Raw genomic sequence first — 56,669 nt, 5'->3', positions numbered from 1 at the left:
CTGGGGTGAGCTGGGCGTCGACATCGTCATCGAGTCGACCGGCATCTTCACCAAGAAGGCCGACGCCGCGAAGCACATCGCGGGTGGCGCCAAGAAGGTCCTCATCTCGGCTCCGGCCAAGGACGAGGACATCACCATCGTGATGGGCGTCAACCAGGACAAGTACGAAGCGGCCAACCACCACGTCATCTCAAACGCCTCCTGCACCACCAACTGTGTGGCGCCGATGGCCAAGGTTCTCGACGAGAACTTCGGCATCGTCAAGGGCCTGATGACGACGGTCCACGCGTACACGAACGACCAGCGGATCCTGGACTTCCCGCACTCGGACCTGCGTCGCGCCCGCGCCGCCGCCGAGAACATCATCCCCACCACGACCGGCGCCGCCAAGGCGACCGCTCTGGTCCTCCCGCAGCTCAAGGGCAAGCTCGACGGCATCGCGATGCGTGTCCCGGTCCCGACCGGTTCCGCCACCGACCTCGTCGTGACCCTGCAGCGCGAGGTCACCAAGGACGAGGTCAACGCCGCGTTCAAGAAGGCGTCCGACGACGGCGACCTCAAGGGTTTCCTGACGTACACCGAGGACCCGATCGTGTCCTCGGACATCGTCGGCGACCCGTCGTCCTGCACCTTCGACTCCTCCCTGACCATGGTCCAGGAGGGCAACACGGTGAAGATCCTCGGCTGGTACGACAACGAGTGGGGCTACTCCAACCGCCTCGTCGACCTGACCGTCTTCGTCGGCGAACAGCTCTGATCCTCGGATCGGCAGGCATCTCGATGTGAGCAAGGGGCTCGGACGGCGCAACGTGGCGGCGTCCGAGCCCCTTGCGTGCTCATGCGTCCTTCCAAGGAGTACCGGAACAGATGAAGACGATCGACGAACTTCTCGCCGAAGGGGTCGCGGGCAAGCGGGTATTCGTCCGCGCCGACCTCAACGTGCCGCTGGACGGCACCACGATCACCGACGACGGCCGGATCCGCGCCGTCCAGCCGACGATCGCCGAGCTCGCCGCAGCCGGTGCGCGGGTCGTCGTCGCCTCGCACCTCGGCCGCCCGAAGGGCGCCCCGGACCCGGCCTTCTCGCTGGCCCCCGCCGCCGCGCGCCTCGGTGAGCTGCTCGGTACGGAGGTCGCCTTCGCGACCGACACCGTCGGCGAGTCCGCCCGCGACACGGTCGCCGCCCTCGCCGACGGCCAGGTCGCCGTCATCGAGAACCTCCGCTTCAACGCCGGCGAGACCTCGAAGGACGACGCCGAGCGCGGCGCCTTCGCCGATCAGCTCGCCGAGCTCGCCGACGTGTACGTGGGCGACGGCTTCGGTGCCGTCCACCGCAAGCACGCCTCGGTCTTCGACCTTCCGGCCCGCCTGCCGCACGCGGCCGGCGGTCTGATCGCCACCGAGGTCGGCGTCCTCAAGAAGCTCACCGAGGACGTCACGCGCCCGTACGTCGTGGTCCTCGGCGGCTCCAAGGTCTCCGACAAGCTCGGCGTGATCGACCACCTGCTGGAGAAGGCCGACCGCATCCTCATCGGCGGCGGCATGGCCTACACCTTCCTCAAGGCCCAGGGCCACGAGGTCGGCGGCTCCCTCCTCCAGGAGGACCAGATCCCGGCGGTGCTCGGCTACCTGAAGCGCGCCGAGGAGAAGGGCGTGGAGTTCGTGCTCCCCGTCGACGTCGTCGTCTCGGACGGTTTCCCGGACCTGAAGGCCAAGACGCCGGGCAACCCCGGCACCGTCGCCGCCGACGCCATTCCGGCCGGCGTGATGGGCCTGGACAACGGCCCGGAGACCAACAAGCTCTACGCCTCGAAGCTCGCCGACGCGGCCACCGTCTTCTGGAACGGCCCCATGGGAGTCTTCGAGCACCCCGACTACGCCGAGGGCACCAAGGCGGTCGCCCAGGCCCTCGTCGACTCCCCGGCCTTCAGCGTCGTCGGCGGCGGGGACTCCGCAGCCGCCGTCCGCATCCTGGGCTTCGACGAGAACGCATTCGGCCATATCTCGACCGGTGGCGGCGCCAGCCTCGAATACCTCGAGGGCAAGACGCTTCCCGGCCTCGCCGCACTGGAGGACTGACCCTTGATGAGCACCCGTACCCCGCTGATGGCGGGCAACTGGAAGATGAACCTCAACCACCTCGAGGCCATCGCCCACACCCAGAAGCTCGCCTTCGCGCTGGCCGACAAGGACTACGACGCCGTAGAGGTCGCCGTCCTGCCGCCCTTCACCGACCTGCGCTCCGTGCAGACCCTGATCGACGGCGACAAGCTGAAGATCAAGTACGGCGCCCAGGACATCTCGGCGCACGACTCCGGCGCGTACACCGGTGAGATCTCCGGCCCCATGCTCGCCAAGCTGAAGTGCACCTACGTGGCCGTCGGCCACAGTGAGCGCCGCCAGTACCACGGCGAGAACGACGAGATCTGCAACGCCAAGGTGAAGGCCGCGTACAAGCACGGCCTGACCCCGATCCTCTGCGTCGGCGAGGGCCTGGACATCCGCAAGGCCGGTGACCAGGTCTCCTACACGCTCGCGCAGCTCGACGGCGCCCTGAAGGACATCACGGCCGAGCAGGCCGAGTCCATCGTGATCGCGTACGAGCCGGTCTGGGCCATCGGGACCGGCGAGGTCGCCACCCCCGAGGACGCCCAGGAGGTCTGCGGCGCGATCCGCCGCCGGCTGGCCGAGCTGTACTCCCAGGAGCTGGCCGACGCCGTCCGCATCCAGTACGGCGGCTCGGTGAAGTCCGGCAACGTCGCGGCCATCATGGCGCAGCCCGATGTGGACGGTGCCCTGATCGGCGGTGCCGCGCTGGACCCCGACGAGTTCGTCAAGATCGTCCGCTTCCGCGACCAGTGAGTATGCGGTAGCGCGGATCCGTCGTACCCTAGCGGGGGCCGAAGGGGGTACCACCCCACGGCCCCCGCTGTTCGTACATGCAGTCCTCAGAGAATTCCGGAAAGTAGGGACCAGCCGTGATTTTGGCGTTCGAGATCGCCCTGATCGTCTTCAGCCTGCTGCTGATGCTGCTGGTGCTGATGCACAAGGGAAAGGGCGGCGGCCTCTCCGACATGTTCGGTGGCGGAATGCAGTCCTCCGTGGGCGGTTCCTCGGTCGCCGAGCGCAACCTCGACCGCATTACCGTCGTGGTCGGTCTGGTCTGGTTCGCGTGCATCGTCGTCCTCGGGCTGCTCATCAAGCTGGACAACTGACCCGTCGTCAGCGATTCCCGGTGAGGGTGTAACTCCTTCCACTGGACGCGCGTTGGGCCTTACGTAGACTGGGGCATCTTCGAGCACCATCACGCAGGGAGTTACGACCGTGGCAAGTGGCAACGCGATCCGGGGAAGCCGGGTCGGAGCGGGCCCGATGGGGGAGGCCGAGCGCGGCGAGTCCGCGCCGCGTCTTCGCATCTCCTTCTGGTGCTCGAACGGGCACGATACACAGCCCAGCTTCGCCCATGACGCGCAGGTTCCGGAGACCTGGGACTGTCCGCGCTGTGGTTTCCCGGCCGGACAGGACCGGGACAACCCGCCCGCCCCGCCCCGCACCGAGCCGTACAAGACGCACCTGGCGTACGTGCGCGAGCGGCGCAGCGACGCCGACGGCGAGGCGATCCTCGCGGAGGCACTCGCGAAGCTCCGCGGCGAGATCTGACGTCCTGCCCCTTTCCTGGATGCTGTTCACCGGCCGGTCACCCCTCGGGTGCCCGGCCGGAGTCCGTATGCCGCCCTCCCCGCCCGCCCTCGCCCGTCGCACCCTCCAGATCAATTAGGTTGGAGGGGCAGCGGGGCATGTTGCAGGTACGAGAAGAAGTGGGCGATTTCCCGGATGAACGCACAAAGCCGCACCAAGCTCAACCAGACGCCCGAGTGGACGGCTCTCGGCAAGCACCGTGAGGAGCTCGGCGCCACCCATCTGCGCGGGCTGTTCGCGGACGCGCCGGACCGCGGGACCGCGTACACCCTCCGGGTCGGCGACCTCCACATCGACTACTCCAAGAACCTGGTCACCGACGAGACGCTCCGTCTGCTGCGCGAGCTCGCCGCCGCCACGGACGTCGCCGGACTGCGGGACGCGATGTTCCGCGGCGACAAGATCAACACCACCGAGGACCGCGCCGTCCTGCACACCGCGCTCCGCGCCCCGCGCGACGCGGTGATCGAGGTCGACGGCGAGAACGTGGTGCCCGCCGTGCACGCCGTCCTGGACCGGATGGCCGCCTTCTCCGACCGGATCAGGGCCGGGGAGTGGACCGGTCACACCGGCCGGCCCATCAAGAACATCGTGAACATCGGCATCGGCGGCTCCGACCTCGGACCCGCCATGGCGTACGAGGTGCTGCGCTCCTTCACGGACCGCTCGCTCACCGTCCGCTTCGTCTCGAACGTCGACGGCGCGGACCTCCACGAGGCCGTCCAGGGACTGGACCCGGCCGAGACGCTGTTCATCGTCGCGTCCAAGACCTTCACCACGATCGAGACCATCACCAACGCCACCTCCGCCCGTGACTGGCTGCTCACCGAGCTGAAGGCCGGTCAGGAGGCCGTGGCCAAGCACTTCGTGGCACTGTCGACCAACGCGGAGAAGGTCACCGACTTCGGCATCGACACCGCCAACATGTTCGAGTTCTGGGACTGGGTCGGCGGCCGGTACTCCTTCGACTCGGCGATCGGCCTCTCGCTGATGATCGCCGTCGGCCCGGACCGCTTCCGCGAGATGCTCGACGGCTTCCACCTCGTCGACGAGCACTTCCGCACCGCTCCCGCGGAGGAGAACGCCCCGCTGCTGCTGGGCCTGCTGGGCGTCTGGTACGGCGCGTTCTTCGACGCCCAGTCCCACGCGGTGCTGCCCTACAGCCACTACCTGTCCAAGTTCACGGCGTACCTCCAGCAGCTGGACATGGAGTCCAACGGCAAGTCCGTGGACCGGGACGGCGATCCGGTCGAGTGGCAGACCGGCCCGGTCGTCTGGGGCACCCCCGGCACCAACGGGCAGCACGCCTACTACCAGCTCATCCACCAGGGCACCAAGGTCATCCCGGCGGACTTCATCGGCTTCGCCGCACCGGTCCACGACCTGCTGCCCGGGCTGATCGCCCAGCACGACCTGCTGATGGCCAACTTCTTCGCCCAGACCCAGGCCCTCGCCTTCGGCAAGACGCCCGACGAGGTCCGCGCGGAGGGCGTCGCCGAGGAGCTCGTGCCGCACAGGACGTTCCGCGGCAACCACCCGACGACCACGATCCTCGCCGACCGGCTCACCCCGTCGGTGCTCGGCCAGCTGATCGCGCTGTACGAGCACAAGGTCTTCGTCCAGGGTGCCGTCTGGAACATCGACTCCTTCGACCAGTGGGGCGTCGAGCTCGGCAAGGTCCTCGCCAGGGAGATCGAGCCGGTCCTGACCGAAGGCACCGGCGCCGAGCGGCTGGACAGCTCCACCGCCGCGCTCGTCGCGACCTACCGCACGCTGCGCGGGCGCTGAGCCGATGACGAGGGGGGAGGGGACGGTACGGCTGCGCCCGCCGCGCAACAGGCTGGATCCGCGGGCCGCCGGCTGGTGGCGGACCCAGTGGCTGCTGCTGACGGCGGCGCCGGTTGCCGTGCTGGGCCTGTCGGGGGCGTTCATCGCTCCCGCCCGGACCTGGCTGCTGGTGCCCGCCGCCGCCCTGGCGGCCGTGGGCCTGCTGTGCGCCGTCCTCCTCCCCCGCTGGTGGTTCCGCACCCACCGCTGGGAGGTCACCGACGAAGCGGTCTACGTACGGACCGGGTTCTTCCTCCAGGAGTGGCGGATCGCGCCGATGTCCCGGATCCAGACCGTGGACACCGTGCGCGGCCCGCTGGAGCAGCTCTTCGGGCTCGCCACGGTCACCGTCACCACCGCGTCCGCCAAGGGCGCCGTGCGGATCGAGGGGCTCGCGCACGAGATGGCGGCCGAACTGGTCGAACGGCTGACCAGGATCACCCAGGCCACCCCCGGGGACGCCACATGAGCACCGCGGCGGGCGAGGGCCCCGGCTGGCTGCGGATCCACCCGCGCACGGTCCTGGTCACCGCGCTCGTCACGGCGGGGGTCGCCGCGGGCGCCGCCGTACCGGTCGTGGTCGCGCTGTCCGGCCGCCTCGGCTACCCGCGAGCCATCGGCTGGGCGCTGGCCGGGGCCGTCCTCCTGATCGGCTGCGCCGCCGCCGGCGACCACGTGCGCTGGCGGCGCACCCGCTACCGCGTCGGCACCGAACGCGTCGACCTGCGCACCGGGCTCCTGCTGGTCAGACGGCGCTCACTGGCCCGCGAACGAATCCGCAGCGTCGACCTCACCGCACACCCGCTGCTGCGGATACTCGGACTGGTCACGGTCCGCATCGGCACCGGCGAGCACACCGGCGGCGAATCCACCCTGGAGCTCGACCCCGTCACCCGTGCCGAGGGGGAGCGGCTGCGCCGTGAACTCCTCGACCGGGTCACCGCCGAGACCCCCGGGGCCCACCGCGAGGGCGAGCTGGCCGTCCTCGACCTGCGCTGGATACGCTACGCGCCCGTCTCCTTCGTCGCGCCCATGCTCGGCGGCGCGGCAGCCGGCGGTGTCCTGCAGATCAGTGAATGGGTCGGCGCGCAGGGCGAGGTGATCGACTGGGTCGCCGACCGCTTCCGGGACACCCCGCCGCTCTGGACGGTCACGGCCCTCGTCGTCGTGGCCCTGGCCGCCGGGACCGTCGGGGCGCTCGGCCTCTGGGTGGAGATGTGGTGGAACTACCGCCTGGAGCGCGAACGGGGCGGCACCCTGCGCGTCCGGCGCGGACTGCTGACCTCCCGCTCCCTGTCCGTCGAGGAACGGCGGCTGCGCGGGGTGGACCTCGTGGAGCCCCTCGGGGTACGGCTGTTCGGCGCCGCCCGGGTGGACGCGATCACCACGGGCCTGGCCAAGGACGAACAGGCGCGGGGCGCCGACCACGACACGCTGCTCCCGGCCGTGCCCCGCCCGCTGGCCGACTCGATCGCCGCCGACGTGCTGCGCGAACCGGTCGCGCCCACCGACGCCCAGCTCACCGCGCACCCCCCGTCCGCCCGCGGCAGACGGCTGCGCCGCGCCCTGGCGGCGGTCCTGCTCCCCGTGCTGGTCCTGGCGCTCCTGGGCGCCCTGCTGACACCGGTGCTGGTGTGGATCGCGCTCGGCTGCGCCGTGGTGTTCCTGCCGCTCGCCGTGCTGCTGGCCCTCGACGCGTACCGGGCGCTGGGGCACACGGTCGCCGGCGACTACCTCGTCACCCGCTCCGGCAGCCTGCGGCGCTCCACGGCGGCTCTGCGGCGGACCGGGGTGATCGGCTGGACGGTGAGGCAGTCCCGCTTCCAGCGCCGGGCCGGGCTGCTGAGCGTCACGGCCACGACGGCCGCCGGAGGGGGCGCGTACACGGCGTACGACACCGACGCCTCCGAAGGCCTCACCTTCGCCGCGGAGGCCGTCCCCGGCCTGCTGGAGCCGTTCCTGGAGCGTGACTGACGCGACGGAGGGGTGCGCGGGCGCCCGTCGGCGTGACTGAGCCGACGGGCGTGGGCGCGGGCTGCCCGTCCGGGTCACGGGTCGAGCAGCGTGGTGGAGGCGAACGCGGGAAGGCCGGCCGGCGGGGGAGCGTCCCGTGGTGCCGGAGCGGGGTCGCCGGCGGCCAGGACGTACAGAGGGGTGTGGCCGGTGTTGTCCAGGCCGCAACGGCCGGTGATCGCGGAGTCCCTGAAGGCACCCGTCTGGGCAGGGCCGAGCCCGAGGGCCGTCGCGGTCAGGGCGAAGGTCTGGCCCAGGTGCCCCGCGTCCAGGAGACAGACGCGATAGGCGCGGGGCGTCGGGTACTTCACGCTCATCCGCTCCAGCCGCGCGGCGAGGACGACGAGGAACGCGGGCCGCGCGGCCCATGACTGGTCGGCGCAGAGATGGGCGGACTCCTCGGGCGTGAAGCCCTCGGAGAGCAGTTCGAGCGCGTGCTGCAAACCGTTGTAGTGGTACCAGCCGGGGGAAAGGCCGCCGACGTCCAGGACGCCGACATAGGCGTCGATCTCCTGCCGGGAGCCGCCCTGCGCACTGGTGCGCCGGTACAGCGCGCCCCGCCCGCAGTCGATGAAGTCGACGGGCCCGAAGACGACGGCCAGCAAGGCGGCCAGGGTTTCCGACGACACCGGCGCACCGGTGAAGTCCCGGTGGGTACGGCGGTCGTACAGCACCTCCCCGAACGGCGCAGAGAGCCCGGCGGGCCTGCGGGGCAACAGGATCCGGGGGGCCCGGGGATGCCCGGTGAACAGCGGCGGCGCCGGTTCCGGTACGGGCTCCGCGCCGCTCGGGTCCGCCTCGCCGCCCGGCCGGGGGTCGTACACGTCCTGGGTCGCGTAGTGGAAGAAGGACGCCTCGGGCATCCACGCGCCCCACTGCCCGGCGATCCGCTCGTCGCGCCGGGCGGCCGCACTGCCGTGGGCCAGCAGGGCTCCGCTCCGCACCAGCGCGTCGACGGCCTCCTCGACGGTGTCCGGGGTCAGGTGGCCGAGGCGTTCGGCCACCTCGCCGGGAGCGGTCCAGTCCTCGAAGGCCGCCAGGATCTCCGCGGCGGCGGGATGCAGCTCCGTGGGCGTCCCGTGCGGATGGGGGTGGACGACGAAGGCGCTGTCGTGCCAGTAGCAGGTCAGGCAACGGGAACGACGCAGACGCACGGTGACTCCTCGGCGTACGGAAGCGGGGGGGAAGGGGCGGGACGTACACGTGGGGCGGGACGTACACGTGGGGCCGGACCGGCAGCGGCCGGCCCCACGCGGGCGGTCAGGCCTGGCGGTAGGCCCACGTCCAGTTCCAGGTGGAACCCTCACCGGCCTTGGGGCGGTCGGCCCGGACTGCGGTCCGGTGCTTCATATCGATCCTGCGCATTGTTCGTCACCTCCTTTCGATTCACTCGCTCCGTATGCCGCCGTGGCGACATTCCAATGACGCGGCACGGAGCCGTCCCATTGCAAGAGGTAATTCCCCTCATCACCCTTTCGTGGCGGAATCCATGGCCATCGCTTTTTGTTCGAGTCGCATTCATGGGGAGGGTTGTCACGCATCGGCAGCTCGTTCCGTATGTGGAGGGGAGGGTCGAGCGCAGAGGATAGTTGCTGGTCAGAGCGTTATATGGCAACTGCTTACTCATTTCTTTCAGTCTTTTTTCGGCTACCTGTCGGCGGGGGCGAAGCTCCCGGAAAGGTGTCGTAGCGTGCGGACATCGACACCCGATGAGCAGACGAAGAATCCAGGCAATATGTCCATTCATTGTGGGATCGGGTGTCAGGTCGCCGAAATCGTGAAGGGGAAGCATGACCGTATTTTCGTCCAGCGAAATGGCCTCCGACGTGTTCGGCCGGCTGTTCGGTGTGCTGCTGGAGGATGAGCAGTTCGTGGAGAAGGCGCGCAGGGAAGCCCTGTCGGTGCAGCTGGTGCACAGCAGGCCCGACTGCCGGATCTTCGTCTCGTCCGAGGGCGTCGTCCTCGGGGACGAGGTGCCCTTCAAGGCCGCGATCACTCTGAAGATGTCCTGCGACACCGCGCACGCGCTGTGGTCGGGCCGGCTGCTGGTGCCCGCCGCCATCGCCACCGGAAAGGTCCGGATCCGCGGCCGCGTCGCCAAGGTGCTGGATCTCGTGCCGATGCTCCGGCCCGCCTTCGACAACTACCCGACGATCGCCGCGGAGTCGGGCATCGGTGCCTGACTCCCCGCGTACATCCCCGACGACACCTGTCCCAAGGAGCGACGACAGTCATGACCACTGACGTACCGGCAGAGCTCTTCCCCGAGCTCAACTTCGACGTGCTGCCCCCACAGGTGCAACAACTCAAGGACGACGCACGGCGGTTCGCGCAGGAGACCGTGAAGCCCCTGGTCCGGCAACTCGACCAGGCCCCGGCGGAGGAATTCGACTGGGACGTGGTGCGCCGCGGCCACGAGATCGGTCTGACCCGGGCCGCCGTCCCCACCGACTACGGCGGTCTCGGGCTCGGCATGCTGGGCGTCGCCACCGCCCTGGAGGAAGTGGCCTCGGTGTGCCCCGGCACCGCGCTGGTCTTCGGTGCCACCATGCTCGGCCAGGCTCCGCTGCTGCTCTCCGGCGACCCCCGTCTCCAGGCGCGCTACCTCCCGCTCTTCTCCGGTGACGAACCGGTGCTCGCGTGCAACGCGGTGACGGAGGAGGACGCCGGGTGCGATCTGATCATCCCGGCCAACGCGCGGCACGCACGCAACGTCATGACCGCACGAAGGGACGGCGACGAGTACGTCCTCACCGGCAGGAAGCGGTTCATCACCAACGCCCGTTTCGCCGCCTTCGCCTCCGTGTTCGCGAACATGGAGGGCAGCCCCGGAGCCACCGGACTCACCTCCTTCATCGTGCCCCTCGACCTCCCAGGCGTGGTGCGCGGCCCGGTGGCCGACAAGATGGGCTACCGGGCCTGCCTGGGAAGCGAGCTGGAGTTCCACGAGGTCCGGGTGCCCGCCGAGAACATGATCGGCGGCGAGGGCGAGGGCATGCCCATCAACATGGCCCAGAGCAACATGGCCCGCGCCGCGGTCGCCGGCATCTCCACCGGAGTGGCCCGCGGCGCCCTGGAGCAGGCCGTCACCTGGGCGGGTGAACGCGTCCAGGGCGGTGAGCTGCTGCACCGGCACCAGTTCACCGCCGCGAAGCTGGCCGGCATGAGCGCCCAGGTGGACGCGGCCCGCCTGCTGTACCTGCACGCGGCGAACACCGTGGACACCCAGCTGCCACCGCCCGCCTACGAACCGGCCGTCGCCAAACTCTTCGCCGACCGGGCCGCCATCGACGTGGCCGACGCGGCGCTCTCCCTCGTCGGCGCGCGGGGGTACCTGCGCTCGTACGGAGTGGAGAAGATGCTCCGCGACGCCTACGGGACCCGCGTCTACGAGGGCACCCCCGAGGTGCTGGCGCTCACCATCACCGAGAGCCTCTACGCCGAGGACGACGCCGAATGAACACCGCCTCCCCCTTCGCGGGCGGTGACGGGCCCGCCCGCACCACCATCCCGACCTCCGCGGACCCCGCGGGCTCCCGCGCCCTGCGCTACGTCGCCGACATCATCGAGCTGCACGAGCGGCTCAGCTACCGGCAACTCCCGGCGGAGATCGCCGGCACCCCGCTGTACCACGCGGAGGACGTGCACAGCGGGCTGATCACCCTCACCGCCCGGGACAGCCAGTTCCCCGCCCGGTACCTCAGAGGCATCCTCGGCTTCCGGCTGGCCCAGTACCTGCGGCTGAGCTGGATCTCGGCCGACCTCGTCTACCGGACGGCGGCGTACCACGAACCGCTGCCCCGCCCGGGCCGGATGGAGAGCATCCACACGGTGACCCTCTGCTCGCGCACCGGAAGGATCCGCGGCTACGTCGGGCTGAGCTGCTCGGAGGACCCCGCGAGCCTGCCCCTCGACTCCCCCCGCCGGACCCGGTTCCCCACCGAGGCCGCCCACGGCGTCGACCTGCTGGGACAGTACGCGCACCCGGGCCTGGGAACCCACCAGGTCTACGAGCTCAAACGCTTCCTGCGTGACCAGTCCATGCCGCTCGGCATCCAGCACGACCGCGTGCCGTGGCACCTCATGCTCGGCATCGGAGAGGCGATGATCCAGCTCGACGACGGGATCCGCCTCGTGCTCGGAGACGCCAAGGAACACGTCGCCCTGCGCCACCTGCGTCTGGCCGGCTTCGACCTCCGGATCGTCGAGGACACCTCCCCGAGCCTGCCCCCCTCCGACCCACTGGCGCCCATCTACCACCAGGACGTCATCGCCAAGCCCTTCGTCGCCCCGGTGCCCCAGGACCTGCCCTGGTACCGCGACGTCGTCCGCTCCTACATGGACGGCAGCAGCGACCTCACCTCGTACCACGAGATGGTCGCCCGGCTCGCCGGACGCAGACAGGCGGCGGACGGCTCCATGATTCCCCGTCAGCGCGGAGGTGCCGCATGACCCCGCAGAGCACGGACCCGCCGCGGACCGGCACTCCCGAGTCGGGGCCGCACAGCGCCTTCTACGAGGAGCTGGTCACCCGTAACGCGGGTGTCGTCTCGGCCGACGAGCAACTGGCGCTGCGCAACGCCACGATCCTGGTGGCGGGTTGCGGATCGATCGGCGGTGCGGCCGTGGAGCCGCTGACCCGGCTCGGCGCACAGCGATTCCTGGTGGCGGACCCCGGAACCTTCGAGCTGAACAACCTCAACCGGCAGAGCGCCGTCGCCGCCGACATCGAGCAGAACAAGGCCGCCGGCGCGGCGGAACGCATCATGTCGATCAACCCGCACGCCCGGGTGACGGTGTTCACCGAGGGGGTGACCGCGTCGACGGTGCACCGGCTCACCGCGCCCAGCCAGATCATCATCGACGGGGTGGACGTCACCACCGCCGACGGATGGCGCGCGAAACACCTGCTGCACCGCGTGGCGGTCCAGCGGAGACTCCCGCTGATCACCGGCTGGGACATGGCCGGAACCCAGTACGTGCGCTGCTACGACTACCGGCGAGTCCGGGAGCCCTTCGCCGGTGCCATCACCCTGGCCGACATCGAGCGCGTGGACACCTGGGAACTCCTGCGCCGCGCGGTCCCGCTGCGCCGGGTCCCGGCCGAGATGCTGGCGGAGATCCGGGCGAACCACCTGCGTACGGACTACAGCTTCCCCCAGGTCGCCTACACCGCGACGGCGTTCGGGGTGCTGAGCTCCCACATGGCCGTGCGCGTCCTCGCCGGGAAACGGGTGCGCCAGGAAATCGGCCTGGACGTGCACCAGCTGGCCCGGCCGCTCGGCGAGCGCTGGTTGACCCGGCTGCGGTGGCCGTTCGAACTGGCGGCCCTGGTACCGCCGCTGATCCGCCTCATGCGCCGGCCGGGCGCGCGCTGAACGCGACCGCGTACGCGTTGCCGGCGGTGGCCCCACGGGACCACCGCCGGTACCCGGCCCGCAGCCCACCCTCCAGAAAAAGGCAATCATGCATGTCTCCAAGCGGAACCTCCTGTGGACGTTCCTGTGCTGCGGCCTCGGCGTGGCCATGGTGTCCCTCGACAACCTGGTCGTCATCACCGCTCTGCCCTCGATCCGTGAGAGTCTCGGCGGCGACATCCAGCAACTCGAGTGGACCGTCAACGCCTACACCCTCACCTACGCCGTCCTGATGCTCCCCGGCGCAGCCCTGGGCGACCGGTTCGGGCGGCGTCGGATGTTCGTGGTGGGCCTGGGCATCTTCACCGCCGCGTCGGCGGCCGCGGCGCTCGCCCCCGACATCGGCGCGCTCATCGCGGCCCGTGCCGTGCAGGGGCTCGGCGCCGCGGCGCTGATGCCCCTCAACCTGACCCTGCTCACGGCGGTCGCACCGGCGGCCCGTCGCGGTGCCGTCCTCGGGGCGCTGAGCGCGGTCGAGGGCCTGGCCATCGCGATGGGGCCGCTCGTCGGCGGGGTGATGGTGGAGCACCTGACCTGGCAGTGGATCTTCTGGATCAATGTGCCGATCGGACTGCTCCTGCTGCCGCTCGGCCGGTGGAAGCTCGCCGAGAGCCGCGGCCCCAACTCCCGGATGGACCTGGTCGGGACCGTCCTGGCCGGCGTCGGCCTGTTCGGCATCGTGTTCGGCCTCATCCAGGGCCCCACGGACGGCTGGACCAGCCTCCCCGTCCTGACCGCGCTGGCCGGCGGTTCCCTGGTGGTGGCGGCGTTCGTCGCCTGGGAGCTGCGCACCGACATGCCCATGTTCCCGATGAGGCTGTTCCGCCACCGGACCTTCAGCGGGATGAACGCCGCGGGGCTGCTCATGTTCGCGGGCATGTTCGGCTCGGTCTTCCTCCTCACCCAGTTCTTCCAAGGCCCGCGCGGCTACTCCCCGATGGAGGCCGGTCTGCGCATCCTGCCCTGGACGGCGGTGCCGATCTTCGTCGCGCCGCTGGTCGGATTCCTCTCCGACCGGATCGGCAGCCGGTCCATCGTGGCCATCGGTCTCACCTTCCAGGCCTGCGGACTGGGCTGGATCGCCGCCCGCGTCTCACCTGACGTGGACTACGTGTCCCTCGTCCCGGCCCTGGTCCTGTGCGGGCTCGGCATGACCTTCTACTTCTCCCCGACCGCCAACCTGGTGATGAGCTCGGTCGACGCCAAGGACCGCGGGATGGCCTCGGGCGCGGTCAACTCGCTGCGGGAACTGGGCGGTGTCCTCGGAGTCGCCGTGCTGGCCTCCGTGTTCACCGCCCACGGCGACCTCGCCACACCGGACGGGTTCACCGACGGCATGATCCCCTCGCTGTGGACCGGTGCGTGTCTCATCGCCGTCGGCGCCCTCGCGGTCCTCATGACACCGAGGCGCCCGAAGGCGGGCCGGACCGCCGGAAAGGACGCGGGCCTGAGGATCTCCGGCGCCGGGAGCGCCCAGGCCTGACCCCCGGCCCGCATCCCCGCTGCCTGGCCCGGCTCGTCAACCGCGCCTGACCCGGGCCCGCACCCGGGCCGATATCTGCCCAAAACCATCACAGCGTGTTCCCACGCTCCGCGGGAAAGGAGAGACCGATCACCGCATCCGTCCGCGTCCTGCTCGTCGACGACCGCGCCATCACCCGGACCGGCATCCGGGCCATTCTCGATCAGGACCGGGCCATCGAGGTGGTCGGGGAGGCCGCCGACGCCGCGGACGCCGAGCGCGAGGTGCTCCGCCTCGGTCCCGGAGTGGTACTCGCCGACGCGCAGTCGCCCGGCCTCGACGTCGTACGCATGGTCGCCGCGCTGTCCGCACGGTGCGGGGACGCCATGCCGGCGGTCCTCCTGACCGCCCAGGCCACCGACGGCACCGCACGGGAAGCCCTCCGGGCCGGTGCCAAGGGGGTGGTCCTGAGCAGTGCCACCCCGGAACAGCTGGTGTCCGCCGTCCACATGGTCTCGGCCGGATACGCCGTCTACGCGGCAGCCGGCCTCCGGCACTGCGCGGGAGGAGGCGAGCCGTGGCCCGCGACAGCCCCCCGCCCGGGGGCGGACGCGCACCGCGAACGCGCCGGACCGCTGACGCGTCGGGAGCACGAGGTGCTGCGGCTCCTCGCCCGCGGGCTCAGCAACGCCGAGATGTCCGCCGAACTCGTGGTGAGCGAGAGCACCGTCAAGTCCCATGTGCAGAACCTGCTGGACAAGCTGAACCTGCGCAACCGGGTGCACGCGGTGATCTACGCACACCGGACGGGGCTGGTGCCCGCCCTCTGCGCCTGCCCGGGCCCGCCGCCATCCGGGACGGGCTGACACGGCCGTTCCCCTCACGACCACGGAGCCCCTGCCGGACCGACGTCCGGCAGGGGCTCCGTGGTCAGCCCAGCCCCTCCAGGAGATATCCGCGCCGACTGGCGGTGCGGACCCGCAGGCCCAGCGGCAGGACACGGCGCCGGATCCTCATCACGTGCAGATCGAGGGCGTTCCGGCTCGCCGTGCTGTTCCGTGTGCTCAGCAGGGTGAGCAGCTCTTCGCGGCCCACCAGGCTTCCGAAGCGCTGCACGAGGGGCCGCAACAGATACATCTCCGTCGGGGACACCGGCACGACCCGGCTGCCGTACCTGAGCAGTCCGTCGTGGTCCAGCGCCGGCACGTCGTGCGACGAGGTCCTGGCGCGCAGGGCCGAGACGCGTGCGGCGAAGTCCTCCCGGGTGATCGGCGACCGGACCCAGTCCTCCCGCACGTCCGTCGACACAGGCGGCGTCGCCCCGTTCTCGATCACGAGGAGACGGAGGACGCCCTTGTGCCGGAAGCGTTCCAGCTTCGACGCCTCGAGGGGCCAGCGGACTACGTGAACCTGTTCCTCGTCCTGGGCCGAGGAAGGATGAGGCCTTATGGTGTGCGGCACGAATCTCCCTTTCCGGATTTGCAGAGAACGGGAAAGTGCTCCGTGAGCCGACCTGACCCGTGCTGTGCACTGATTTGTTTTCGAAGTGCACCGGAGTCCGGGTTCGGCGCTGGAATCTGTTCTCTGCAGCCTCTTTCTTCACTATGCAGCATTCCTGAGTGTTATGGCAATAAGCAATAATCGAAGGCATTGTACGACAAATCAGAAAGAATTTGATCATGGTGCTGAGCTGGGCATATTTACGCGCAGAGGGAATGAAGCGCCACCTTCCGCCGCCATCTGCGCCCCCTTGCGCCCCCCTTTATGGGGGAGAGCCCGCTAAAAGGGGGAGTCGATAATTCGACAGAATAGCCGAGGCGGACGGGAGGTGGTGACGCATAGATTGAGTTGCGGTTGCGGCAAGAAGAATCCGCAGCCGGTTACTCGCCTGTGTCTCTGTGGCATTCCGTGCACCCATCCGGGGTCTACGGCATTTTCAAGCCACACCCGATGCAAAGGAATGGGGAGCTGGTATGTGTGTGACTGTGGAAACGAATGCATTTCACGGCGGGGAGGAGCCGGCGCCGGGTGGCGGCCCGGGCGTCCACGACAACCCCGCCCAGGTGGCGGGCACCCGGGACCTGATGCTCGCGGTGGCGAGACTCACCGTCGCGGGGCTGAGCGCGTGCGTGTGGTCGGCCGACGGCTCCGGCAAGGAGGTCGGTCGTGCGGCGTACGGTCGGTGAAACCGTGCCGTCCCCCGGCCGGCCGAGGGACGACGTACTGGTGACCGGCATGGGGGCCACCACTCCGCTCGGCGCCGACGTACCGGGCACCTGGGACGGGCTGCTGGCGGGCCGGTCCGGCGTCTCGCGGATCACCGCCCCCTGGGTCACGCGCCTGCCGGTCCACATCGCGGGCGCCATGCTCCAGGACCCTTACGCCGAGGTGGACCGGGTGCAGATGCGCCGGCTGGACCGGAGCCAGGCCGCCGCGATCGTCGCCGCCAGGGAGGCCTGGGCCGACGCCGGGCCGCCGGAGGTCGAACCCGAACGGCTGGCCGTCGTGGTGGGCACCGGGATCGGGGGCGCGCTGACCATACTGGACCAGCACGACCGCATGGGGGAGCGCGGGCAGCGCGCCGTGTCCCCCTACACGGTGCCGAGGCTGATGCCCAACGGCGCTTCGGCCGTGGTCAGCCTGCTGCTCGGAGCCCGCGCCGGCACCCATGCCCCGACCAGTGCCTGCGCCTCGGGTGCCGAGGCGATCGCGGTGGGCGCCCTGCTGATCCGGGCGGGCCGTGCCGACGTGGTGGTGGCCGGGGGCACGGACGCCTGCATCCATCCGCTCTCGCTCGGCGCGTTCGCGCAGATGCGTGCCCTGTCACTGCGCAACGACGCACCCGGCCTGGCGTCCCGGCCCTTCGACCGGCGGCGGGACGGCTTCGTGATGTCCGAGGGCGCGGGCATGGTCGTGCTGGAACGGGGCGATTTCGCCCGGGCACGCGGTGCGCGCGCGCACGCGGCGCTGGCCGGAGCGGGTGTCACGTCCGATGCCCACGACATCACGCTGCCCGACGCCGCGGGCCAGGCGCGAGCGATCAGGGAGGCGTTGCGCGACGCGGGGCTGACCGGCGAGGACATCGGCCACGTCAACGCGCACGCGACCGGCACGCCCCAGGGCGATGTCGCCGAGTCCAGGGCCGTGACGAGGGCGGTGGGTGACCATCCGGTGGTCACGGCCCCGAAGTCCGCCACGGGCCACCTGCTGGGCGCCTCGGGAGCCGTGGAGGCGATTCTCACCGTGCTCGCGCTCAAGGATTCGCTGGTCCCGCCGGTGCGCAACCTGGAGGAGGTCGGGGACGGCATCGAACTCGACCTGGTGACCGGCGTACCGCGCAAGATCGACACCACCGCGGCGCTCTCGACGTCCTTCGGCTTCGGCGGGCACAACGTGGTGCTGGCCTTCACCCGTGACTGAGCACCGGCGGAACACACCGGCCGCACGAGCCGGTCCGCCGAGGCGTCGGCCCCGGTGCGACGGCTCGGAGCAGCCGGCGGCTACCGGGCCGCTGTCCGCTCCCTCACCCGGACGAGGTGCCCGGCGACCTCATCGGGATGCGTGAGCTGCGGGTAGTGGCCGGCCGACGCGATCTCGGTGACCGGCAGGCCGCTCGGCTCCTCCAGCGGATCCCGCGCGCCGACGACGAGTTCCACCGGCACCGTGACACGGCGCAGGGCACTGCGGAGCGCACCCCGCTGCCCGTACGCCGAGCGCAGGGCGGCGACCACCCGGATCGCGGCCCCCGCTCGCCGCAGGTCCGCCACCGGGCCGTCGAGGTACCCGTCGTGCGGCAGCCCGAGCGATCCGGCCAGCCGTTCGGCGGACATCCGGCGCAGCACCGGTACGGCGAGAGGGGAGCGCGTCAGCCACGAGGACGCGGGCTGGAGGAAGGCCGGAGAGATGAGGACCAGTGCACCGACCCGCTCGGGATGCCGCAGCGCATGGCGCAGAGCCGGTCCGCAGGAGTAGGAATGCGCGACCAGGACCGGTCGGCCCCGGACCGGTGCGAGCAGGGCCGCCAGCCAGTCGTCGTGCGACTGCCGGGCGGGTGCGGACCGCCCGAAACCCGGCAGGTCGGCCGCGAGGGCGGAGGCGTCCACCCGGCCGGCCACGTGCGACCAGGAATCGGCGTCGACCGGAAGCCCGTGCAGGAACACGTAACCCGGCTCCTCCCGGTCGCCCGTCACCCAGGTCCTGTCCTCGCCCACCTGCTGGAAGCCGTACGGAGCGCGGGGTGCCGGGGCCCGGCCGAAGCGGGCGGCGACCAGGTCGTCGGTCCACCTGAGCAGGGCGTCGCGCACCGGCGGCATCTCCAGCCCACGGGACTCGGCGAACTTCCGGGCGGACGACGTGTCGTACCGGTCGGTGGAGAGGAAGGACAGGGATTCGGGGTTCGCCCTGGTGAGGGCGCGGGGCAACCGCTTCAGGAGGCCGACGGGAACGGAACGGCGCGGAGCCCGCACGCCCATGTGCCCGGCGAGCAGACCGACGAGCTGTGGCAGCTCGGGCGTGGCGTCGTCCAGCAGCCAGTAGGTGCTGTCCGCGCTCTCCTGATGCCCGGGAAGGGAGGCCAGGAACTGGACGAAGTAATCGATCGTGACGACCGGAAGGAAGATGTCCGGGCCGCCGGGCAGTGCGGCGAGGCGGCCCCGCCAGAGCTCACCGACCAGGTCGGCCAGGCCGACGTACTGTCCCGGGCCGATCACCGTGCTGGGATTGGCGACCGTCAGTGGCACGCCCAGATCGCGGGCCCGTGCGCGCGCGGCGGCGTCACCCTCACGCTTGGACGCCTCGTAGGCACCGTCCCGCCGGTAGTCGGGCGAGTCCGCACCGGCCGCGGCCATGCGGTAGCCGCTGATGTGCACCACCCGGCGCAGGTGCGGGCGGGCAGCGGCCCACTCGATCACATGAACGGCACCGTCCACGTTGACCGCCCTGGCTTCGGCCGGGCCCATGCCGAAGGCGAACCGCGCCGCCGTGTTGTACACGTCTCGCACCTCGTCCATGCCCCGCTCCGGCAGGCCGAGACCGGGCCGGGTGATGTCGGCGCGGACGACCGTCAGCCGGCTGGTGTCCACGCGCCGGTCCGCGAGCCACCCCGTCAGCCGGTCACCGCCGCCGTGCACGGCGGCGACGACCCCTTGGCCGCGGCGCAGGAGTTCCACCACCAGGGAGCGGCCGATGAAGCCACCGGCACCGAAGACAACAGAGTTCGCGGGCATGCCATCTCCTTGCGGCCGGGCACGAGGTGACGTGTTGCGTCGGAAGACGGAGCGGGCGCACCGGCCCGTACACGACGCTGCCACCGTACTGGAGACATCACTCTCCGTGAACGGTTCGCGGCGTGGTGTCACCCGAAAGCGCGGCGGTCCGTGCCGCGACGGTCACGCGCCAGGTCGGCGGTGACACCCATCAGTTCGCGTCCCTGACAACAACCCGTGAGAACCCACCCGGGAGGCATCTCCATGCAGGTCCCGTATCTCCGCACCACCGAGCCCGAAGACCCCACCGCCCGAAGGCACCGAAACCGCCGCGTGTTCCGCCGGCTGGTCGCACTGACGGCCCTCGGCCTCCTGTTCCTCCTCGTCGCCGAGTCCGCGCCGGACGGCCGCCTGCCGCTCACGGCCGGCTCCGGAGGCGATCCGGACGCCGGACACCCGCGTTGGAAGCGCGCGTTCCTCGCATCCGTCGACCATCCCGACGCCCCGCCCGAGGGTGCCAACGACTGGGACTGCGAACCGGCCGCCCGGCACCCCCGGCCGGTCGTCCTGGTGCACGGCACGTACGCGAACGCCTACAGCGGCTGGAGCGCCCTCTCGCCCCTGCTCAGGGCGGAGGGGTACTGCGTCTTCGCCGGCAACTTCGGTGCCCCGCGCGGCGACGTCGTCAAGGGCAGGGCCGCGATCCCCGAATCCGCCGAGGAGGTCGCCCGCTTCGTCGACCGGGTCCTCGACCGGACGGGAGCCCGCCAGGTCGACCTGGTGGGCCACTCCCAGGGGGGCGGAATCCTGCCGCGCTACTACCTGAAGTTCGAGGGTGGCACCGACCCGGGCGATCCGGGCCGCAACAAGGTGCACCACCTGATCGGCATCGCCCCGGCCAACCACGGCAGCACCGTGTCCGGACTGGCCACTCTCGCCCGGCACCTGGGCATCCTCGCCCCGGCCGCCGAATTCGGCGGGCAGGCGCTGGCCGACCAGACGATCGGCTCGCCCGTGAACCGCAGGCTCGACGCGGGCGGCGACACCATGCCGGGCGTGCGGTACACCACGCTGGTCACGCGGTGGGACAGGATCGTCACCCCGTACGGGCGCCAGTATCTCCACCCGGGCCCCGTCACCGGCCAGGTCACCAACATCACGGTCCAGGACGTGTGCCCGCAGGACCGGACGGGGCACATGGGCAGCCCCTACGACCCCGTCGTGCTGCGCCTGGTGAACAACGCCCTCGACCCCGCGACCGCGCGCCGGCCCGACTGCGGTACCGCGCCGGCAGCCGGCTCCGGCTGAGGCACCGCGGAGACGGGATCACACGGGACGGCCGCGATGAGTACACCCGCGCACCGGGATGAGTACCCCGCTCGGTTCCCCGGAGGGGCGCCCGGAGGGTTACATCCTCGTATGGCGACTCCAGAACCTCTCGGCCGACGGCCGGCACCCCACCGATCCACCGGGTCCGGCGGCTTCCCCCCACCGGACCCGGCGGCACACCCCGGCATCCTCCCGGACTCTCGTGACCGTGATCCACGCGGCTGGGTGGCACCGCTCGTCGCGACACTCACCCTGGTCCTCCTCGCCCCGGTCGCCTTCCTCCTCGGCTCGCTCGTCCACATCAACCGCGGCAGCTGTGGCACCCTCCCCTGTTCGGAGAAGCTGGAACGGAACCTGTCCGCGATCGACGCCCTGGCCGTGTACGGCACGGCCCTCACCGTCGTGGCCCTGACCACCGCGTGGGCGCTGCCCCGGGTGCGCCGCTGGACGACGCCGCGCCTCTGGTGCTCGATCGCCTCGGTGGTGCCGTCGATGGTGGTCCTGCTCCTGGTGTTCGAGACGCCGTCCCGCTGAACCCCCTCCGGCCCACGGCGAGCCGCCGCACGGTCTCGGCGGGCAGCGTGCGCCCGTACGCGAGAGGCCGGCCCCGCTCCTCCAGGGAACGGGGCCGGCCTCTCGTCGTCCGCCGCTACGCCGAGGCGGGCGGGTACAGCGCCCGCGGCAGCTTCGAGGCCGCCGCCGCGTCCAGCAGCCACAACGTGCGGCTGCGACCGTACGCGCCCGCGGCCGGGGCCTGGACCTCCCCGGCACCGGACAGCGCGATCTCCGCCGCCTCGGCCTTGTCCTCACCCGCGGCCAGCAGCCACACCTCGCGCGCCGCGCGGATGGCCGGCAGCGTGAGCGAGACCCGGGTGGGCGGCGGCTTGGGGGCCCCGTGCACACCGACCACGGTGCGCTCGGTCTCCCGTACCGCCGGCAGCTCCGGGAAGAGCGACGCCACATGCGTGTCCGGGCCCACGCCCAGCATCAGCACGTCGAACGTCGGTACGGACCCGTGGTCCTCCGGGCCCGCCGCGGCCGCCAGCTCGGCGGCGTACCCCGCGGCGGCGGCATCCACGTCACCGCCGGAGGGACCGTCCGAGGCGGGCATCGCGTGCACCCGGGACGGGTCCAGCGGCACCGCGTCCAGCAGGGCCTCTCGGGCCTGCGTGACGTTGCGCTCCGGATCGCCCTCGGGCAGGAACCGCTCGTCGCCCCACCACAGGTCGAGCCGCGACCAGTCGATCGCGTCCCGCGCGGGCGACCCGGCGAGCGCGGCCAGCAGGCCGTTGCCGTTGCGCCCGCCGGTGAGGACCACCGAGGCGGAACCGCGGGCGGCCTGGGCGTCCACGATCTTCGTGATCAGCCGGGCCGCCGCGGCCTGGGCCATCAGTTCCTTGTCGCGGTGCACGACGAGCTGCGGAGCACTCACTTCGAGGCCGCCTTCTTGGCGGCGGCCTTCTTCGCCGCCGGAGCGGCCGCACCGGCCGGGGGGGACGGCTTGTGCCCGGCACCCACCGACGACGCCTCGGCGGGGCCGCCGAGACGCTCGACCCCGAACTTCACCGTGGACTCGTAGATGTTGTCCGGATCCAGCCGCCGCAGCTCCTCCGCGAGGAGCTCGGCGGTCTCCCGCCGCTTCAGAGCCACCGCACGGTCCGGCTGGCCCACCATGGAGAGCGTGGCCAGCGAGCCGTCGGCCCGGTCCAGAACGATGACGCCGTTCTTCGTCTCCAGCCGCACGGCCGTCAGACCCGGACCGCCGGACAGGGTGCGCTCCACCGTGACGCCGAGCCGGTCCGCGAGCCACATGGCCAGCAGTTCGCAGCTCGGGTTGTCCGACTCGCCCTCGACCGTCGCCGAGATCACCTGCGCGGGCTGCTGGTCGAGCGCCGCCGCCAGCATCGAGCGCCACGGCGTGATGCGGGTCCAGGCCAGGTCGGTGTCACCCGGGTTGTACGTCGCCGCACGCACCGCGAGCTCGTCGAGCGGGTGCTCGGCCGAGTACGTGTCGGTGATGCGGCGCTGGGCCAGCGCGCCCAGCGGGTCCTTCGCCGGGTCCGCCGGGGCGTCCTCCGGCCACCACACCACGACCGGGGCGTCCGGCAGCAGCAGCGGCAGGACGACCGACTGGGCGTGGTTGGCCAGCTCACCGTGCAGACGCAGGACGACGGTCTCGCCGGAGCCCGAGTCGGAACCGACCCGGATCTCGGCGTCGAGCCGCGCGTCGCGCCGGCTGCGCGGCGAACGGCTGATCCTCTTGATCACCGCGATGATCCGCGAGGGGTGCTCGCGCGAGGAGTCCGCGGCCGCCCGGAGCGCGTCGTAGGCGTTCTCCTCGTCCGTGACGACGACGAGGGTGAGCACCATGCCGATGGCGGGGGTGCCGATGGAACGACGGGCCGACACCAGGGCCTGGTTGATCTTGCTGGACGTGGTTTCCGTGAGATCGATCTTCATGGCCGGCGCCAGCTCCGTCCGTCGCGTGCGAGCATCTCGTCGGCCTCGGCCGGACCCCAGGTGCCGGCCGCGTACTGGGCGGGCTTGCCGTGCTTGTCCCAGTAGGCCTCGATCGGGTCGAGGATGTTCCAGGAGAGCTCGACCTCCTGGTGGCGCGGGAAGAGGTTGGCGTCGCCGAGCAGCACATCCAGGATGAGCCGCTCGTACGCCTCCGGGCTGGACTCCGTGAAGGACTCGCCGTACGCGAAGTCCATCGTGACGTCCCGGACCTCCATGGAGGTACCGGGCACCTTGGAGCCGAACCGCACCGTGACACCCTCGTCCGGCTGCACCCGGATGACCAGGGCGTTGCTGCCCAGCTCCTCCGTCGCACCCGACTCGAAGGGCAGGTACGGGGCGCGCTTGAAGACGACCGCGATCTCCGTGACCCGGCGGCCGAGCCGCTTCCCGGTACGGAGGTAGAACGGCACGCCCGCCCAGCGGCGGTTGTTGATCGTCAGCTTGACCGCGGCGAAGGTGTCGGTCTTCGACTTGGGGTCGATGCCGTCCTCCTCCAGATAGCCGAGCGCTTCCTCGCCGCCCTGCCACGCGTGCGCGTACTGGCCTCGCACGGTGTGCTTACCCAGGTCCTCCGGCAGCTCCACCGCCGTGAGCACCTTGAGCTTCTCGGCGACCAGGGCCTTCGGGTGGAAGGAGCCGGGCTCCTCCATCGCGGTCAGCGCGAGCAGCTGCAGCAGGTGGTTCTGGATGACGTCACGGGCCGCGCCGATGCCGTCGTAGTAGCCGGCCCGGCCGCCGATGCCGATGTCCTCGGCCATCGTGATCTGGACGTGGTCGACGTACGACCTGTTCCAGATCGGCTCGAACATCGTGTTGGCGAAGCGCAGCGCCAGGATGTTCTGGACCGTCTCCTTGCCGAGGTAGTGGTCGATACGGAAGACCTCGTTCGGCGGGAACACGTCGTGCACGAGCTGGTTGAGCTCCTGCGCGCTCGTGAGGTCGTGGCCGAACGGCTTCTCGATGACGGCACGCCGCCAGGAGCCCTCCTTCTGGTCCGCCAGCCCGTGCTTCTTGAGCTGCTGGACGACCTTGGGGAAGAACTTGGGCGGCACGGACAGGTAGAAGGCGAAGTTGCCGCCCGTGCCCTGTGCCTTGTCGAGCTCCTCGATCGTGGACTTCAGCGTCTCGAAGGCCACGTCGTCGTCGAAGTTGCCCTGGACGAAACGCATGCCCTGGATGAGCTGCTGCCAGACCTCCTCACGGAACGGCGTCCGCGAGTGCTGCTTGACGGCGTCGTGGACGACCTGGGCGAAGTCCTCGTCCTCCCAGTCGCGGCGCGCGAAGCCGATGAGCGAGAAGCCCGGTGGCAGCAGGCCGCGATTGGCCAGGTCGTAGACGGCGGGCATCAGCTTTTTACGGGACAAATCGCCCGTGACGCCAAAGATGACCAGGCCCGACGGCCCCGCGATGCGCGGGAGCCGTCGGTCCTGGGCGTCACGGAGCGGGTTGGCTCCGGGAACACCGGACAAGGTGGTCAGCCCTCCGAAGGAGCGAGGCGCTTGAGCTCTGCCTCGGTGGAGTTGAGCAGGTCGATCCAGGCCGCCTCGAACTTCTCGACGCCCTCGTCCTCGAGGAGCTGGACGACGTCGTCGTAGGCGACCCCGAGCTCCTTGATGGCGTCGAGGTCGGCACGGGCCCGGTCGTAGGAACCGCCGACGGTGTTGCCGGTGATCTCACCATGGTCGGCCACGGCGTCCAGAGTCGCCTCCGGCATCGTGTTGACGGTGTTCGGCGCGACGAGCTCGTCGACGTACAGGGTGTCCTTGAGGGCCGGGTCCTTGACACCGGTCGAGGCCCACAGCGGACGCTGCTTGTTGGCCCGCACCTTGTCGAGGGCGGCCCAGCGGTCACCCGCGAAGACCTCCTCGTACGCCTCGTAGGCCAGGCGCGCGTTGGCGAGGGCGGACTTGCCCTTCGCGGCCTTCGCCGCGTCGCCGCCGATCGCGTCCAGGCGCTTGTCGATCTCGGTGTCCACGCGGGACACGAAGAAGGACGCCACGGAGTGGATCTTGGAGAGGTCCAGGCCGGCGGCCTTCGCCTTCTCCAGGCCCGCCAGGTAGGCGTCCATGACCTCGCGGTAGCGCTCCAGCGAGAAGATCAGCGTGACGTTGACGCTGATCCCCTTGCCGATGACCTCGGTGATCGCCGGCAGACCGGCCTTCGTCGCCGGGATCTTGATGAGCGTGTTCGGCCGGTCCACCAGCCACGCCAGCTGCTTGGCCTCGGCGACGGTGGGTGCCGTGTGGTGGGCCAGGCGCGGGTCGACCTCGATCGAGACCCGGCCGTCCTGGCCGCCGGTGGCGTCGAAGACCGGACGCAGGATGTCGGCGGCGTCACGGACGTCGGCCGTCGTGATCATGCGGATGGCCTCGTCGACCGTGACCTTGCGGGTGGCGAGGTCGGTGAGCTGCTGGTCGTAACCGTGGCCCTGCGAGATCGCCTTCTGGAAGATCGACGGGTTGGTCGTGACACCCACGACGTGGCTCTGGTCGATCAGCTCAGCGAGGTTGCCCGAGGTGATCCGGGTACGGGACAGGTCGTCGAGCCAGATCGCCACACCCTCGTCGGAGAGGCGCTTGAGTGCGTCTGTCATGAGAATTGCATCTCCTAGTAGTCGTATGTCCGCGTCAGCGCGCGGCGGCGGCGAGAGATTCCCGGGCGGCGGCGGCAACGCGCCCGGCCGTGAAGCCGAACTCACGGAAGAGGACCTTGGCGTCGGCCGAGGCACCGAAGTGCTCCAGCGAGACGATCCGGCCCGCGTCGCCCACGTACCGGTGCCAGGTCAGGCCGATGCCCGCCTCGACGGCGACCCGGGCCTTCACGGACGGCGGCAGCACGCTGTCCTTGTACGCCTGGTCCTGCTCCTCGAACCACTCGACACACGGCACCGACACCACACGGGTGGGCACACCGGCCGCCTGGAGCTCGTCGCGGGCCTCGACGGCCAGCTGGACCTCGGAGCCCGTACCGATCAGAACGACCTGGGGCTCACCGCCCTCGGCGTCGAGGAGCACGTAGCCGCCCTTGGCCGTGTCCTCGTTCGCCGGGTAGGTGGGCACACCCTGGCGGGTCAGCGCCAGACCGTGCGGGGCGCTCCTGCCGAAGTCCTTCCTGCCGCGCCTGAGGATCTCGCGCCAGGCGATGGTCGTCTCGTTGGCGTCGGCCGGACGGACGACGTTGAGGCCCGGGATGGCGCGCAGCGAGGCGATGTGCTCGACCGGCTGGTGGGTCGGACCGTCCTCGCCGAGGCCGATCGAGTCGTGCGTCCACACGTACGTCACCGGGAGGTGCATCAGCGCGGACAGGCGCACGGCGTTGCGCATGTAGTCGGAGAACACCAGGAAGGTGCCGCCGTAGACACGGGTGTTGCCGTGCAGCGCGATGCCGTTCATGGCCGCGGCCATGGAGTGCTCGCGGATGCCGAAGTGGATCGTCCGGCCGTACGGGTCGGCCTCGGGCAGCGGGTTGCCTGCCGGGAGGAACGACGACGTCTTGTCGATCGTGGTGTTGTTCGAGCCCGCGAGGTCGGCGGAGCCGCCCCACAGCTCGGGGATGACACCACCGAGCGCCTGGAGGACCTTGCCGGACGCCGCGCGCGTGGCCACGGAGTGACCCGCCTCGAAGACCGGCAGCTTGTCCTCCCAGCCCTCGGGCAGCTCGCCCGCGGAGATCCGGTCGAACTCGGCGGCGCGCTCCGGGTTGGCGGTGCGCCACGCGGCGAGGGACTTCTCCCACTCGGCCTTGGCCTCACGGCCGCGGTCCAGGGCCTCACGGGTGTGCGAGATGACCTCGTCGGAGACCTCGAAGGTCTTCTCGGGGTCGAAGCCGAGGACGCGCTTGGTGGCCGCGATCTCCTCGTCGCCGAGCGCCGAGCCGTGCGCGGCCTCGGTGTTCTGGGCGTTCGGGGCGGGCCAGGCGATGATCGAGCGGGCCGCGATGAACGACGGGCGCTCCGTCTCGGCCTTGGCGGCCTGCAGCGCCTTGTAGAGACCCTCGGGGTCCAGGTCGCCGGAGGGCGACTGCTCCACCCGCTGGACGTGCCAGCCGTAGGACTCGTAGCGCTTGAGGGTGTCCTCGGAGACCGCGGTCTCCGTGTCGCCCTCGATCGAGATGTGGTTGTCGTCCCACAGCAGGACGAGGTTGCCCAGCTTCTGGTGACCGGCCAGCGAGGAGGCCTCCGCGGAGATGCCCTCCTGGAGGCAGCCGTCACCGGCGACGACCCAGACGGTGTGGTCGAACGGAGAGGTGCCGGTGGCCGCCTCCGGGTCGAACAGGCCGCGCTCGTAGCGGGCGGCCATCGCCATGCCCACGGCGTTGGCGACACCCTGGCCCAGCGGGCCGGTCGTGGTCTCGACACCGGTGGTGTGGCCGTACTCCGGGTGACCAGGAGTCCTGGAGCCCCAGGTGCGGAACGCCTTGAGGTCGTCCAGCTCCAGGCCGTATCCGGCCAGGTAGAGCTGGATGTACAGCGTCAGGCTGGAGTGGCCGGCGGAGAGTACGAACCGGTCGCGGCCGGTCCAGTCCGCGTCCGCCGGGTCATGGCGCATCACCTTCTGGAAGAGGGTGTACGCGGCAGGAGCCAGGCTCATCGCCGTACCCGGGTGGCCGTTTCCGACCTTCTGTACGGCGTCCGCGGCGAGGACGCGGACGGTGTCCACGGCCCGCTGGTCCAATTCGGTCCACTGGAGGTCTGTGGTGGTCGGCTTGGTGCTCACCCTGAGTCAGGGCTCCTCTCCACTGTTGTAAACCGGTGACTGGTTACCGCACCGGACATTGCCGAGCCTACCCCCGGAACAAGGCGGTACTTCTGCCCATTCCACACTGCGGGCGACCTGCGGAGTTCGCCTCCCGTATGAGCGCCGCCGTTCACTTCTGCGCCACTCCAACACGACCCCACCCCCGCGAAGGGGGGCGTATGCCCAACGTCTACAGTGGTCTGGTTCGCGCAAGTCTTTACCGGGCCCTCATGCCTGGAGCTTGCTGGGATTTCTCTGTCAGGGGTGTGCGTGACGGCCGTCGAGTCCCGACCCGCAGGGGTCGCCTTGACTCCGAGCCCAGTGGGCCATCGCCCGTTCGGGGCCCGCATCAAGGCATTCGTGGCACTTACCAAGCCGCGCATCATCGAGTTGCTGCTGATCACCACCGTTCCGGTGATGTTCCTGGCCGCTCAGGGCGTGCCCGACCTGTGGCTCGTAGTCACTACCACCATCGGCGGTTATCTCTCCGCGGGCGGTGCCAATGCGCTCAACATGTATATCGACCGCGACATCGACGCGTTGATGGACCGCACGTCGCAGAGGCCGCTGGTCACCGGCATGGTGAGCCCGCGCGAGTGCCTGGCCTTCGGAATCGCCCTCGCGGTGATTTCCACGGTCTGGTTCGGACTGCTGGTCAACTGGCTCTCCGCCGCCCTCTCACTCGGCGCACTTCTGTTCTATGTCGTCGTCTACACGATGCTGCTGAAGCGCCGGACCTCGCAGAACATCGTCTGGGGCGGAATCGCCGGCTGCATGCCCGTACTCATCGGCTGGTCCGCCGTGACCAATTCGATGTCCTGGGCCGCGGTCATTCTTTTCGCCGTCATCTTCTTCTGGACACCGCCGCACTACTGGCCGCTGTCGATGAAGGTGAAGGAGGACTACGCCCGGGTCGGTGTCCCGATGCTGCCGGTCGTCGCCTCCAACCAGGTGGTGGCCCGCCAGATCGTTCTCTACAGCTGGGTCATGGTCGCCGTCTCGCTGCTCCTCACCCCGCTGGGCTACACCGGCTGGTTCTACACGTCGGTCGCGCTGGTGACCGGTGGTTTCTGGCTCTGGGAGGCGCACGGCCTGCAGAACCGGGCGAAGGCGGGCGTGACCGGCGGCAAGCTCAAGGAGATGCGGCTGTTCCACTGGTCCATCACCTATGTCTCGCTCCTCTTCGTCGCCGTCGCGGTGGACCCCTTCCTCAGGTAGTCCCGCACGCACCGGAGCTCCGCCGACGGGCGGGGGACGTGGCCCAGGCCACGCCCCCCGCCCGTCGCCAGTTGTTCTACCCGTCGGTAGCATCCTTTCATGGCAGAGACGGCAGAGCCCCAGACCCAGCAGACCGACGACAGCAGGCACGCGGCCCGCGCGGAGCGCCGGGCCACGAAGCTCGCCAGGCAGATCGGCGCCTTCAGCAGGGCGCACGGCGGAGCCGAGGGGCAGCTCGCCTACATCGGCGAGATGGGAACCCGCATCGTGCTCGTGGGTGAGGACGGCGGCTGGGGCGACCTGGTGGCCCCCTCGTACGCCGTCGCCGAGAGCGCGGCACGGAAGGCCGGTCTCACCCTGCACGAGACCTTCGACGGGGAGTTCGCGGCCAAGGTCCGCACCGGCCCGTACGAGTGGTCCCGGATGGCCGGCATCCAGGTCGGCGGCCCGTCCAACGGCTGAGCCCGCACCGCGAAGGCCTCCGCCGCCGCACCCGGGACGGGTGCGGCGGCGGAGGCCTTTCGCGTGGATCAGGTCTTCGTGTGGATCAGACCGCGGGCGCGTGCTCCGGCTGCCGGCCGGCAGCCTGGGGGGCGGTCGCGTCGGTCCGCGGGCGCTCGCGCAGGGACAGCAGCAGGCGCATGACGGCGATCCACATCAGGCCCGAGCCGAGCATGTGGAGGCCGACGAGGATCTCGGGGACGTCGCTGAAGAACTGCACGTACCCGATGGCGCCCTGCGCCAGCAGGACGACCAGCAGGTCGCGGGAGCGGGCCCGGGTGTCGGCCGGCGCGTCCACGACCCGTAGGGCCAGCCACATCGCGACGGCCAGGGCGCAGACCACCCAGGCGGCTACGGCGTGCACATGGGCGGCCGCCGTCCAGTCCCACGGCATGCGCGGCACGTCGCTGCTGTCCCCGGCGTGCTTGCCGGAACCCGTCACCGTGGTGCCGAGGGTGATCAGGACCACCGAGGCCGCCACGATCGCCCAGGCCAGGCCGCGTACCGGCTTCGGGGCCCGGGGGCGCCGCGGACCGTCGCCCTCGCCGATCCGCACCCAGGTGATGACGGCCACCGTGAGCAGGCAGTTGGCGAGCAGGAAGTGTCCCGCCACCGACCACGGGTTGAGGCCCGCCCAGACGGTGATCCCGCCGATGACGGCGTTGCCCATCACGAGCCAGAACTGGGACCAGGCGAGCCGGGTCAGACCGCGCCGGCGGGGCTTCATGGAGCGTGCCGCGATGATCGCCCAGCCGACCGCGGCCGACAGGACGTACGTGAGCATCCGGTTGCCGAACTCGATCGCCCCGTGGAGGCCCTGCTCGGGAGTGGCGAAGAGGCTCTCGTCCGTGCACTTGGGCCAGGTGTCGCAGCCCAGACCGGAACCGGTCAGCCGGACGGCCCCGCCCGTGACGATGATGAACACGGTCATCACGACCGCCGAGAGCGCGGCGCGCCTCGCGGTCTTCACGGACGGCGTCCAGCGCCTGGCGATGTAGGAGAGGGGTGTTTCCACGCGCCCCATCGTAGGCAACGGCTTGTGCACGTTTTCACGAGGGGTGGGGTCATTCCCGGATGGCTCCGGACATCAGCGGTATGTCACCGCACGCTCACTCCCAGCGGAAGAACCGGGCCGCCGCGCCCAGCCCCAGCACCGCCCACACCGCGAGGATGCCGAGATCGCCCCACGGCATCCCGGCACCGTGCTGCAGGACGTCCCGCAGCCCGTCCGAGAGGGCCGAGATCGGCAGCAGCCCCAGCACCGACTGCGCGGCGCCGGGGAACCTGTCCAGCGGCACGATGACCCCGCCGCCGACCAGCAGCAGCAGGAAGACCAGGTTGGCCGCGGCGAGCGTCGCCTCGGCCTTCAGGGTCCCCGCCATCAGCAGCCCGAGTCCGGAGAAGGCCACGGTGCCCAGCACCAGGAGCAGCAGCACCGCGAACGGGCTGCCCTGCGGCGACCAGCCCAGCGCGAAGGCGATCACCGTGAGCAGGGCGACCTGCAGCACCTCGGTGACCAGCACCGCGAGGGTCTTCGCCGCCATCAGCGCCCAGCGCGGAAGCGGCGAGGCGCCCAGTCGCTTGAGCACCCCGTAGCGCCGCTCGAAGCCCGTCGCGATGGCCTGGCCGGTGAAGGCCGTCGACATCACCGCGAGGGCCAGGACGCCCGGCGTCAGGAAGTCGACCGGCTCGCCCGTGCCGGTGTCGATGATGTCGACCGCGCTGAACAGCACCAGCAGCAGCGTCGGGATGACGACCGTCAGCAGCAGCTGCTCGCCGTTGCGCAGCAGCATGCGGGTCTCCAGCGCGGCCTGCGCGGCGATCATGCGGGGCAGCGGGGCGGCGCCGGGGCGCGGGGTGTACGTACCGGCGCTCATGCGCGCAGCTCCTTGCCGGTCAGTTCGAGGAAGACGTCCTCCAGGGTGTGCCGCTCCACCGCGATGCCGTCCGGCATCACCCCGTGCCGGGCGCACCAGGAGGTGACGGTGGCCAGCAGCTCCGGGTCGATGCGCCCGGTGATGCGGTACGCCCCGGTGGTGAGCTCGGCCGCCTCGCTGCCCTCGGGCAGCGCCTTCAGGAGCGAGGCGAGGTCCAGCCCGGGACGGCCGGTGAAGCGCAGGGTGTTCTCGGCGCCGCCACGGCGCAGCCGCTCGGGGCTGCCCTGGGCGATGACCCGGCCCGCGTCGATGACGGCCACGTCGTCGGCGAGCTCCTCGGCCTCGTCCATGAAGTGGGTGGTGAGGACGACGGACACGCCGTCGGTGCGCAGCTCCCGGACCAGATCCCAGGTGGAGCGGCGGGCCTGCGGGTCGAGGCCGGCGGTCGGTTCGTCCAGGAAGACGAGCTCGGGCCGGCCGACGACGGCCATCGCCAGGGCGAGGCGCTGCTGCTGGCCACCGGAGAGCCGGCGGTAGGTGGTGCGGCCGCAGCTGCCGAGCCCGAGACGTTCGATGAGCATGCCGACGTCCAGCGGGTGGGCGTGCAGTTTCGCCATGTGCTTGAGCATCTCGTCGGCGCGCGCACCGGAGTAGACGCCGCCGGACTGCAGCATCACACCGATGCGGGGACGGAGCGCGGCCGCATCGGCGACCGGGTCGAGGCCGAGGACCCGCACGGTCCCGTCGTCCGGCCTGCGGTAGCCCTCGCAGATTTCGACGGTGGTGGTCTTGCCGGCGCCGTTGGGGCCGAGGACCGCGGTCACCGCGCCCGCCCGGACCTCCAGATCGAGGCCGTCCACCGCGGTCCTGGTGCCGTAGCGCTTTACCAGGGCCTTGACCTGTACGACGGGCTCGCTGCTCATGGCCGGTAAGTCTAGGCAGTGACCGAAGGACCCCGGGGCCTGGGTCCCGTGGAGCGGGAACTGGCCAATGTGGGGCCGGGCCGGGCCGGGAGTCCCCTCCCGGAGCCGTGCGTACTTCCCTGGGCGATACCTCGGCACACCTCAAAGCTCGGCCAATGACGCCCCAGGCTCCCCGCTGCCCCCTTCCGTGTCCTGCGTCACGTCCCCCATGCTCCTTGCTGAGCTCATGCGGTTGCTGCGCCCCCCACGCGTACAAGGGCAGCGGCAGTTGTGAGTGGCACCCGCGCCTGTTCCTTCATCCCCTACGGCGGGCGATCCCCGCCTGTTCCTGAAGGAGAGCTCGTGACCAGACGTTCCATGCGTCTCGAACGGCGGTCCGCCGCCGCACTCCTCACCGCGGCGGCGACCGCGATACCGCTCCTGATCAGCGCATCCCCGGCCCAGGCCAGGGAGGCCGAGCCGGCGCCGCAGTCCGCGTACCAGACCAAGTCCGAGGCCAGACTGCTCAAGCAGTTCGCCGTGCAGGACGAGGTGACCTTCTGGGTCGGCCTGAAGGCGGAAGCGGATGTCACGTCCGCTCACAGGGCGAAGGGCAAGACGGCCAAGGCCCGCGCCGTTCTCGAAACGAAGACCGCGTTCGCCAAGAAGTCCCAGGCCGGGGTCATCGGACTGGCCAAGGACGCCGGAGCGCGGTACACGTCGTTCTGGATCGCCAACACCGTGCAGATCACCGGCGACAAGGCACTCGCCGAGAAGATCGCGGCCCGTTCCGACGTGGCCGGCATCGAGGCCGACGACCCGGTCACGATTCCCGACCCGCTGCCCGGCACCGGCGAGCCCGAGGTCGACGCCGTCGAGTGGAACATCGACCGGATCAACGCGCCCAAGGTGTGGAGCGGCTTGGGCGTCAAGGGCGAGGGCGTCGTCGTCGCCAACATCGACTCCGGCGTCCAGTTCGACCACCCGGCGCTCCAGGCCGCCTACCGCGGTACCAAGGCCGACGGCACGTACAGCCACGACTACAATTGGTTCGACCCGGCCTCGGTCTGCGCCACGGCCGCACCGTGCGACAACAACGGCCACGGCACGCACACCATGGGCACCATGGTGGGCGCCGACGGCATCGGCGTCGCTCCGGGCGCCAGGTGGATCGCCGCGAAGGGCTGCGCGACCAGCTCCTGCGCACGGGACACCCTGCTCGCCTCCGGCCAGTGGGTCGTCGCCCCCACCGACTCCGCCGGCGCCAACCCGCGCCCGGAGCTGGCACCCGACGTGGTGAACAACTCCTGGGGCGCCAACGTCTACGACGCCTGGTACCGGGACACCGTCCAGTCCTGGAGGGACGCCGGCATCTTCCCGGCCTTCTCCAACGGCAACAACGGCCCCGGCTGCACCACCTCGGGCAGCCCCGGCTCGTACACCAACTCCTACTCCTCGGGCGCTTTCGACACCAACAACGCCATCGCCTCCTTCTCCGCCCGCGGAACCGGCGAGAACGCCGAGATCAAACCCGACCTCGCGGCGCCGGGAGTCAACGTCCGCTCCTCCTGGACGGGCGGCGGCTACAACACGATCTCCGGTACGTCGATGGCCTCCCCGCACACCGCGGCGACCGTCGCCCTGATGTGGGCGGCCTCGCCCGCCATCGCCGGTGACGTCACGGCCACCGAGGCGCTGCTCGACTCCACCGCCATCGACACCGCCGCCGACCAGTGCGGCGGCACGCCCGCCCGCAACAACGTCTTCGGCGAGGGCCGGCTCGACGCCTTCGAGGCGGTCGACGCCACCCCGCGCGGAGCGCTCGGAGCAGTCAGCGGCAGCGTCACCTCCGGCGGCGCGGCCGTCGCCGACGCCGTCGTCACCTTCGAGGGGCCGATGCGCGCGACCGCGACGACCGCGGCGGACGGCGCCTACTCCCTGCCCAAGCTGATGGTCGGCGACTACGAGGTCTCCGTCACCAAGTTCGGGTACGTCCCGGCGAAGGGTGCGGTGACCGTCGTCGAGAACGGTGCGGCGGTCAAGGACTTCCCGCTGGCCCCGGCGCCCGCGGCCACCCTGTCGGGCAAGGTCACCAGCTCCGCGGGCGCCGAGGCGGGCGCCGTCGTCGAGGCGCAGGGGACCCCGGTCACCACGACGGCCGGGGCCGACGGCTCGTACAGCCTCACGCTCCCGCAGGGCTCGTACACCCTGACGGTCACCCCGGCGGGCGCCTGTGCCACCGCGACCTCGCTCACGGTCGACATCGCCGCCGACCTCGACCGGGACATCGCCCTGGACGACCGGACCGACACCTTCGGCTACTCCTGCAGCACCGAGAGCGCCGCCGACTTCCCGGCCGGCACCGAGAAGCTGACCTACACCTCCACCACCTCGGGTGCGGCCTCCTTCAGCCTGCCGTTCACCTTCGCGCTGTACGGCAAGGGCTACACGACGGCGACCGCGACCCTGGAGGGTGTGCTGGCGTTCGGCACCTCGTCCACCAGCAGTACCAACGCCACGCTGCCCAGCACCGGGACCCCCAACGGGGCGCTCTACCCGCTGTGGGACAACATGACGGTCGACGCCTCCGGAGGCGTGTACTGGGCGGTCACCGGCACCGCGCCGCACCGCAGGGCCGTCGTCGAGTGGCGGGACGCCCTGGTCGTGACCGGCGGCACGCGCGCCACGTTCTCCGCCGTGATCGGCGAGGACGGCTCGATCTCGTACCACTACAAGAGCGTGCCGGGCAACGGCGCCACCGCGACGGTGGGCCTGGAGAACGCCACGGGCACGGACGCGCTCCTCTACTCGTTCAACGCCCCGGTCATCACGGACGGCACCACCCTGTCCTTCGGCGCCAAGGCCCGCGGCGTCGTGGCAGGCAAGGTCGTCGACGCCAACGACAACGAGCCGCTGGCCGGTGCCACCGTCACCGTCGCCGGGGAGAGCGTGACCACCACGGGCAACGGCACGTACGCGCTCCAGCCGGCCGCGGGGGAGTACACCGTGGAGGTCTCGGCCGACCGCTACGCGACCGCCTCCGCACCGGTCGACGCCAAGGCGGGCGACGTCGCGTACACCACGACGGCGCTCGGCACACCGCTGGTGCGATCCGCGCAGGACGCCGTGAAACTGGTCGTTCCGGCCGGGCAGTCCCGCACCCGGACGCTGGACCTTGCGAACGCCGGCACCGAGTCGGCCTACGCCGTGACCGAGAAGCAGGACGCGGGCTGGCTCGGGCTGTCCTTGGCCGAGGGCACACTCGCCCGGGGTGCGGAGGCATCCGTTCCGCTCGCCGTCGACACGAGCGGCGCCACGCCCGGCACGGTTCTCACCGCGACCCTGGTGCTCACCAGCGGCAGCGGCCGTGCGCCGGTGGTCGAGATCCCGGTGAGCGTCGTCGTCCCGGCGTACCAGACGGCGCTGGACACCGGCGCCAGGAAACCGGCCGTCGACACGCTGGGTGACACCTGGACGGTCGACCCGGCCTACACCGCGGGTGCCTACGGGTACCTCGGGAGCACCTCGCGGGTCACCACGTCGAGGACCGTCTCGGCGACCGACGACCCGGCACGCTACTCGACGGCGCGGCAGGGCATGTACGAGTACCGCTTCGACGGGCTGCCCCCGGGCACGTACCGGATCGAGCTGGGCTTCGCAGAGCTCGCCTCCAACGACCCGACCGACCGGGTGTTCGATGTGATGGCCGAGGGGGCGCAGGTGGTGCCCAACCTCGACCTGGCGCTGGAGGCCGGACGGTACACCGCGCACGACCGTGCGTTCACCGTCTCGGTCACCGACGGCCAGCTGAACCTCCGGTTCGTGGCCAACGAGGGCAGGACGCTGGTCAACTCGATCAGAGTGACCGAGCGGTCCGACCTCGCGGCGGGCTGACGGGCCCGCGGTCACTCGGCCGGCCCCCTGCGGACCTTCTTCCGCCGGGGGCCGGTCCCGCGTCCTCGCAGGCCCGGCCGCTGCCCGTGGTCTGGACCTCTCACCTGCGAAGGCTTGCCCGAGATCATCATTTCCGCAGGTCAACTTAGGTGTGCCTAAGTGATGAAGCGCACCGCGCCCGGTTCCGGGGTGGGTTGTCAGGCCCGAAGGAATTACGCAACAATGGCGTTGTGAAATACGTTGGCGAGGCTCCGCAGGAGGAACTCGCGACCGGTGAGCGTTCGACGCGCAACCGGGTCGCGCGCTCCATCCTGGACCACGGCCCGTCCACCGCCGCCGACCTGGCGAAGCGCGTCGGCCTCACCCAGGCCGCCGTTCGCCGTCACCTCGACGCCCTCGTCTCCGACGACGTCGTCGAGGCCCGCGAACAGCGGGTGTACGGGGCACGGACCCGTGGCCGGCCGGCCAAGGTGTTCGCCCTGACCGACTGCGGCCGGGACGCCTTCGACCAGTCCTACGACAAGCTCGCCGCCGACGCCCTCCGCTGGATCGCCGAATCGGGCGGGGACGAGGCGCTCGTCGCCTTCGCCCGCTCCCGGATGGCCGCCCAGTGGGAGACGTACCGGGCCGCGGTCGACGCCGCGGAGCCCGAGGCGCGCGCCGAGGCCTTGGCCAAGGCCTTGTCGGCCGACGGGTACGCTGCTACGGCGCGCAGCGCGCCGGCCCCCCAGCAGGGCGAGCAGCTGTGCCAGCACCACTGCCCGGTCGCGCACGTCGCCGAGCAGTTCCCGCAGCTGTGCGAGGCGGAGACGGAATTCTTCTCCAGCCTGCTCGGGACCCATGTGCAGCGTCTTGCCACCCTCGCCCACGGCGACGGCGTGTGCACGACGTTCGTCCCGCGCAGCAGCCCCGCAGCACCACAGACCACCCCATCAGCATCTGTAAGTACGGCCGGGAGGAACCCCGCATGACGCTCCCCACGGAGACTGCCCACCCTGAGCTCGATGGCCTGGGCACGTACGAATTCGGCTGGGCCGACTCCGACGCGGCAGGCGCGGCGGCGAAGCGCGGCCTGTCCGAAGCTGTCGTCCGCGACATCTCGGAGAAGAAGAACGAGCCGGAGTGGATGCTGAATCTCCGGCTCAAGGGCCTGAAGCTGTTCGGCAAGAAGCCCATGCCGAACTGGGGCTCGGACCTGTCGGGCATCGACTTCGACAACATCAAGTACTTCGTGCGGTCCACGGAGAAGCAGGCGGAGTCCTGGGAGGACCTGCCCGAGGACATCAAGAACACGTACGACAGGCTCGGCATCCCCGAGGCGGAGAAGCAGCGCCTCGTCGCCGGTGTCGCCGCGCAGTACGAGTCCGAGGTCGTCTACCACCAGATCAACGAGGAGCTGGAGGCGCAGGGTGTCATCTTCATGGACACCGACACCGCGCTGAAGGAGCACCCGGAGCTCTTCAAGGAGTACTTCGGCACCATCATCCCCGTCGGTGACAACAAGTTCGCCTCGCTGAACTCGGCCGTGTGGTCCGGCGGCTCCTTCATCTACGTGCCGAAGGGCGTGCACGTGGAGATCCCGCTCCAGGCCTACTTCCGTATCAACACGGAGAACATGGGCCAGTTCGAGCGGACGCTGATCATCGTCGACGAGGACGCCTACGTCCACTACGTCGAGGGCTGCACCGCTCCGATCTACTCCTCGGACTCCCTGCACTCCGCGGTCGTCGAGATCATCGTGAAGAAGGGCGCGCGCTGCCGCTACACGACGATCCAGAACTGGTCGAACAACGTGTACAACCTCGTCACCAAGCGCGCCGTGGCGTACGAGGGCGCGACCATGGAGTGGGTCGACGGCAACATCGGCTCCAAGGTCACCATGAAGTACCCCGCCGTGTACCTGATGGGCGAGCACGCCAAGGGCGAGACCCTGTCCATCGCCTTCGCGGGCGAGGGCCAGCACCAGGACGCCGGCGCCAAGATGGTCCACATGGCACCGAACACCTCGTCCAACATCGTCTCCAAGTCGGTGGCACGAGGCGGCGGCCGCACCTCCTACCGCGGTCTGATCGAGATCGGCGAGGGTGCCCCGGGCGCCAAGTCGAACGTGCTGTGCGACGCGCTGCTCGTCGACACCATCTCGCGCTCCGACACCTACCCGTACGTCGACGTCCGCGAGGACGACGTGTCGATGGGTCACGAGGCGACGGTCTCCAAGGTCTCCGAGGACCAGCTCTTCTACCTCATGAGCCGCGGACTCACCGAGTTCGAGGCCATGGCGATGATCGTGCGCGGCTTCGTCGAGCCGATCGCCAAGGAGCTGCCCATGGAGTACGCCCTGGAGCTCAACCGGCTGATCGAGCTGCAGATGGAGGGCTCGGTCGGCTAGTACGTCCGCCGACCGCGTCCCGAAGAGTTCTTGACTGAGAAAGCGAGCACTACGACAGCCATGGCTGAGGCTCAGAACATTCCGGCGGGCTCCACCACCGCCGGGTCCATCGCGGTGGCGGCCGAGTCCACCGTCGCCACGCGCATGAGCGCGCCCCCGTCCTTCGACGTCGCGGACTTCCCGGTCCCGCACGGCCGCGAGGAGGAGTGGCGGTTCACCCCGCTGGAGCGCCTGCGCGGGCTGCACGACGGCACCGCCGTCGCGACCGGCGGCGGGGTCAAGGTCGTGATCGAGGCGCCCGCGGGCGTCACGGTCGAGACCGTCGGCCGCGACGACGCGCGGCTCGGCAAGGCCGGCACACCGGTGGACCGGGTCGCCGCCCAGGCGTACTCGTCCTTCGAGCAGGCCTCGGTCGTCACGGTCGCGAAGGAGGCCGTGCTCACCGAGCCCGTCCGGATCGCGGTGCACGGCGAGGGCGGGGTGGCCTACGGCCACCAGGTCATCGAGCTGGGCGCCTTCGCCGAGGCCGTCGTCGTCATCGACCACACCGGTGACGCGGTGCTCGCCGCCAACGTCGACTACGTCCTGGGCGACGGTGCGAAGCTCACCGTCGTCTCCGTCCAGGACTGGGACGAGAAGGCCGTCCACGTCGGTCAGCACAACGCGCTGATCGGCCGGGACGCCTCCTTCAAGTCCATCGTCGTCACCTTCGGCGGCGACGTCGTCCGCCTCCACCCGCGGGTCGCCTACGCGGCCACCGGCGGCGAGGCGGAGCTCTTCGGTCTGTACTTCACCGACGAGGGCCAGCACCAGGAGCACCGCCTCCTGGTCGACCACAACGCCCCGCACTGCAAGTCCAACGTGGCCTACAAGGGCGCGCTGCAGGGCGACGGCGCACACGCCGTCTGGATCGGTGACGTCCTGATCCAGGCCGCCGCCGAGGGCACCGACACCTACGAGATGAACCGCAACCTGGTTCTCACCGACGGTGCCCGGGTCGACTCCGTACCGAACCTGGAGATCGAGACCGGCGAGATCGTCGGCGCAGGCCACGCCTCGGCGACCGGCCGCTTCGACGACGAGCAGCTGTTCTACCTGCAGTCCCGCGGTATCCCGGCCGAGGAGGCCCGCAGGCTCGTCGTGCGCGGCTTCTTCGCCGAGCTGGTCCAGCAGATCGGTCTGCCGGACGTCGAAGCCCGTCTCCTCGACAGGATCGAGACCGAGCTGAAGGCGTCGGTCTGATGGCCTTCGTCAAAGCCTGTGCGCTGAGCGAGCTGGAGGACGACACCCCGAAGCGGGTGGAGCTCGACGGCACGCCGGTATCCGTCGTCCGCACCGAGGGCGAGGTGTTCGCGATCAACGACATCTGCTCGCACGCGAACGTCTCGCTGTCGGAGGGCGAGGTGGAGGACTGCTCGATCGAGTGCTGGCTGCACGGATCGAGCTTCGACCTCCGCACCGGCAAGCCGTCCGGTCTTCCCGCGACGCGCCCCGTCCCCGTATACCCCGTAAAGATCGAAGGGGACGATGTGCTCGTCTCCGTCACCCAGGAGTCCTGAGTCACCCATGGCAACGCTTGAAATCCGCGACCTGCACGTCTCCGTCGAGGCCGACAACGCCACGAAGGAGATCCTCAAGGGCGTCGACCTGACCGTGAAGCAGGGCGAGACCCACGCCATCATGGGCCCGAACGGGTCCGGCAAGTCCACCCTCGCGTACTCGCTCGCGGGTCACCCCAAGTACACGATCACGAGTGGCACGGTGACCCTGGACGGCGAGGACGTCCTGGAGATGTCCGTCGACGAGCGCGCCCGCGCGGGCCTGTTCCTCGCCATGCAGTACCCGGTCGAGATCCCCGGTGTCTCGGTCTCCAACTTCCTGCGCACCTCCGCCACCGCCGTCCGCGGCGAGGCACCCAAGCTGCGTACGTGGGTCAAGGAGGTCAAGGAGACGATGGCCGGGCTCCAGATGGACCCCGCCTTCGCCGAGCGCAACGTCAACGAGGGCTTCTCCGGTGGTGAGAAGAAGCGCCACGAGATCCTCCAGCTGGAGCTCCTCAAGCCGAAGATCGCGATCCTCGACGAGACCGACTCCGGCCTGGACGTCGACGCGCTGAAGACCGTCTCCGAGGGCGTCAACCGGGTGCGCGCGACCGGTGAGGTCGGCACCTTGCTGATCACGCACTACACCCGCATCCTGAAGTACATCAAGCCCGACTACGTGCATGTCTTCGCCAACGGCCGGATCGCCGCCTCCGGTGGTGCCGAGCTGGCGGACACGCTGGAGAACGAGGGCTACGAGGCCTACACGAAGGGTGGCGCTTCCGCGTGACTGACGCCCGACAGGGGCTCTCCGGCCTCCTCGACACCGAGGCGATCCGCAAGGACTTCCCGATCCTGGACCGCACGGTCCACGACGGCAAGAAGATCGTTTACCTGGACAGCGCGGCGACCTCGCAGAAGCCGCGCCAGGTCCTCGACGCGCTCAACCAGTACTACGAGCGGCACAACGCCAACGTCCACCGCGGTGTGTACACGATCGCCGAGGAGGCAACCGCGCTGTACGAAGGCGCTCGCGACAAGGTCGCGGCCTTCATCAACGCACCCAGCCGCAACGAGGTGATCTTCACCAAGAACGCCTCGGAGTCGCTGAACCTCGTCGCCAACATGCTCGGCTGGGCCGACGAGCCCTACCGGGTCGACAGCGACACCGAGATCGTCACCACGGAGATGGAGCACCACTCCAACATCGTGCCGTGGCAGCTGCTCTCGCAGCGCACGGGCGCGAAGCTGAAGTGGTTCGGCATCACGGACGACGGCCGGCTGGACCTGTCGAACATCGACGAGATCATCACGGAGAAGACGAAGATCGTCTCCTTCACGCTGGTCTCCAACATCATGGGCACGATCAACCCGGTCGAGAAGATCATCCGCCGCGCCCAGCAGGTCGGCGCGCTGGTCTGCATCGACGCCTCGCAGGCCGCCCCGCACATGGTGCTCGACGTGCAGGCGCTGCAGGCCGACTTCGTGGCCTTCACCGGCCACAAGATGGTCGGCCCGACCGGCATCGGCGTGCTCTGGGGACGGCAGGAGCTTCTGGAGGACCTGCCGCCGTTCCTCGGTGGCGGCGAGATGATCGAGACCGTGTCGATGCACTCGTCGACGTACGCCCCCGCGCCGCACAAGTTCGAGGCCGGTACGCCCCCGATCGCCCAGGCCGTCGGCCTCGGCGCGGCCGTGGACTACCTCTCGGCCATCGGCATGGAGAACATCCACCGTCACGAGCAGGCGATCACCGAATACGCGGTGCGCCGGCTCCTGGAGGTTCCGGACCTCCGGATCATCGGCCCGGCGACGGCCGAGGACCGGGGCGCGACGATCTCGTTCACGCTCGGCGACATCCACCCGCACGACGTGGGCCAGGTGCTCGACGAGCAGGGCATCGCGGTCCGGGTCGGACACCACTGCGCACGCCCGGTGTGCCTGAGGTACGGAATTCCTGCGACGACGCGAGCGTCGTTCTATCTGTACTCCACGCCCGCCGAGGTCGACGCCCTGGTGGACGGCCTGGAGCATGTGCGGAACTTTTTCGGTTAAGGGCGAGGGTTGACTGGTGAAGCTTGACTCCATGTACCAGGAAGTGATCCTGGACCACTACAAGCACCCCCACGGGCGCGGCCTGCGGGACGGCGACGCCGAGGTGCACCACGTCAACCCGACGTGCGGCGACGAGATCACGCTCCGCGTGAAGTACGACGGTGAGACCATCGCCGACGTCAGTTACGAGGGCCAGGGCTGCTCCATCAGCCAGGCCAGTGCCTCCGTGCTCAACGAGCTGCTGGTCGGCAAGCAGCTCGGCGAGGCGCGGAAGATCCAGGAGACCTTCCTGCAACTGATGCAGTCCAAGGGTCAGCTGGAGCCGGACGACACGATGGAGGAGGTGCTGGAGGACGCGGTCGCGTTCGCCGGCGTCTCCAAGTACCCGGCCCGGGTCAAGTGCGCGCTGCTCAGCTGGATGGCGTGGAAGGATGCGACGGCGCAGGCGCTGTCCGAAGGGAAGACGGCATGAGCGACAACGAGACTCTCACCACCAAGCCGGCCTCCGAGGAGGAGGTCCGCGAGGCGCTGTACGACGTGGTCGACCCCGAGCTGGGCATCGACGTCGTCAACCTGGGCCTGATCTACGGCATCCACGTCGACGACGCCAACATCGCCACGCTCGACATGACCCTGACGTCCGCGGCCTGTCCGCTGACCGATGTCATCGAGGACCAGGCGAAGTCCGCGACGGACGGCATCGTCAACGAGCTGCGGATCAACTGGGTCTGGATGCCGCCGTGGGGCCCGGACAAGATCACCGACGACGGCCGTGAGCAGCTTCGCGCGCTGGGCTTCAACGTCTGATCCGTCCTCGCCCGTTTCGGAACGACGAACGGCCATGCATGCCAGGCGGACTGGCGTGCATGGCCGTTCGCTTCTCCTACCTCGTCGTCGATGCCCACGACCCGCCGTCACCGGCAGCCTGATTAGGGCCACGTGGGCGAGCCGCGCCGTCGGCAGGACGGGGACGACCCGGCGGTCGAAGACCCGTCTCACCGTCGGTTCCCGGCCGCTCGTGTCCCGCTCCCCCCCCCGGCTGCGGCGTCCGCCCCGGCCGCGGCGTCCGGTGCGGTCACCGGTGCGCTCCGTCCTCCGGCGGGCCCCATTCCTGCGGCGGTACGGCGGCCGCCTCGGCCAGGACCGGGCCCAGGTCCTCCGTCCGCATCCGGCGGTCGACGTACAGCAGGCCGGTGACCAGCTGCGGGAACGTCGTCGAGATGATCTGGCTGACCATCTGGCCCAGCATCGTCGCGACGAGGTAGCCGCTCATCGCCACCACGATCGCCGTGGGGCTAGGGTCGCTGCCCAGCGACGAGGTGCCGACCATGCTCGGGAACAGGCCGAGGACGGAGAACGGCAGCTGGATGACGTAGCCGGCCGACGCGGCCATCACGTAGACGAGCAGGGTGATGCCGAAGATCCGCCACCAGTCGCCGCGCACCAGCTGGGACGACCGGCGCAGCGCGGCCACGGGCCCCTGTCCTTCGAAGACCACGACCGCGGGTGCCAGGCAGAGTTTGACCCAGAGCCAGACGGCCACCGGGCCGGTCAGCAGCGCGCCCAGGACGCCGACCGTCATGGCCGCGCCGCCGCCGCCCGCATCGCTGTCCAGGGTGATCAGGGCGATGACCACCCCGACGAAGGCGACCATGACGAGGAGCACGGGCACGACGGCGACAAGGGCCGTGAGGATCAGCGTGCCGATCACCCGGCCGACATGGGCCCAGGCCCGCCGCCACACCGTGGAGAAGGCGACGGCCCGGCCCAGTACCGCCTCCTGCAGCACCGCGGGGACGGCCGCGTACATCAGCCCGGAGACGATGGTCATCGAGACGATCGCGAGCAGCGCGAGGACGGACACCGCGGTCACGAGCGGGACGACGTCCGTCGAGGCGGCCTCCTCCTCGTAGCGGAGCGAGATCACCCGGTCCAGGTGGTCGCCGACCGCGGAGTAGGCGACGGCGACCGCCGCGGCCATAAGCAGCGCGGCACCGCCGTACAGGGCCGCCCCCATGCCGAACAGCTGCTTCCAGTACTTGCCCATCGTCGAGAACGCGCCGTTGAGCACGTCCCCGAGTTTCAGGGGCGCGAGCGGTATCACCCCTGGCTTCGGCGGCGGCACCCAGCCGCCCCATCCCGGCGGCCCGGGAGGCCCTCCGTACGGAACCCCGCCGTACGGCGCGCCCCCGTACGCGCCGCCGCCCCACCCTGCGTCCTGCGCCACTGCTGCTCCGTCATGTTGTTGTGCGTTCATCATCCGGTGTGACCGGTCGGGACACCGTAGCGCCCCCTGGTGGAGGCGAATCCGGGCGGGCGCACCCATCGTTGTGTACGGGTGTACGCAACGATGGGTACACTTCCCCGCATGGGATACGGACTGCTTGCCGCGGCCATAGCGGCGGAGGTGGCCGGGACGACGGCCATGAAGTACAGCGAGGGCTTCACCCGGTTGTGGCCGTCCCTCGGCACGGTGGTGGGCTATGTGCTGGCGTTCGTGCTGCTCGCACAGACACTCAAGACGCTCTCCGTCGGCACCGCCTATGCCATCTGGGCGGGCGCGGGCACCGCGGCCGTCGCCGCCATCGGGATCATCTGGATGGGGGAGTCCGCAGGCCCGGCCAAACTGGCCGGTGTCGCTCTGATCATCGCGGGGGTCGTGGTGCTCAATCTCGGCGGAGCCCACTGATGGTGCGCCGGTACGACCCCGAGCGGCGCGAGCGGATCCTCCAGGCGGCCATCCGCGTCGCCGGGGACCGGGGCATCGCCGGACTCAGTCACCGCGTGGTGGCCGCGGAGGCCGACGTGCCTCTCGGCTCGACGACGTACCACTTCGCCTCGCTCGACGAACTGCTCGTCGCCGCCCTGCGCCGGTGCAACGACGACTTCGCGCGGACCATGCGGGAGGGCGGATACCTCGCCGACCCGGCGGCCGGTCTGGCCGACGAGCTGACCAGGCTGATGGGGGACTGGTTCGCGGGCGCGCGGGGGCCGATCGAGCTGGAGTACGAGCTGTATCTGGCCGCGCTCCGGCGCCCCGCCCTGCGGCCCGTCGCCGCGGAGTGGACCGACTTCCTGGGCGAGCTGATCGCCCGCCGCACCGACCCGGCGACCGCACGGGCCCTCGTCGCCCTGTTCGACGGCATCAGCCTCCAGGTGCTGCTCACGGGAGGCGACTTCGACGCGGCGTACACCCGGGAGATGCTCGGGCGGATCGTGGACGGCGCCGGCCCCGGGTGACCTGCGGGCGGTGGGGTCCCGGCGGCCGCGTGCACCCGTCGGGCCGGCGCGGGAGGCGGGGCGCCCGGGGCCGGAGGCGCGGTGACCGGACGGCGAGACCGGTTCGCCCGCGCGGGGCCCGGACGGTTAGGTTTCGTGCATGACCGACACGACTTCCCAGGGTTCCGCCCGCACCACCGGCGCCGTCGCCGCCGGCCTCGCCACCATCGCCGGTGACGGCACCGTCCTCGACACCTGGTTCCCCGCTCCCGAGCTCGTCGCCGACCCCGGACCGGCCGGGACGCAGCGGCTCGGCGCCGACGAGGCGGTGAACCGCCTCGGTGAGGGCGCGGCCAGGGCCATCGGCGTGGACGCCCGCCGCGGGGTGGAGGTCGTCGCCGTCGCCACGGTCATCTCCTCGCTCGACGACAAGCCCCTCGACGCGCACGACACCTACCTGCGGCTGCACCTGCTCTCGCACCGGCTCGTCCAGCCCCACGGACAGAACCTCGACGGCATCTTCGGCTTCCTCGCCAACGTCGCCTGGACCTCGCTCGGACCGGTGGCCGTCGACGACCTGGAGAAGGTCCGTCTCAACGCGCGCGCCGAGGGCCTGCACCTCCAGGTCACCTCGGTGGACAAGTTCCCCCGGATGACGGACTACGTCGCACCCAAGGGCGTACGGATCGCCGACGCCGACCGCGTACGGCTCGGGGCGCACCTCGCCTCCGGTACGACCGTGATGCACGAGGGCTTCGTCAACTTCAACGCGGGCACGCTCGGCACCTCCATGGTCGAGGGCCGCATCTCCGCGGGTGTCGTGGTCGGTGACGGTTCCGACATCGGCGGCGGCGCGTCCACCATGGGCACGCTGTCCGGCGGCGGCAAGGAGCGCATCGTCATCGGACAGCGCTGCCTGGTCGGCGCCGAGGCCGGTGTCGGGATCGCGCTCGGCGACGAGTGCGTCGTCGAGGCCGGGCTGTACGTCACGGCCGGCACGCGCGTCACGCTGCCGGACGGCCAGGTCGTCAAGGCCCGCGAGCTGTCCGGCGCCTCGAACATCCTCTTCCGCCGCAACTCGGTCTCCGGTGCCGTCGAGGCCCGCCCGAACAACGCGGTGTGGGGCGGACTCAACGACGTGCTGCACAGCCACAACTAGTCGGTAGCGGCGAGGAGTTCCTCGTACACCCTGCGCAGCCCGTCGGTCGCCTCGCGGCCGGCGGGCTGCAGCGGTTCGCGGACCGGGCCCGCGTCCAGCAGCGCCTTCGCCGTGACCGTACCGGGCAGGCCGGAGGACATCATGGCCTCGACCAGGTGGACGACGAGCCCGTTCAGGCGGGCCGCCTCCGCCGCGTCACCGGCGTCGAAGGCGTCCAGGACGGCCCGCATCCGGCGCGGGACCACATTCGCGACCGTGCTGACGTAGCCGGCGCCGCCGACCGCGTACAGCGGGAGGTTCAGCTCCTCACAGCCCGAGTAGAAGGCCAGCGAGGTCAGCGCCAGCACCTTCGTCGCCCCGAGCAGGTCGTACGAGCAGTCCTTGACCGCCGCGATGCGCGGGTGCTCCGCCAGTCGCAGGAGGGTGCCGGTCTCGATCCGGGTGCCGGTGCGGCCCGGGATGTCGTACAGCATGAGGGGGATGCCGGTGGCCTCCGCGACCCGGACGAAGTGCGCCTCCACCGCCGCCTGCGGGGGCCGGCTGTAGTACGGCGTCACCACCAGCAGGCCGTCGGCCCCCGCCGCCTCGGCCTCCTGGGCCAGCCGGACGGTGTGCCGGGTGTCGGCGCTGCCCACCCCCGCGAGGAGCGGGACGCCGTCGCCGACCGCCTCGCGGACCGCCCGCAGCAGTGCGGTCTTCTCCTCGTCGGTGGTGGTCGGGGACTCGCCCGTGGTGCCGCTCAGCACGAGCCCGTCGCAGCCGTCCGCGACCAGACCGGCGGCGTGCGCGCGGGCGGTGTCCAGGTCCAGGCCACCGGCGGGGGTGAACGGTGTGATCATGGCGCAGAGGGTGCGGCCGAAGGGCCGGGCCGGGGTGACTGTCATGTCCGCAGTGTCGGCTCGGCGATCCTCTCAGGTCCACTTAGATCTACTCCGGGTGAAGGTGAAGGGGTGCTGAACAGTGACGGTGGGGCGAAGTGGTCACGGCATGACCGAGCGGTTCGCCGACGGTCCGGTTCCGGGCGCGGGGTACGCGGTGGTGCGGGTACGGAGGTCCTTCGCGGCGGCTGTGTCCGTCCTCTGCGCGCTCGCCCTCTCGGGGTGCGCGGGCTTCCTCGTCCCGGCGGGCGAGGGGGAGCCGGCCCCGGCGTCGAGCCCGACGGCCACGTCGCCCACGGCCACGTCGCCCACGGCCACGTCGCCCGCGGCCACCGTGGCGCCGTCGACCGGAGCGCCGTCCACCGGAGCGCCGGCCGCCTCGACGCCGCCGGCGGCCGGTCCCGGGGTCACGGGGGACTGCCCGGTCTCCGGCGCCCGGGTCGACATGGGCCCGGTGCAGACCGCCATGTTCCACCGGTCCGTCGTTCTCACGCTCACCAACTGCGGGACGAAGCCCTATCGGGTCCACGGCTACCCGTCCGTCCGGGCCCTGGGTGAGGACGGTGAGCGGATCCCCGTCCCCGTGAACGCGGGCGGTTCGATGTCCGGGCAGGACCGGGGCATCGAGGAGGTCACGCTGAAGCCCGGCGGGACCGTCACCTCCGTTCTCGCCTGGGTCTCCACGAAGGAGGGCGGCGACCTCATCGAGGGGGACGCCCTGGAGATCGCCCCCGCGCCCGACACGGGAGCCCGGGTCTTCCCGCTGGAGGGCCACGACCTGCGCCTGATGGACGAGCTGAACACGACCGCGTGGCGCACCGACCTGCCCGAGTGACCTCCACGGTTGACCTCAAGCGCACGTGAGGTACGAGGGTGGTGGCCGGAGGCGCACCGCGGGGGCGCGCCCGGAGAGGATCGCCGCCATGCCGTCCGTACAGTTCAACTCCCGCCCAGACCTCACTCGTTCGGGCGTGGGTGTCGTCAAGGTCGGTACCTGGGACGCCGGTTCCCCCGAGCGGCAGCGCCGGACGGTCGAAGCCGTCCGGGCGGCCTGGGGCGACCGCGACTGGCCGCACCCCGGGCTGCTCTCGTACACCGTGCACACCGGGGAGGACGCGAGGACGCTGCTCCACTACTCGCAGTGGTCCGGCGAGGGGGCGTACCAGGACTTCGCGCGTCACGGACGCGACGTGCGCGACGCCGACATCGACGCGGCCGTCCCCGGCATCGACCGGCTCGGGCCGCACTCCTTCGAGCTGTACCGCTCCGGGCTCCGGGACGGCGCCCCCGAACCGGGCTGCGTCGTGATCGTCGACATCGAGTTCGCCGGACCTGACCCGGCCCGCCAACGGGACTGGGTGGACGCGGTGTTCGAGGCACTGGAGTCCGAACCCGCCCCCGCTCCCGGCGGGCTCTCCGCACACTTCCACCTCGGCACGGAAGGGGACCGCGTGCTCAACTACGCCGAGTGGACGACCGCGCGGGCCCACGCCGACGCGCTCGCCTCCGACGGTGAGGGCGTCGGAAGCCCGACGCCGCAGTGGGAACGGGTCCAGAACCATCCGGGTACGACGGGTGGCGGTGTGCACCGCTACCTCCCGGCGCTGAGCATGGCGCCGGGCCTGTAGGAGAACCGGGCGGCCCGGGACGAAATGCGTCTACGCTGGGACCGCGGCGCCGCACTCCTGCACAAGGGGCCGCCGCGGGCCCGTACGCACGGGGCCCGCCCCGCACACATCCTGAGCACGCCCGAGGAGACCCCACTGATGTCCGCAGAGCGCCCCTCCCTGCCGCCGGTGCGGCTGCACACCGAGGCCGAGCTGGCCCGGGACGCGCTGGCCGCTCCGCTGCTCGCCCGCGCCGTCCGCCTCGCCCGCTGGGCGGGGCCCGGTACGCGGGTGGGCGCCGGTGGCGAGCTCGTCGACGCGCAACTGCCGGCGGCGGCCGCCCACCTCGGTCTCACCGACGACGAGGACGGTGCCGCGTACGCCGGCGAGGCCTGGCGCCTCGCCGTCGACACCGGGCTCGTGGACGTGGAGGACCCGCACGACGAGGACGGACTCGGCGACACGGCGGGCGACGACGCGCAGGGCACCGTCACCGCGGGCGAGAACCTGGCCCTGCTGACCGGCGGCTCCCCGCAGGACGTCCTCTCGATCTGGCTGGACGGCCTGGACGCCGTGCACGCGGACGCCACCGCGCCGGCCTTCGACGACTTCGCCGACCTCGTCGACGAGGACGGCAGCGTCGACTTCGACGCCCTGGACTGGGACCCGGAGGCGGAGGCGGACTTCCTCGACGGGGTGCTCGGCAACCTCTACCTGCTGACGCTCTCGGACACGGGTCCCGGCAGCGGCCCCGTGCCGCTGCCCGCCCTCGCCGCCTCCGTGGTCGTGCCCGACGACATGGCCGAGCCCACCGACGAGGTCCTGGAGCAGGTGTCGGAGGCGATGATGCGGCTGGACGACCAGTTCCGGCTGCTGGAGCCCACCGGGATCGTCGAATACCGGCCGGTGGACGAGTCGTTGCTGATCGAGGAGGGCGAGGCGGCGACGCCGCCCGTCGACGACGAGGACGTCACCCGGTACGGCCTGGTCCGGCTGACGCCGCTCGGCCTCTACGGCATCCGCGAACGGTTGCTGGAGGCCGGGGTGGACGCCCCCGCGGTCGGCGACCTCGCCGGCAAGGGTGCCGACGCCCTCCTCGACGGCCTGGCGCACTACCCCGAGGACGCCGCACGCGCCGAGATCGGGATGTGGCTCCAGCGGCGCGGCACGGACGGGGCGGCAGCCGCCGCGGCCGAACTGCTGGACGCGGCGCGCGGCGCCGACCGGGGTGCCCCGCTGCGCAGGCTCCACTGCCAGCAGGCCCTCGCCCTGGCAGGCCCCGAGGCCGAGCCCGCGGTGCGCGCGGTGCTCGACGACGCCGAGCTCGGCGGACTGGCCCGGGTCTGGCTCGCCGAGCGGGGCGCGGCCGACGTGCCCGCGCCGCCGGAGTCGATGATCTTCTGGCTCGCCATCGACACGATCGCGGCCCAGCTGGACGCCGAGGGTGACATGGGCGAGCTCCAAGAGCTGGTCGAGGGGCTCTCCGGGCAGCACAGCGGCTTCTTCGACGAGGCGTGGCGGGTGGAGCACCCGGCCACGGCCGAGGTGCTCGAAGCGATGGGCCGGCTGCACAGCGACCGGAAGACGGCCAAGGACGCGCGCAAGGCCGCCTTCAAGGCCCGCTCGCGCACGAAGGGCTGACGGCCCCCCGCGGCGAGGGTGTTCCGGCCGGACGGGAACCGCGTCACGAGGCCCTTCCGGCCGGAACACGACCTCGGGCGGGAATTACTGCCGGCGCGGCGAGGCCGTTCCGGCCGGAAAGCACCGGCGCGAACGAGGCCGTTCCGGCGGAGGCACCGGCGGGACAGGGGTGTTCCGGCCGGGCCGGACCGGCCGCGCAGGGGTACCGTGCCCCGGTTCGTCCCCTGTTTCCGGACGGCTTGACGCACAGGCCCGCTCGATGACGTGCGTCGTTCAACTGGTGTTGGTGCGAGGCAGGGAGCGTGATCGAGCCATCCCCATTCAGGCCACGCTGCACCAGGAGTCCGCGATGTCGTTCACGCGCAGGGAATTCACCAAACAGTCCGCGCTCACCGGTGCGGGTATCGCGCTCACCGGCGCCGTCGGCACCCTCGCCACCGCCCCCGGAGCGCTGGCGGCCGAGGACGCGAGGCACGGAAAGGGCCACGGTGACGACCACGGCCACGGCCACGACAAGGAGCTGGGCTACGGGCCGCTGATCGACGACCCGAAGGGCATCCTCGCGCTGCCCGCCGGATTCTCGTACCGCGTCCTCACGCACAGCGGTGTCACCAAGCTGGAGACGGGCGAGCCGACGCCCTCCAACCACGACGGCACCGCCGCCTTCGAGGGCCCCCGCGGCGTCACCCTCCTCGTCAACAACCACGAGCTGAGCGGCACCCGGGCCCGCTGGACCTACCCGGTCCCGCTCACCGAGGGTCTCGTCTACGACCCGGTCGCGGCCGGTGGCTGCACCGTCGTGGAGACCCGCACCGACGGCCGTACCGCCGAGTGGGTCGGCATCGCCGGCACGTCCACCAACTGCGCGGGCGGCAGCACCTCCTGGGGCACCTGGCTCACCTGCGAGGAGACCGAGGACAAGGCCGGCAAGAACGGCCTGCTCAAGGACCACGGTTACGTCTTCGAGGTCGACCCCTACGACAAGCGCGCCAACCGCGACCCGCGCCCGATCAAGGCGTTCGGCCGGTACGCCCACGAGGCCGTCGTCATCGACCCGAAGCGCGGCCACGCCTACCTGACCGAGGACGCCTCGGGCCCCAACGGACTGCTCTACCGCTGGGTTCCGCCGCACGGCTTCAAGCACGGCCGCGGCAAGCTGCGCACCCTCGCCGACGACGCCGGTGTCCTGCAGGCCACCAAGTGCTTCGACAAGAAGGGCGCGTTCGTCGACGACCTGTCCCGCGCCACGGAGATCGGCACCGTCTACGGCGTGGACTGGGTCGACGTACCCGACCGTGACGCGAGGACCGTCTCCGTGCGCAAGCAGTTCGACAACACCCAGGTCACCCGCGCCCGCAAGCTGGAGGGCATGTGGTGGGGCGACGGCGGTGCCTACTTCGTCTCCTCCTACGCCCGGGGCGAGAGCCCGGCCGCGCACGACGGCCAGGTCTGGTTCTACGACCCCAAGCGCCGCACGGTGACCCTGAAGGTGCTCCTCGGCGTCAACCCGGACCCTTCCGCCGACGGTGCCTTCGACGGCCCGGACAACATCACGGTGTCGCCCTACGGCGGCATCGTCATCTCCGAGGACGGCGAGGGCATCCAGCACCTCTTCGGGGCGACCGACAGCGGCCGCACCTACCCGATCGCCCGCAACGACCTCAACGCCGGCACGGAGGACGACCCCTCCTACAGCGAGATCGCCGGAGTGACGTTCTCGCCCGACGGCAGGACGCTGTTCGCCAACATCCAGAACCCCGGCATCATGCTCGCCATCACCGGCCCCTGGAAGCGCCAGCCCAACCGGCACTGACACACGGCGCCTACCGGCCGGCCGCCGCCGGGATGACCTGGGAGGCCCTCGCGGGCCGGCGGCGGGGCCCGATGGACGCCGCCGCCCGGGGAGGCGGTCATCCCGTCCATGGGCGCGATGGCACTCCCGCGCGACCTGCGGAACTTCGACGAGGCCGGGGTTTCGGAGAAGGTCGCGGCCGGGGTGGCCGCGCGGATCTCCGGCGCGCAGGAGGTCGCGGCCTCCCGGCGGTTCCCCTTCCGCTACCTCACCGCGTACCGGCACGCGCCGTCGCCGCGCTGGGCCTACCCGCCGGAGCGGGCACTCGGGCACCCGCCGGGGAACGTGCCCGCGCTGCCCGGACGCACCCTGGTGCCGGTCGGCCGATCGGGTTCCATGTGGTCGCCGCTCGCGGCTGAACCGTGCCGACGCCGCGGCCGTCTTCGGCGCGGCGACGGCGCTGCGGGCCGCCGACGCATGTCTGGTGCAGTTCGGTAAGGGCAGGCCGACGGTCGCGTGCCGCCGGGGGGAGCCGGTGCCGACGGTCCTGGACCGCTTCGGCAGCCTGGGCGGCACCAACAACCGCCGAGGCGGTCCGCAGGCACTACGAGGGGCACGACCGGGTACTGATCGTCACCGGCGAGCAGGCCTCCGACACGGCGTACGGGAACGCCACGGCCGGCGTTCCGGACACGGTGCCCGTCCACACCTGGAACCCCGCCGGGTACCGGGCCGGGCACGGGCCGGCGGGACGCGAGAACCGCCACACCTTCGGGGGGCTCACCGGCGCGGCATTCCGCATGGTGCCCCTGCTGGAAGGGGGCAGGAGCGCCGACCGGCGCCGGAACGGCTGATTACGAATCCGGCACTACTGCCCTCCGGGAGTGGCCGGGCATGGCATTGGACGCTCGTAAGGCGCATACTCAACGTAATGAAACAGTCAGCCGGATCCCGGCGTCACCTGCCTTCCAGTCCCTTCAACCGCCCGGCCCAGGCGGCCCCACCGGTCGAATGCTTCGATGTGGGCGACAGGGTGTCGCACGACCAGTTCGGACTCGGCCGAGTCCTTGCTGTCGAGGGCGACAACGACGCAGTGCTCATCGACTTCTCGGGGCGACAGGGGAGGATCCTGAGCCCGTATTCCAAGCTGACCAAGCTCTGAGAGGGACGACGAGCACGTACAGCGTCCGACCGGATACCCTCCGGATCCGGGGCACCTGAGGAGTGATCCTCCAGGTGCCCCGGAAGCCGTTCCGGGGCGTCGGCGGGTGCTACAGGGCCTTCGCGGCGGGCTTGACCATGCCGCGGACGGTCCTCGACTTCACGAACTCGCCCATGGCGGTCATCTCCCACTCGCCGGAGAACTGCTTGATCAGCTTGGCCATGAACACGCCGGTCTGGGGCTCCGCGCCCGTCAGGTCGAAGCGGACCAGCTCCTCGCCCGTGGCCCCGTCGATCAGCCGGCAGTACGCCTTGGCGACCTCGGTGAACTTCTGACCGGTGAACGAGTTCACCGTGAAGACCAGGCCCGTCGCGTCGGCGGGGATCCGGCCCAGGTCCACGACGATCACCTCGTCGTCACCCGCGCCCTCGCCCGTGAGGTTGTCGCCCGAGTGCTTGACCGCGCCGTTCAGGATGGAGAGCTTGCCGAAGTAGCAGCTGTCCAGGTGATTGCGGTTGGGGCCGAAGGCGATCACCGAGGCGTCGAGGTCGATGTCCTTGCCGCGGAACGCGGGCTCCCAGCCCAGACCCATCTTGACCTGCGAGAGCAGCGGCCGGCCGCCCTTGACCAGGGACACGGTCTGGTTCTTCTGGAGGTTGACCCGGCCCTTGTCCAGGTTGATCTTGCCGGAGGCGGCAGGGGCGGGGGCGGGCGGCGCGGCGGGCGGGGCCGGGGGCGCCGGAGGGGCGATCCGCGGGTCCACGGGGGCCGCGGCCACCGGCGGCGCGACAGGAGCGACGGGCGCGGGCGTGGCCGCCGGGGCGGGCTCCTCCACCGAGACGCCGAAGTCCGTGGCGATGCCCGCCAGCCCGTTCGCGTAGCCCTGGCCGACCGCACGGGCCTTCCACGCGCCGTTGCGCAGATAGATCTCGATGACCACCAGAGCCGTCTCGGAACCCAGCTGGGGCGGGGTGAAGGTGGCGAGCGCGCTGCCGTCGTCCGCGTTGCGCACGGTGGCGGTGGGCTCGACGCCCTGGAACGTCTGTCCGGCCGCGTCGGGGCTCGCGGTGACGACGATCTTCTCGATGCCGGGCGGGACCGCCGTCGTGTCCACCACGATCGCGTCGGGCGCCGTACCGCCGCCCGAGCGGTACGTCACGCCGGGGCCCGAGGGCTGGTTGTAGAAGATGAAGTCGTCGTCGGAGCGCACCTTGCCGTCGGCGGTGAGCAGCAGGCCCGAGACGTCGAGCCGCACCGGGGCGGCGACGTCCACCGCCACGCGGGCGACGGAGAGAGGGATGTTCGAGCCGGGGGTCATTGCGGTCATGCACGGGGTAACGAACGACCCGGCTTTGCCGTTCCCTTACCTTCGGGGACTTGCTCCGTACGGCTCAGCGCCCGCCCGCGCCCCGGTTGCGCGGGTGGTCACGGGCGGTGCGTTCGTTCCCGTGCTTGTAGGCGCCCGTCCAGCGGGCCATGACCAGCTGGGCGTCGCCGGACACCACCTCGGCCAGGAACCGCTCCGCACGGCCGCCGCGCAGGGTGCCCGCCGGGCGGCCGTGACGGGTGATCGTGACGCTCGTGTCGCCGTGCCGTTCGTACGTGAATCCGGAAGGTCTGGGCATGGGCCGTATCGTGCCCGGGCCCACCGGCCCCCGTCGCGCGAATTTCGTGGGCGCGAACGGCCGGAGGTCCCGTGGGCGCGTCAGTACGGCCAGATGGGCGGGTCCGTGACGAAGTGGCCGCCGATGTGGGCGTGCTCGGGGTTCTCCGGGTCCAGCTCGCCGTGCTCGGCGAGGAGCTCGTCGGCGTACCGCTCCGAGTCGTCCCGCGGTGCGTAACCCAGTGACCTGGCCGACGTCAGGTCCCACCACAGGCGGGTGTTGGCGGAGGAGCCGTAGACCACGGTGTGCCGCACGTCCGGGGCGGTCAGGGCCGCGTGGAAGAGGCGCGCGCCGTCGCCGGGGCTCATCCAGACGGAGAGCATGCGGACCGACGTGGGCTCCGCGAAGCAGGAGCCGATGCGCACGGACACGGTCTCCACGCCGTGCTTGTCCCAGTAGAACTGGGCCAGGTCCTCGCCGAAGGACTTCGAAAGACCGTAGAAGGTGTCCGGGCGGTGGGGGGTGTCCACCGGGATCAGCGGGTCGCCGGCCGAAGGGCGCGGGGTGTAGCCGACGGCGTGGTTGGAGGAGGCGAACACGACGCGCCCGACGCCCTCCTCGCGCGCGGCCTCGTAGAGGTTGTACGTGCCCTCGATGTTGGAGCGCAGAATCTTGTCGAAGGAGGCTTCCAGGGAGATGCCCGCGAGGTGGATGATCGCATCGACGCCCCGGACGGCTTCCCGCAGCGCCTCCCTGTCGCAGAGATCGGCCGTCACGGCGTCCGGTTCGCCCTCGATGGGAGTGACGTCGAAGAGGCGGAGCTCGTAGCCGTACGCGGGCAACAGCTCCCGCATCAGGGTGCCGAGGCCGCCTGCGGCGCCGGTGAGCAGGACGGTACGGGGAGCGGGCATTCGGGATCTCCTCGGTGCGGGCGCGGGACGCGGCGCGGTGTACGCGGACGGCGGTGCTGTGCGGCGCGTCCGGACGGCAAGGTACGCGTGGCACGCGGGCATGACACACCGG

At 70.9% G+C, this 56,669-nt stretch carries 53 protein-coding genes and 1 pseudogene (1 of these 54 only partly in view); 38 read left to right on the top strand and 16 right to left on the bottom strand.

The genetic code is table 11. The features are described from left to right. The 8 genes from gap to ACFWVP_RS22745 form a co-directional block, all read left to right on the top strand. Positions 1 to 757, top strand: the 3' portion of a protein-coding gene (gene gap / locus ACFWVP_RS22780; RefSeq protein ID WP_384499209.1) for a type I glyceraldehyde-3-phosphate dehydrogenase. The gene continues 254 nt to the left of window position 1, outside the view; the window shows 757 of its 1,011 coding nt (coding positions 255-1,011); its start codon lies off the left edge, out of view; the stop codon is at positions 755 to 757. A 110-nt stretch (positions 758 to 867) separates the two neighbouring features. Beyond that, positions 868 to 2,079 carry a phosphoglycerate kinase gene (locus ACFWVP_RS22775; protein WP_384499207.1) on the top strand — a complete coding sequence of 404 codons (1,212 nt, stop codon included), beginning with the start codon at positions 868 to 870 and terminating at the stop codon, positions 2,077 to 2,079. Between the two features lie 6 nt (positions 2,080 to 2,085). Then, entirely contained in the window at positions 2,086 to 2,862 is a 777-nt protein-coding gene (gene tpiA, locus ACFWVP_RS22770) for a triose-phosphate isomerase (RefSeq protein ID WP_384499205.1), read from the top strand. A gap of 116 nt (positions 2,863 to 2,978) precedes the next feature. After that, positions 2,979 to 3,215 (top strand): preprotein translocase subunit SecG, encoded by a 237-nt coding sequence (gene secG / locus ACFWVP_RS22765; RefSeq protein ID WP_056783645.1) that lies wholly within the window; start codon positions 2,979 to 2,981, stop codon positions 3,213 to 3,215. Between the two features lie 109 nt (positions 3,216 to 3,324). Beyond that, the gene (locus tag ACFWVP_RS22760; RefSeq protein WP_384499204.1) at positions 3,325 to 3,660 is read left to right on the top strand and encodes an RNA polymerase-binding protein RbpA; all 336 of its coding nucleotides are present in this window, start codon (positions 3,325 to 3,327) and stop codon (positions 3,658 to 3,660) included. Positions 3,661 to 3,834: 174 nt separating this feature from the next. Continuing rightward, positions 3,835 to 5,487, top strand: coding sequence for a glucose-6-phosphate isomerase (pgi, locus tag ACFWVP_RS22755; protein WP_384499202.1), 1,653 nt, complete (start codon positions 3,835 to 3,837; stop codon positions 5,485 to 5,487). Positions 5,488 to 5,491: 4 nt separating this feature from the next. Next, positions 5,492 to 5,995, top strand: coding sequence for a PH domain-containing protein (locus ACFWVP_RS22750; RefSeq protein WP_384499200.1), 504 nt, complete (start codon positions 5,492 to 5,494; stop codon positions 5,993 to 5,995). Further along, positions 5,992 to 7,500 (top strand): PH domain-containing protein, encoded by a 1,509-nt coding sequence (locus ACFWVP_RS22745; protein ID WP_384499198.1) that lies wholly within the window; start codon positions 5,992 to 5,994, stop codon positions 7,498 to 7,500. Before ACFWVP_RS22750 ends, ACFWVP_RS22745 begins: the two co-directional genes overlap by 4 nt. A gap of 74 nt (positions 7,501 to 7,574) precedes the next feature. On the opposite strand, the gene ACFWVP_RS22740 is transcribed toward ACFWVP_RS22745, so the two are convergent. Beyond that, positions 7,575 to 8,693: a SagB/ThcOx family dehydrogenase gene (locus tag ACFWVP_RS22740; RefSeq protein WP_384499196.1), complete on the bottom strand. Its 1,119-nt coding sequence runs from the start codon at positions 8,691 to 8,693 to the stop codon at positions 7,575 to 7,577. A 636-nt stretch (positions 8,694 to 9,329) separates the two neighbouring features. Here ACFWVP_RS22740 and ACFWVP_RS22735 point away from each other — a divergent pair. The 6 genes from ACFWVP_RS22735 (at position 9,330) to ACFWVP_RS22710 (ending at position 15,284) form a co-directional block, all read left to right on the top strand. Beyond that, on the top strand, positions 9,330 to 9,722 hold the full coding sequence (locus ACFWVP_RS22735; RefSeq protein ID WP_384499195.1) for a hypothetical protein: 393 nt from the start codon (positions 9,330 to 9,332) through the stop codon (positions 9,720 to 9,722). Between the two features lie 50 nt (positions 9,723 to 9,772). Further along, a complete protein-coding gene (locus ACFWVP_RS22730) occupies positions 9,773 to 10,999 on the top strand; it encodes an acyl-CoA dehydrogenase family protein (RefSeq protein WP_384499194.1) in 1,227 nt (408 codons plus the stop codon). After that, positions 10,996 to 11,991, top strand: a complete 996-nt coding sequence (locus ACFWVP_RS22725) for a hypothetical protein (RefSeq protein ID WP_384499192.1) — start codon at positions 10,996 to 10,998, stop codon at positions 11,989 to 11,991. Before ACFWVP_RS22730 ends, ACFWVP_RS22725 begins: the two co-directional genes overlap by 4 nt. After that, positions 11,988 to 12,917, top strand: coding sequence for a ThiF family adenylyltransferase (locus tag ACFWVP_RS22720; RefSeq protein WP_384499190.1), 930 nt, complete (start codon positions 11,988 to 11,990; stop codon positions 12,915 to 12,917). Before ACFWVP_RS22725 ends, ACFWVP_RS22720 begins: the two co-directional genes overlap by 4 nt. A gap of 88 nt (positions 12,918 to 13,005) precedes the next feature. Next, positions 13,006 to 14,439 (top strand): MFS transporter, encoded by a 1,434-nt coding sequence (locus ACFWVP_RS22715; RefSeq protein ID WP_384499188.1) that lies wholly within the window; start codon positions 13,006 to 13,008, stop codon positions 14,437 to 14,439. 95 nt (positions 14,440 to 14,534) lie between these two features. Beyond that, a complete protein-coding gene (locus tag ACFWVP_RS22710; RefSeq protein WP_384499187.1) occupies positions 14,535 to 15,284 on the top strand; it encodes a response regulator transcription factor in 750 nt (249 codons plus the stop codon). A gap of 64 nt (positions 15,285 to 15,348) precedes the next feature. Here the strand turns inward: ACFWVP_RS22710 and ACFWVP_RS22705 are convergent, their stop codons facing one another. Continuing rightward, on the bottom strand, positions 15,349 to 15,879 hold the full coding sequence (locus ACFWVP_RS22705) for a winged helix-turn-helix domain-containing protein (RefSeq protein ID WP_384499185.1): 531 nt from the start codon (positions 15,877 to 15,879) through the stop codon (positions 15,349 to 15,351). Positions 15,880 to 16,397: 518 nt separating this feature from the next. On the opposite strand from ACFWVP_RS22705, the gene ACFWVP_RS22700 reads away from it, so the two are divergent. Further along, on the top strand, positions 16,398 to 16,604 hold the full coding sequence (locus tag ACFWVP_RS22700; RefSeq protein ID WP_384499183.1) for a hypothetical protein: 207 nt from the start codon (positions 16,398 to 16,400) through the stop codon (positions 16,602 to 16,604). Continuing rightward, the gene (locus ACFWVP_RS22695; protein WP_384499181.1) at positions 16,585 to 17,838 is read left to right on the top strand and encodes a beta-ketoacyl-[acyl-carrier-protein] synthase family protein; all 1,254 of its coding nucleotides are present in this window, start codon (positions 16,585 to 16,587) and stop codon (positions 17,836 to 17,838) included. Before ACFWVP_RS22700 ends, ACFWVP_RS22695 begins: the two co-directional genes overlap by 20 nt. A gap of 80 nt (positions 17,839 to 17,918) precedes the next feature. Here ACFWVP_RS22695 and ACFWVP_RS22690 read toward each other — a convergent pair whose 3' ends face one another. Further along, entirely contained in the window at positions 17,919 to 19,643 is a 1,725-nt protein-coding gene (locus ACFWVP_RS22690; protein ID WP_384499179.1) for an alpha/beta fold hydrolase, read from the bottom strand. A gap of 243 nt (positions 19,644 to 19,886) precedes the next feature. Here ACFWVP_RS22690 and ACFWVP_RS22685 point away from each other — a divergent pair, with 243 nt between their 5' ends. Together ACFWVP_RS22685 and ACFWVP_RS22680 are read left to right on the top strand one after the other, a co-directional pair. Then, positions 19,887 to 20,930, top strand: a complete 1,044-nt coding sequence (locus tag ACFWVP_RS22685; RefSeq protein ID WP_384499177.1) for an esterase/lipase family protein — start codon at positions 19,887 to 19,889, stop codon at positions 20,928 to 20,930. 246 nt (positions 20,931 to 21,176) lie between these two features. Continuing rightward, positions 21,177 to 21,485 carry a hypothetical protein gene (locus tag ACFWVP_RS22680; RefSeq protein WP_384499176.1) on the top strand — a complete coding sequence of 103 codons (309 nt, stop codon included), beginning with the start codon at positions 21,177 to 21,179 and terminating at the stop codon, positions 21,483 to 21,485. 115 nt (positions 21,486 to 21,600) lie between these two features. On the opposite strand, the gene pgl is transcribed toward ACFWVP_RS22680, so the two are convergent. Genes pgl through tkt form a run of 5 tightly spaced genes read right to left on the bottom strand, consistent with a single transcriptional unit; the run spans position 21,601 to position 28,186 of the window. Further along, positions 21,601 to 22,383, bottom strand: a complete 783-nt coding sequence (gene pgl / locus ACFWVP_RS22675; RefSeq protein ID WP_384499175.1) for a 6-phosphogluconolactonase — start codon at positions 22,381 to 22,383, stop codon at positions 21,601 to 21,603. Continuing rightward, on the bottom strand, positions 22,380 to 23,411 hold the full coding sequence (gene opcA, locus ACFWVP_RS22670) for a glucose-6-phosphate dehydrogenase assembly protein OpcA (protein ID WP_384499173.1): 1,032 nt from the start codon (positions 23,409 to 23,411) through the stop codon (positions 22,380 to 22,382). Before opcA ends, pgl begins: the two co-directional genes overlap by 4 nt. Then, positions 23,408 to 24,940, bottom strand: a complete 1,533-nt coding sequence (gene zwf / locus ACFWVP_RS22665) for a glucose-6-phosphate dehydrogenase (RefSeq protein ID WP_384499172.1) — start codon at positions 24,938 to 24,940, stop codon at positions 23,408 to 23,410. Before zwf ends, opcA begins: the two co-directional genes overlap by 4 nt. Positions 24,941 to 24,945: 5 nt before the next feature. Further along, on the bottom strand, positions 24,946 to 26,064 hold the full coding sequence (tal, locus tag ACFWVP_RS22660) for a transaldolase (protein WP_384499170.1): 1,119 nt from the start codon (positions 26,062 to 26,064) through the stop codon (positions 24,946 to 24,948). 34 nt (positions 26,065 to 26,098) lie between these two features. Next, positions 26,099 to 28,186: a transketolase gene (tkt, locus tag ACFWVP_RS22655; RefSeq protein ID WP_384499168.1), complete on the bottom strand. Its 2,088-nt coding sequence runs from the start codon at positions 28,184 to 28,186 to the stop codon at positions 26,099 to 26,101. Positions 28,187 to 28,471: 285 nt separating this feature from the next. On the opposite strand from tkt, the gene ACFWVP_RS22650 reads away from it, so the two are divergent. Next, on the top strand, positions 28,472 to 29,425 hold the full coding sequence (locus ACFWVP_RS22650; RefSeq protein WP_384499166.1) for a heme o synthase: 954 nt from the start codon (positions 28,472 to 28,474) through the stop codon (positions 29,423 to 29,425). Positions 29,426 to 29,524: 99 nt separating this feature from the next. After that, on the top strand, positions 29,525 to 29,887 hold the full coding sequence (locus tag ACFWVP_RS22645) for a hypothetical protein (RefSeq protein WP_384499164.1): 363 nt from the start codon (positions 29,525 to 29,527) through the stop codon (positions 29,885 to 29,887). Positions 29,888 to 29,972: 85 nt separating this feature from the next. Here ACFWVP_RS22645 and ACFWVP_RS22640 read toward each other — a convergent pair whose 3' ends face one another. The 3 genes from ACFWVP_RS22640 to ACFWVP_RS22630 form a co-directional block, all read right to left on the bottom strand. After that, complete coding sequence (locus ACFWVP_RS22640) at positions 29,973 to 30,950, bottom strand: heme A synthase (RefSeq protein ID WP_384499162.1); 978 nt, start codon at positions 30,948 to 30,950, stop codon at positions 29,973 to 29,975. Positions 30,951 to 31,035: 85 nt separating this feature from the next. Next, positions 31,036 to 31,803 (bottom strand): ABC transporter permease, encoded by a 768-nt coding sequence (locus ACFWVP_RS22635; RefSeq protein WP_384499160.1) that lies wholly within the window; start codon positions 31,801 to 31,803, stop codon positions 31,036 to 31,038. After that, on the bottom strand, positions 31,800 to 32,726 hold the full coding sequence (locus tag ACFWVP_RS22630) for an ABC transporter ATP-binding protein (protein WP_384499158.1): 927 nt from the start codon (positions 32,724 to 32,726) through the stop codon (positions 31,800 to 31,802). Before ACFWVP_RS22630 ends, ACFWVP_RS22635 begins: the two co-directional genes overlap by 4 nt. Positions 32,727 to 33,068: 342 nt before the next feature. Between ACFWVP_RS22630 and ACFWVP_RS22625 the strand changes: the two genes are divergently transcribed. From ACFWVP_RS22625 to ACFWVP_RS22585, 9 genes are all read left to right on the top strand, one after another. Next, a complete protein-coding gene (locus ACFWVP_RS22625) occupies positions 33,069 to 36,599 on the top strand; it encodes a S8 family serine peptidase (RefSeq protein ID WP_384499156.1) in 3,531 nt (1,176 codons plus the stop codon). A 230-nt stretch (positions 36,600 to 36,829) separates the two neighbouring features. Beyond that, complete coding sequence (locus tag ACFWVP_RS22620) at positions 36,830 to 37,570, top strand: helix-turn-helix transcriptional regulator (protein WP_384499154.1); 741 nt, start codon at positions 36,830 to 36,832, stop codon at positions 37,568 to 37,570. Then, a complete protein-coding gene (gene sufB / locus ACFWVP_RS22615; protein ID WP_384499152.1) occupies positions 37,567 to 38,988 on the top strand; it encodes a Fe-S cluster assembly protein SufB in 1,422 nt (473 codons plus the stop codon). The genes ACFWVP_RS22620 and sufB overlap by 4 nt, the downstream gene beginning before the upstream one ends. A 60-nt stretch (positions 38,989 to 39,048) precedes the next feature. Further along, on the top strand, positions 39,049 to 40,230 hold the full coding sequence (gene sufD, locus ACFWVP_RS22610) for a Fe-S cluster assembly protein SufD (RefSeq protein ID WP_384499151.1): 1,182 nt from the start codon (positions 39,049 to 39,051) through the stop codon (positions 40,228 to 40,230). Next, complete coding sequence (locus ACFWVP_RS22605) at positions 40,230 to 40,547, top strand: bifunctional 3-phenylpropionate/cinnamic acid dioxygenase ferredoxin subunit (RefSeq protein ID WP_018555702.1); 318 nt, start codon at positions 40,230 to 40,232, stop codon at positions 40,545 to 40,547. Before sufD ends, ACFWVP_RS22605 begins: the two co-directional genes overlap by 1 nt. A gap of 7 nt (positions 40,548 to 40,554) precedes the next feature. Continuing rightward, positions 40,555 to 41,319 carry a Fe-S cluster assembly ATPase SufC gene (sufC, locus tag ACFWVP_RS22600; RefSeq protein ID WP_384499149.1) on the top strand — a complete coding sequence of 255 codons (765 nt, stop codon included), beginning with the start codon at positions 40,555 to 40,557 and terminating at the stop codon, positions 41,317 to 41,319. After that, positions 41,316 to 42,584, top strand: coding sequence for a cysteine desulfurase (locus tag ACFWVP_RS22595; protein WP_384499147.1), 1,269 nt, complete (start codon positions 41,316 to 41,318; stop codon positions 42,582 to 42,584). Before sufC ends, ACFWVP_RS22595 begins: the two co-directional genes overlap by 4 nt. Positions 42,585 to 42,600: 16 nt before the next feature. Then, positions 42,601 to 43,056: a Fe-S cluster assembly sulfur transfer protein SufU gene (gene sufU, locus ACFWVP_RS22590; RefSeq protein WP_384499145.1), complete on the top strand. Its 456-nt coding sequence runs from the start codon at positions 42,601 to 42,603 to the stop codon at positions 43,054 to 43,056. Then, complete coding sequence (locus ACFWVP_RS22585) at positions 43,053 to 43,391, top strand: metal-sulfur cluster assembly factor (RefSeq protein ID WP_056783575.1); 339 nt, start codon at positions 43,053 to 43,055, stop codon at positions 43,389 to 43,391. The genes sufU and ACFWVP_RS22585 overlap by 4 nt, the downstream gene beginning before the upstream one ends. Positions 43,392 to 43,659: 268 nt before the next feature. Here ACFWVP_RS22585 and ACFWVP_RS22580 read toward each other — a convergent pair whose 3' ends face one another. Next, entirely contained in the window at positions 43,660 to 44,811 is a 1,152-nt protein-coding gene (locus ACFWVP_RS22580) for a hypothetical protein (protein WP_384499143.1), read from the bottom strand. Positions 44,812 to 44,952: 141 nt separating this feature from the next. Here ACFWVP_RS22580 and ACFWVP_RS22575 point away from each other — a divergent pair, with 141 nt between their 5' ends. The 3 genes from ACFWVP_RS22575 to dapD all read left to right on the top strand — a co-directional run bounded on the left by ACFWVP_RS22575 (position 44,953) and on the right by dapD (position 46,962). After that, positions 44,953 to 45,273, top strand: a complete 321-nt coding sequence (locus ACFWVP_RS22575; RefSeq protein ID WP_384499141.1) for a DMT family transporter — start codon at positions 44,953 to 44,955, stop codon at positions 45,271 to 45,273. Then, a complete protein-coding gene (locus tag ACFWVP_RS22570) occupies positions 45,273 to 45,824 on the top strand; it encodes a TetR/AcrR family transcriptional regulator (protein ID WP_384499139.1) in 552 nt (183 codons plus the stop codon). Before ACFWVP_RS22575 ends, ACFWVP_RS22570 begins: the two co-directional genes overlap by 1 nt. A 139-nt stretch (positions 45,825 to 45,963) precedes the next feature. After that, entirely contained in the window at positions 45,964 to 46,962 is a 999-nt protein-coding gene (dapD, locus tag ACFWVP_RS22565) for a 2,3,4,5-tetrahydropyridine-2,6-dicarboxylate N-succinyltransferase (protein ID WP_384499138.1), read from the top strand. On the opposite strand, the gene dapA is transcribed toward dapD, so the two are convergent. Continuing rightward, positions 46,959 to 47,846: a 4-hydroxy-tetrahydrodipicolinate synthase gene (gene dapA, locus ACFWVP_RS22560; protein WP_384499136.1), complete on the bottom strand. Its 888-nt coding sequence runs from the start codon at positions 47,844 to 47,846 to the stop codon at positions 46,959 to 46,961. The genes dapD and dapA overlap by 4 nt on opposite strands. Positions 47,847 to 48,000: 154 nt before the next feature. Between dapA and ACFWVP_RS22555 the strand changes: the two genes are divergently transcribed. The 6 genes and pseudogenes from ACFWVP_RS22555 to ACFWVP_RS22530 all read left to right on the top strand — a co-directional run bounded on the left by ACFWVP_RS22555 (position 48,001) and on the right by ACFWVP_RS22530 (position 54,042). Continuing rightward, positions 48,001 to 48,675 carry a DUF4232 domain-containing protein gene (locus ACFWVP_RS22555; protein ID WP_384499227.1) on the top strand — a complete coding sequence of 225 codons (675 nt, stop codon included), beginning with the start codon at positions 48,001 to 48,003 and terminating at the stop codon, positions 48,673 to 48,675. A gap of 88 nt (positions 48,676 to 48,763) precedes the next feature. Then, positions 48,764 to 49,468, top strand: a complete 705-nt coding sequence (locus ACFWVP_RS22550) for an antibiotic biosynthesis monooxygenase (protein WP_384499134.1) — start codon at positions 48,764 to 48,766, stop codon at positions 49,466 to 49,468. Positions 49,469 to 49,606: 138 nt separating this feature from the next. Beyond that, complete coding sequence (locus ACFWVP_RS22545; protein ID WP_384499132.1) at positions 49,607 to 51,088, top strand: hypothetical protein; 1,482 nt, start codon at positions 49,607 to 49,609, stop codon at positions 51,086 to 51,088. A 349-nt stretch (positions 51,089 to 51,437) separates the two neighbouring features. Then, positions 51,438 to 52,901, top strand: coding sequence for an alkaline phosphatase PhoX (locus ACFWVP_RS22540; RefSeq protein ID WP_384499130.1), 1,464 nt, complete (start codon positions 51,438 to 51,440; stop codon positions 52,899 to 52,901). Between the two features lie 5 nt (positions 52,902 to 52,906). Next, a pseudogene (locus tag ACFWVP_RS22535) lies at positions 52,907 to 53,734 on the top strand (TROVE domain-containing protein); the annotation flags it as partial. Between the two features lie 77 nt (positions 53,735 to 53,811). Then, positions 53,812 to 54,042 (top strand): hypothetical protein, encoded by a 231-nt coding sequence (locus tag ACFWVP_RS22530; RefSeq protein ID WP_014156926.1) that lies wholly within the window; start codon positions 53,812 to 53,814, stop codon positions 54,040 to 54,042. Between the two features lie 109 nt (positions 54,043 to 54,151). On the opposite strand, the gene ACFWVP_RS22525 is transcribed toward ACFWVP_RS22530, so the two are convergent. From ACFWVP_RS22525 to ACFWVP_RS22515, 3 genes are all read right to left on the bottom strand, one after another. Beyond that, on the bottom strand, positions 54,152 to 55,369 hold the full coding sequence (locus ACFWVP_RS22525) for a TerD family protein (protein ID WP_384499128.1): 1,218 nt from the start codon (positions 55,367 to 55,369) through the stop codon (positions 54,152 to 54,154). 64 nt (positions 55,370 to 55,433) lie between these two features. After that, complete coding sequence (locus ACFWVP_RS22520) at positions 55,434 to 55,667, bottom strand: hypothetical protein (RefSeq protein ID WP_384499126.1); 234 nt, start codon at positions 55,665 to 55,667, stop codon at positions 55,434 to 55,436. A gap of 80 nt (positions 55,668 to 55,747) precedes the next feature. Next, complete coding sequence (locus ACFWVP_RS22515) at positions 55,748 to 56,557, bottom strand: NAD-dependent epimerase/dehydratase family protein (RefSeq protein ID WP_384499124.1); 810 nt, start codon at positions 56,555 to 56,557, stop codon at positions 55,748 to 55,750. Between the last annotated feature and the right edge of the window lie 112 nt (positions 56,558 to 56,669).

Source organism: Streptomyces sp. NPDC058637, from assembly GCF_042717325.1.
GTDB lineage: Bacteria > Actinomycetota > Actinomycetes > Streptomycetales > Streptomycetaceae > Streptomyces.
This window is presented reverse-complemented; position numbering and strand designations above follow the sequence as displayed.

Excerpts from the sequence above, each read along its gene's own strand:
- ACFWVP_RS22775 (WP_384499207.1), top strand. The coding sequence starts at position 868 with ATGAAGACGATCGACGAACTTCTCGCCGAAGGGGTCGCGGGCAAGCGG.
- tpiA (WP_384499205.1), top strand. The coding sequence starts at position 2,086 with ATGAGCACCCGTACCCCGCTGATGGCGGGCAACTGGAAGATGAACCTC.
- pgi (WP_384499202.1), top strand. The coding sequence starts at position 3,835 with ATGAACGCACAAAGCCGCACCAAGCTCAACCAGACGCCCGAGTGGACG.
- ACFWVP_RS22750 (WP_384499200.1), top strand. The coding sequence starts at position 5,492 with ATGACGAGGGGGGAGGGGACGGTACGGCTGCGCCCGCCGCGCAACAGG.
- ACFWVP_RS22745 (WP_384499198.1), top strand. The coding sequence starts at position 5,992 with ATGAGCACCGCGGCGGGCGAGGGCCCCGGCTGGCTGCGGATCCACCCG.
- ACFWVP_RS22735 (WP_384499195.1), top strand. The coding sequence starts at position 9,330 with ATGACCGTATTTTCGTCCAGCGAAATGGCCTCCGACGTGTTCGGCCGG.
- ACFWVP_RS22730 (WP_384499194.1), top strand. The coding sequence starts at position 9,773 with ATGACCACTGACGTACCGGCAGAGCTCTTCCCCGAGCTCAACTTCGAC.
- ACFWVP_RS22725 (WP_384499192.1), top strand. The coding sequence starts at position 10,996 with ATGAACACCGCCTCCCCCTTCGCGGGCGGTGACGGGCCCGCCCGCACC.
- ACFWVP_RS22720 (WP_384499190.1), top strand. The coding sequence starts at position 11,988 with ATGACCCCGCAGAGCACGGACCCGCCGCGGACCGGCACTCCCGAGTCG.
- ACFWVP_RS22715 (WP_384499188.1), top strand. The coding sequence starts at position 13,006 with ATGCATGTCTCCAAGCGGAACCTCCTGTGGACGTTCCTGTGCTGCGGC.
- ACFWVP_RS22690 (WP_384499179.1), bottom strand. The coding sequence starts at position 19,643 with ATGCCCGCGAACTCTGTTGTCTTCGGTGCCGGTGGCTTCATCGGCCGC.
- ACFWVP_RS22685 (WP_384499177.1), top strand. The coding sequence starts at position 19,887 with ATGCAGGTCCCGTATCTCCGCACCACCGAGCCCGAAGACCCCACCGCC.
- opcA (WP_384499173.1), bottom strand. The coding sequence starts at position 23,411 with ATGAAGATCGATCTCACGGAAACCACGTCCAGCAAGATCAACCAGGCC.
- tal (WP_384499170.1), bottom strand. The coding sequence starts at position 26,064 with ATGACAGACGCACTCAAGCGCCTCTCCGACGAGGGTGTGGCGATCTGG.
- ACFWVP_RS22645 (WP_384499164.1), top strand. The coding sequence starts at position 29,525 with ATGGCAGAGACGGCAGAGCCCCAGACCCAGCAGACCGACGACAGCAGG.
- ACFWVP_RS22640 (WP_384499162.1), bottom strand. The coding sequence starts at position 30,950 with ATGGGGCGCGTGGAAACACCCCTCTCCTACATCGCCAGGCGCTGGACG.
- ACFWVP_RS22635 (WP_384499160.1), bottom strand. The coding sequence starts at position 31,803 with ATGAGCGCCGGTACGTACACCCCGCGCCCCGGCGCCGCCCCGCTGCCC.
- ACFWVP_RS22630 (WP_384499158.1), bottom strand. The coding sequence starts at position 32,726 with ATGAGCAGCGAGCCCGTCGTACAGGTCAAGGCCCTGGTAAAGCGCTAC.
- sufB (WP_384499152.1), top strand. The coding sequence starts at position 37,567 with ATGACGCTCCCCACGGAGACTGCCCACCCTGAGCTCGATGGCCTGGGC.
- sufD (WP_384499151.1), top strand. The coding sequence starts at position 39,049 with ATGGCTGAGGCTCAGAACATTCCGGCGGGCTCCACCACCGCCGGGTCC.
- ACFWVP_RS22605 (WP_018555702.1), top strand. The coding sequence starts at position 40,230 with ATGGCCTTCGTCAAAGCCTGTGCGCTGAGCGAGCTGGAGGACGACACC.
- sufC (WP_384499149.1), top strand. The coding sequence starts at position 40,555 with ATGGCAACGCTTGAAATCCGCGACCTGCACGTCTCCGTCGAGGCCGAC.
- ACFWVP_RS22585 (WP_056783575.1), top strand. The coding sequence starts at position 43,053 with ATGAGCGACAACGAGACTCTCACCACCAAGCCGGCCTCCGAGGAGGAG.
- ACFWVP_RS22575 (WP_384499141.1), top strand. The coding sequence starts at position 44,953 with ATGGGATACGGACTGCTTGCCGCGGCCATAGCGGCGGAGGTGGCCGGG.
- ACFWVP_RS22570 (WP_384499139.1), top strand. The coding sequence starts at position 45,273 with ATGGTGCGCCGGTACGACCCCGAGCGGCGCGAGCGGATCCTCCAGGCG.
- dapD (WP_384499138.1), top strand. The coding sequence starts at position 45,964 with ATGACCGACACGACTTCCCAGGGTTCCGCCCGCACCACCGGCGCCGTC.
- dapA (WP_384499136.1), bottom strand. The coding sequence starts at position 47,846 with ATGACAGTCACCCCGGCCCGGCCCTTCGGCCGCACCCTCTGCGCCATG.
- ACFWVP_RS22550 (WP_384499134.1), top strand. The coding sequence starts at position 48,764 with ATGCCGTCCGTACAGTTCAACTCCCGCCCAGACCTCACTCGTTCGGGC.
- ACFWVP_RS22545 (WP_384499132.1), top strand. The coding sequence starts at position 49,607 with ATGTCCGCAGAGCGCCCCTCCCTGCCGCCGGTGCGGCTGCACACCGAG.
- ACFWVP_RS22540 (WP_384499130.1), top strand. The coding sequence starts at position 51,438 with ATGTCGTTCACGCGCAGGGAATTCACCAAACAGTCCGCGCTCACCGGT.
- ACFWVP_RS22530 (WP_014156926.1), top strand. The coding sequence starts at position 53,812 with ATGAAACAGTCAGCCGGATCCCGGCGTCACCTGCCTTCCAGTCCCTTC.
- ACFWVP_RS22525 (WP_384499128.1), bottom strand. The coding sequence starts at position 55,369 with ATGACCGCAATGACCCCCGGCTCGAACATCCCTCTCTCCGTCGCCCGC.
- ACFWVP_RS22520 (WP_384499126.1), bottom strand. The coding sequence starts at position 55,667 with ATGCCCAGACCTTCCGGATTCACGTACGAACGGCACGGCGACACGAGC.
- ACFWVP_RS22515 (WP_384499124.1), bottom strand. The coding sequence starts at position 56,557 with ATGCCCGCTCCCCGTACCGTCCTGCTCACCGGCGCCGCAGGCGGCCTC.